Here is a 56,716-nt window from a genome sequence, read left to right as displayed (position 1 = left end):
CCGAACAGTACCCCGATGGCAGTGTAAAGTATGCGGACGGCTCAATATTTGATGCCGACGGTAATCAAATAAATGAGGAGTGAAGTTCGGACAGTTGCAAGGTGCTCTGATAGTTTTGTATCGGATGTTTAGTCGCAAATTAGATCGTTGTTAATAACAGTGCGATTATAAAAAAACGCCGTACCCTTCCAGGGTTACGGCGTTTTTTATAGCCTCGATTTTATGCAGTCTGCGGCATCTCGCCCTTGGCCAGGCGCTTATTGATATCGGCGATCACTTCCGGCAAATCGGTGATGGTGTCGATCATGTAGTGCGGCCGCGAGCCTTCGAATATCCCGTGGATGCGCTTGCGTTCGCTGGCCAGTTGGTCGCTGCCCAAGGCACGATAACCTTCGTAGTCCAGGCCCAGCGCGTTGCCCGAGCAGATCAACGCCACGGTCCACATGCCGGCGCGACGACCTTCAAGAATGCCCGGCACGGTGTCGTCGATCTTCACGCAGGCTGCGACATCATCGATCCCGAGGGCGATCACGTTGGCCAGCGCCTGGGCCGGCCATGGACGGCCGTTGGGCACTTCGTCGGTGGCGACCACGTGGTCGGCAACGTAACCGTTGGTGGCGGCCAGCTCGACAACCTTGTCCATGACCTGTTTTGGATAGCCGGAGCAGGAACCGATTTTGATTCCTTGCTGGCGCAGATTGGCGATGGTGTCCAGCGCGCCCGGAATCAGCGCCGAATGCTCGGCGATTTTCTCGATTTGCAGGGGCATGAAGCGTTTGTAGATAGCGGTGACGTCATCATCGGTCGGCGTGCGGCCGAACACCTGGCGATAACGTTCGGCCACTTGCGGCTGATCGCACAGGGTGCGGATGTGGTCCCACTTGCCCATGCCCATCGGGCCGCGGGCTTCTTCGATGGAAACCTGGACGTCGAACTCGGCGAAAGCTTCGACAAAAATCTGCGTCGGGGCGAAGGAGCCGAAGTCGACCACGGTGCCGGCCCAGTCGAGGATGGCGGCTTGGAGTTTGGTTGGGTTTGCGTAGTTCATGTCTCAAATCCTGTATTGGGGAATGAAGAGCCGTGTAGCAGCTGTCGAGCCCCAGCGAGGCTGCGTTCGGCTGCGCAGCAGTCGTTAACTCTGGCGACTCGGTTCATCTAAAAACACCGAGGTGGATGGCTTTTACGACTGCTTCGCAGCCGAACGCAGCCTCGCTGGGGCTCGACAGCTGCTACAAGTCGTCGTGAATCAGATTTCGAGGACTTCCATCTCGCGCAGTACGTCGGCGATCGCCGCCACGGCCGCGTGCATTTCGGCCTGGTTGACGTGGCCGATACAGCCGACGCGGAAAGTTTCGACCTGGGTCAATTTGCCGGGGTAGAGGATGAAACCCTTGGCCTTGACGCGTTCGTAGAATTCCTTGAACTGGTAACGCGGGTCTTTCGGTGCATGAAAGGTGACGATGATCGGCGCCTGAATCGCGGCGGGCAGAAAGCTGCGCAGCCCCAGTTTGGCCATGTCATCGAGCAGCACCTGGCAGTTGTTGGCATAGCGCTGATGCCGGGCGGGCAAACCACCTTCTTCGTTGTATTGCAGCAGGGCTTCGTGCAGCGCGGCGACCACGTGGGTCGGCGGGGTGAAGCGCCATTGGCCGGTCTTGGCCATGTAGGTGTGCTGATCAAAAAGGTCCATCGCCAGCGAGTGCGAGTTGCCGGCGGCATTGGCCAGCGCTTCTTTGCGAGCGAAGACTAAGCCCATTCCCGGCACGCCTTCCAGGCATTTGCCCGAAGCGGCGATCAGCGCGTCGAACGGCACCTGTTGCGCGTCGATCGGCAACGCGCCAAAAGAACTCATGGCGTCAATGATCAGGCGTTTGCCGTGTTGCGCGATGACGTGGGCGATTTCCGGCAGTGGGTTGAGGATCCCGGTGCTGGTTTCGCAGTGAATCAGCGCGACGTGGGTGATGTTGGCATCGGCGCGCAGCAGGCGGTCGACGTCGGCGGCGGTGGTCGGCTCGTCTTCGGCGGTTTCAAAAGTGCTGAAACAGCGGCCGAGCACTTCGCAGATTTTCGCCAGGCGTTTGCCGTAGGCGCCGTTGATCAGCACCAGGACTTTGCCGTCGCGAGGCACCAGCGTGCCGATCGCTGCTTCGACCGCGAACGTGCCGCTGCCTTGCAGGGGCACGCAGTGGTGGCTGTCGCCGCCGTTGATGATCGCCAGCAATTGTTCGCACAGGCTGGCGGTCAGTTGATTGAAGCGGTCATCCCATGAACCCCAGTCGACCATCATCGCCTGACGGGTGCGGGCCGATGTGGTCAGTGGGCCGGGGGTGAGCAGGATGGGTTCGGCAGTACTCATTCTCGTGTCCTCGCAATCGATGGGATGAAGCTACGGGGCTTAAATTGCAATTTGCCGTGCTATCAATCAAATTGTTTGTTGTTATGCCAGCCATCAGTGAGGGTTATTCATGAACCTGTTCCAGCTCCGCGCATTCGATGCGGTGGCCCGCGAGGGCAGCTTCACCCGGGCCGCCGCACGACTGTTCATCAGCCAGCCGGCGGTCACCGGGCACATCAAGGCGCTGGAGGAGCATTACCAGATCACCCTGTTGCGGCGCACCGCGCGACGGGTGGAGCTGACGGAGGAGGGCACCAAACTGGCCGCGATCACCCGGGCAATGTTCGGTCTTGCTGAAGAAGCGCAGGTGATGCTCGAGGCCAACCGGCAGTTGCTGACCGGGCGTTTGGAGGTTGCGGCGGACGGGCCGCACATGGTCATGCCGATGCTTGCCAGTCTGCGCGCGCGGTATCCCGGCATTACCGTGAACCTGCGGCTGGGCAATGCTCAGGAAACCCTGGCGGCGTTGTTGTCGGAGCATGCCGACGTGGCGGTGCTGACCGAGGTCGAGCCGCGCAAGGGCCTGCATTTGCAAGCCTTAAGCGAATCACGGATTTGTGCGCTGGTGCCCGACGGTCATCCCTGGGTGCAGATGTCCAAGGGGGTGCCGCTCAAGGCGCTGGATCAGGTGATCATGGTGTTGCGCGAGCCCAGTTCGATCACCCGGCGCACCTTCGACGAGGCGTGCGCGATGGCGTTGGTCAGTCCACGGGTGTTACTGGAGCTGGACAGTCGCGAGGCGGTGACTGAAGCCGTCGCCGCAGAGTTGGGGGTCGGCGTGGTGTCGTCGGTGGAGGTCAGCCACGACCCGAGGGTGGTGGCGGTGCCGATTCTTGGTGACGGGTTGGTCAATCGGCACATGATTGGCTGCATGGAGCGGCGGCGGGATTTGCGCTTGATACAGGCGTTTTTCGAGTTGGCGCCGAATCTGAATTGACCGCGCAGTCTCTGTAGGAGCTGTCGAGTGAAACGAGGCTGCGATCTTTCCCGGTTCACTTGAGTCTCAAGCGAAAGGTCAAAAGATCGCAGCCTCGTTTCACTCGACAGCTCCTACGGGGGGAGACTCTCGCGAACCATCTCCAGAAACGTCGCCACCACCCGCCGCGAACTCTGCTCGCGCAAGCACACCAGGGTTTCAGTTAATCGCCGTTTGCAGTCGGTAATCGGCAACGCGCAAACCCTCGAATCTGCACCGAACTCAGCGGCCGACACCACACCTACACCAATCCCCACGACCACCGCCTCACGCGCCGCTTCCCGGCCTTCAACCTGAATCGCCGGGCGGATACGAAAGCCTGCCTGAGCCATTTCTTCTTCCAGCGTCTGCCGCGTCACCGAACCGATTTCCCGCAGCACCAACGGCGTGTCATCCAGATCCGCGAGGCAAATCGACTCACGGTCGGCCCACGGATGATTGCGTGAAACGAACGCCACCATCGGGTCGTTGCGCAGCGGCAACGAGATCAGACGTTCGTCACTCACCTCCCGGCCCAGCAGCGCCAGGTCGGCCTGGTAGTTGAACAACCGGAACAGCGATTCGTCGGTGTTGCCAGTTTCGATCTTCACGCTGATGCCGGGGTAGCGTTCGCAGAACCGCGCGATCTGCGGCAGCACATGTACCGGCGCATCGACGGCGAGAATCAGAGTGCCGGTCTGCAGTGCCTGAGACTCTTGAAGTAATTCCTGCGCCTCGGCCTCGATGACGAACAATCGCTGAGTAATGCTCAACAAGCGCTCGCCCAAATCCGTCAGACGGACCGAGCGTTTATTGCGGTGGAACAGCAGCACACCGAAGCGCTCTTCGAGTTTGCGCACTTGGTCGGAAATCGCCGGTTGCGTGAGGAATAGCCGCTCGGCGGCTTTGGTGAAGCTTCCGTGCACGGCCACGGCGTGGAAGGCTTTGAGCTGGGCGTGGGAAACCGACATCGAAACCTCCAGTAACAAGCTGAGCTTATATTGGAAATACGATAAATCGATTTCACTTATTAATCAGTAATTGTTTTTATCCACCTCAGCCCCGGTGACTGGTCAGTCAAACAGCGTCGGCGGCCATGAGCCTGTGCGTGCAACAGCAGGACTCATCTGACCGATATCGCCAAAGGGAAGCCGCGATATCGAAGTGCTCAACAATAAAAAAACAGGCGTTATTTCTCAATTTCTGCCGGCACACTCACACCCTGAGGTCAGAACCACCATGAACAAGCACATCGGCACCATCAAGCGTTGGCGCGTGCAGATCTTCGCGATCACCTGGCTCGCTTACGCCGCGTTCTACTTCACCCGCAAAGCTTTTTCCGTGGCAAAACTGGGGATCGCCGAAGACCCCACCTTCATGCTCGACAAAATGGCCATGGCCAACCTCGACGCCATCTACCTCACGGCTTACGCCATCGGGCAATTCACCTGGGGCATTCTGGCTGACCGCTTTGGCCCAAGGGTCGTAGTGTTTGGCGGGTTGTTGATTTCAGCGGCGGCCGCCTTGGTGATGGGCAGTTTTGCGACGTTGCCAATCTTCGCTACGTGCATGTTGATTCAAGGGTTTGCCCAGTCCACCGGCTGGTCCGGGCTGTGCAAGAACCTCGGTAGCTTCTTTCCCGCCGAACAGCGCGGGCGGGTGCTGGGGTTGTGGAGTTCCTGCTACGCCTTTGGTGGGTTGGTGGCTTCGCCGTTCGCTGGCTGGTGGGCGTATACGCTGGTCGGCACCTGGCATGCGGCGTTCTTTTCCAGTGCGGCGGTGGTTGGGCTGGTCGCCGTGCTGTTTTTTATTTTTCAGCGCAACAAACCCGAAGACGTTGGCTTGCCGGCGGTGGAACCGGAGCCGCAATTGACGGCGCAAGAGGCCGACGCGCAAAGCAAGATCAGCATTCTGGAACCGTTAAAAGAAATTCTGCGCAACCGCACCGTGCTGGTTCTGGGCCTCGCGTACTTTCTGCTGAAACCGGCGCGCTACGCGATTCTGCTCTGGGGGCCGGTGATCGTCTTCGAGCAGATGCCCTCGGTGGGCAAGGTCGGCGCGGCAATCATTCCGACCGCGTTTGAACTGGCCGGGTTGCTCGGGCCGATTCTGCTGGGGCTCGCTTCGGACAAACTGTTCGGCGCCCGACGCATGCCGGCGTGTGTGCTCAGCCTGTTGGCGCTGACGGTGACCCTGGCGTTGTTCATGGGCGCCCTGCATACCGGCAGCGTGATGCTGGTGGTGGCGCTGCTATTCGTCATGGGCCTGACCCTGTACGGACCGGACTCGATGATCAGCGGCGCGGCCGCGATCGATTTCGGCACCGCCAAGGCGGGCGCCACAGCGGCCGGTTTCGTCAACGGTTGCGGCTCGGTCGGGGCGATTCTTGGCGGATTGCTGCCGGGCTACTTCGACTCGGTCACCGTGTTCATCGTCTTCGCCGGCTGCGCGATGCTCTCAGCCCTGGTGCTGATCCCGCACTGGAACAGCCGCCCGGCTGGCCTGCGTGCCGAAAGCGCTTTCGTGCCTAACCAACGGATGACTGTAAAACCTCTGCGTAGCTGAACCCCTTTCCCTCGCGGCTTGCTGCGCCTGCGGCAGGCTAGCGGGTGGACATCTGACTGGAGATTTCCAATGAGACCCTTTTGGCTGGACCAGGCCCTGAAGGCCGATGTATCCGACACCTGTCCGGCACTGGAAGGCGACGCCCGGGCCGACGTCTGCATCGTCGGCGGCGGCTACACCGGGCTGTGGACCGCGATCATGCTCAAGGAACAGAACCCTGAACTGGATGTGCTGCTGATCGAGGCCGATATCTGCGGCGCCGGCGCCAGTGGTCGCAACGGTGGTTGTGCGCTGTCGTGGTCGGCCAAGTACTTCACCCTTGAACGGCTGTTCGGCGTCGAAGAAGCGGTGCGATTGGTCAAGGAGTCCGAGCGCAGCATCCATGCCATCGGCGCCTTTTGCGAGCAGTACGCGGTGGACGCCGATTACCGCCTCGACGGTACGCTCTACACCGCCACCAACCGTGCCCAATGCGGCTCGACCGACGCTGTGATCGCGGCGCTGGAGCGCAATGGCATCAACTCTTTCACCCAACGGCCGGTGGCCGATGTGCAACGCATGGCCGGTTCCAGCAAACATCTGGAAGGCTGGTTTTCCCCGGCGGCGGCAAGCGTGCAACCGGGCAAACTGGTGCGCGGCTTACGCCGGGTCGCCTTGCAACTCGGGGTGAGGATTCACGAGCACACCGCCATGACCGGGCTGCAGGAGGGCAGGCCTGCGGGCATTCAAACCCCGAACGGTACCGTCCGCGCGGATCGTGTGGTGCTGGCGATGAATGCCTGGATGGCCCGGGCATTTCCCCAGTTCGAGCGCACTGTGGCGATTGTTTCCAGCGACATGCTGATCACCGAACCGCGGCCCGATCTGCTCAACGAAATCGGTTTGACCAGCGGCGTCACCGTGCTCGATTCGCGGATTTTTGTGCACTACTACCACAACACCCCGGACGGCCGAATCATGCTCGGCAAGGGTGGCAACACCTTTGCTTACGGCGGGCGAATGTTGCCGGTGTTCGATCAGCCATCGCCCTATGCCGGATTGTTGCAGCACAGCCTGAGCGAGTTCTTCCCGGCGTTTGCCCAGGTCAAGGTCGAGGCGACCTGGAACGGTCCGTCTGATCGCTCGGTCACCGGTTTGCCGTTTTTCGGTCAGATGAGTGCCAGCGGCAACGTGTTTTATGGTTTCGGATACTCCGGCAGCGGGGTTGGCCCGTGTCATATGGGCGGGCAGATTCTCGCCTCGATGGTTCAGGGACTGGACAACGCCTGGACCCGTTCGCCCCTGGTCAACGGACCGTTGGGCTTGTTTCCGCCGGAACCGATTCGTTACCTCGGCTCCCTGATGGTGCGCAACGCCATTCGCCGCAAGGAGCGCGCCGAGGATCATGGGCATCGGCCACGGCATCTGGATGTGCGTCTGGCGAAGTTCGCGGCGGCGGCAGGCAAGGCCGACAAGGGCTGAGTGTCAGGGCGTGAGGTCCGAGCGATTGACCAGCCAATCGAGCAGCAAGTGGCTATCGCGGCGTGGCTCGGGGACAGGCCGAGTGCGCGGGTGATGGCCCATGCCGACGCACAGCACCGGCCGGTCCGGATCACTGTCGAGAAAACTGATCAGGACGTCGCTGCCGGCCTTTGGCAGGCTGGACGGGTCAATCCGGCCGTCCGGCGCTGCAAAGGCCACCGGTAACCAGATACCGGCAGATTCAAGCGGATCCGCTTGCGCTGTTGGCCACAGCCCAACCTGTATTCGACCTCGATCATCCAGCGTCGCCGGCTGCCCGGCAGGGCCCAGCACCCGGGCGGGCTGATAGCCCGGGATGCTCGGCCTGGTCTGTCTGAGCGCCGGCCTGAAGACCGTTGACCAGGGAATGGCGGTGAACCGATTGCGGTAATGGCGGACAGTAACGGGTTTGTCGGTGGCAAGAATCGAAGGTTGTTGCCCCTGATGTCGGGTTTCGGTGAGCAGCCATTGATCGTTGAAATTCGGCAGTGGATGTTCTGACACTTGCACTATCCGTGCGCTGCGCAGTGCACTCTGGTTGCTTTGACCGTGGATCTGCAGGTGCTGGCAACGCAGACGTTCCAGTTGTCGTCGGCTCAACTGATCGTGATGGATGTGCTCGGGCGCGGGGCGGACCATCACCGGCAATGGTTTGCTGAAAGCGTGGTTGGCCGCTCCCTCGTCGGTTTTTTGCGAGCCACGGTTCCTGGCCTCCAGTCGTGAGGGAAAGGGCGGCGAGTCATGGCGCTGGAACAACTCACTGATCACCGGCACGTCACTGTCTTCGGGCGCATTGCCCTGGAAAGCCGTAAGGACCGGTTCCTGGGGGAAACTCAGGCTGTCATCCGCCAGGACCAGCACATGCCCCTCGCGCGAATGTTCGAAGTGATAGTGAATGCCTTCTTCTTCGCACAGCCGTTGCAGCAATGCCAGATCGCTCTCCTCGTACTGAATGCAAAAAGGCCGGACGGGATAGCGTCCGTTGGATAACTCGAAACGATAGCTCCCCTCGGGCACATCATGTTCCTCCAGCAGTTGGCGCAGGATCATGGGTACGCTGAGGTGATGAAAGACGCGGCGTGAACGCTGCCGGTCGAGCCATTGAAGGTAGGGCACCAGCACCAGTTTGTAGCCGATCCGGTGTGGGCCGCGATGCTCGCGACTGGCACTGTGAAGGATGCCATGAATACCCTGGCCCTCCATCAGGCTGAGGAACACCGGCTGTTGCAGCAATCGGTCGAGGTTCATGGCCGGTGCGAGGCCGATCACTTCGATGTCGAATCGATAGGACTGGTTTAGGGCTTCTCGGCCACTGAACTGCAACACCTGCAAACTCAAATCGCCGTCGAGAAGTGTCAGGGTGAAGGGACTTTCCTTGTCGTTGTGCATCGAACGCGCTTCTGCCATGGAATTCGGGCGCAGAGGGTACGAAACCATAGCCCTTTATGGTCACCGCAAATCGAAGTTTCAGAATCGCCCTACAACTGCCGGTGAAGATGTCGATTCGTCATGCGGGTGAACAGGGTGGATTTTTTGGTCGATTGCCAACTTTAGGGCGTATAAACTTGCGCCATGCGTCGGCCAATAGATGTCTCGGCGCCACAGATCAAGAGAGTGAGTAATGGGCGCACAGTGGAAGGTTAAACACAAAGAAGCGGCATCTAACGCCAAGGGCAAGATCTTCGGCAAACTGGTAAAAGAAATCACCATCGCTGCCCGTAACGGTGCCGATGTCGCTACCAACGCACACCTGCGTCTGGTGGTTGAACAGGCTAAAAAAGCTTCGATGCCCAAGGAAACCCTGGATCGCGCGATCAAGAAAGGCGCGGGCCTGTTGGGCGAAACCGTGCAATACCATCGCGTGACCTATGAAGGCTTCGCACCGCATCAGGTGCCGCTGATCGTTGAATGCGTGACCGACAACATAAACCGCACCGTTGCTGAAATCCGCGTCGCGTTCCGCAAGGGCCAATTGGGCGCTTCCGGTTCGGTCGCGTGGGACTTCAACCATGTCGGCATGATCGAGGCGTCCCCGGACAGCCCGGATGCCGATCCGGAAATGGCCGCCATCGAAGCCGGCGCCCAGGATTTCGAGCCGGGTGACGAAGAGGGCACGACCCTGTTCCTGACCGAGCCTGCGGACCTGGACGCCGTGCAGAAAGCCCTGCCGGAGCAAGGTTTCACCGTGTTGTCGGCCAAGTTGGGTTATCAGCCGAAAAACCCGGTCAGCGGTCTGAGCGATGAGCAGATGGCTGAAGTCGAAGCCTTCCTCGAAGGCCTCGATAACCACGATGACGTGCAGGACATGTTTGTCGGGTTGGCGGGGTAATTTGATTTTTCAGTGATACCGCCATCGCGAGCAGGCTCGCTCCCACAGTAGGTTGTGTTGAATAAAAGTTACATGTTCGACACAAAACCTGTGGGAGCGAGCCTGCTCGCGATTGACCGCGCCGCGGTCACCAGCGATTCAACGCCTGCACAATCTCGCTAAACCCCGGTCGCGCCAGCACCTGCGACTGACAGCAGCGCTGTTGCAATGCCTCCAGCTGCACACGACCCTCATCGCTCAACCCCGAGTCGATCCGCTCCAACAATTCCCCCAGCAAAACACCAAACGCCCGTACCTCGATCCGTTGCAGCGCACGGCTTTCAAGGCTGTCCGAGGTGGCATGGAAAGACGCCGCACCAAAATCCCCCAGCAGGCAATCACCGTGCTCGTTCCACAAAATGTTGTGGCCGTAGAGGTCGCCGTGGGTGATGCCATGCAGGTGCAAATGCTCGGCTGCCGAGGCGATGCCACACGCGATGCGCAATGCCACGCCAGCGCTGATTCGGGTGTCGTTGGCGTAAACGTCGCGGGTACATGACGCCAGGCTCGGCAGGTCGGCCAGATTGCGATAGCTCGGATCGATCAATTGCATCACCAGCCCGGCCTGGGCTTGTGGATGCCCGACGACTCGTCCTTCAACCCGGATCAGGTTGGGGTGACTACCGGCGGTGATGCAGGCGTTCATCTCGTGCAACGGCGAGCCATCGCTGGTCATTTCGCCTTTGTAGAGTTTGACGGCGACCTGAGTGGCCGGCTGGCCCGGTCGATCCCAGATAGCCCGATGAATCACGCCTGAGGCGCCTTCGCCCAGTTGCTGCTCCAGACGCAGTTCAGACCAGGGAATGCGAGGCGTGGCTTCGAGGGCGGCCGCATCGGCTTCGGTCTCCAGCGGATTACCGGCGTACGCCAGCCAGGTCAGGCTCGGCAGGGACATCAGCCACTCGGGTAACTCGCTCAACTGGTTGGCGGCGATGCGGATCAGTTCGAGTCGATGGCAATGACGCAAGCTCTCCGGCAAACGTTGCAAGCGGTTGCCAGCAAGCATGAGTTTTTGCAGGTGCGGGCGTTCACCCAGCTCGACCGGCAGTTCAGTGATGCAGTTATCGGTCAGGATCAGCCAGCGCAGCAATGGTGGCAGGGCGGCGTCTGGCACGCGCTCGATGCGGTTGGCCTTGAAGCCGACCATCGTCAGTGCGGCGCATTGGCCCAGGCAGTCGGGCAGTTCGGTGAACAGATTGTCCGAGCAGAACAACACGCGCAAACGGGTCAGGCGGTGCAAGTCGTCCGGCAGGCTGCTCAACGCATTGCCGCTGAGGTTGAGGATTTCCAGCGAGTCCGCCAGGTCGAAGATTTCTCGCGGAAACTCCGTCAGGCCACAGGCGAGGTCCAGGCGGGTGATGCCCGACAGTTGGCCGGCGCGCAGTTGGGCAAGGGTATCCATGAACAGATTCACTCTTGATCGGGAGGAGGCTCGGGGGCCAGAGAAAGGGCGACATGATAGCGGGAAACGTGTGGTGTCTGGCAGACCGCCTTCGCCAGCAGGCTCGCTCCCACAGTTGACCGAGTTGTCTGGATGGACGCGATCTAATGTGGGAGCGAGCCTGCTCGCGAAGGCGGTCTGAACTGCACCACAAAACCTACGGATCACTGACTTCGACCAACTGCCCCAACCGGCTGCGCGTGCGCGCCAGATCGATGGCATCACCGCCCAGGCTGTCACGCAAAGACTGCTGGCCGAGCAGAATCAGGTGCTTGTCCTGGTCGTACAGGACGTCGACCAGGTTGATGAAGCGCTGCTGGGCGGCGATGGAACAATCGGCGAGGTTGGGCAGTTCATCGATAAACCAATGATCGAAACGTCGGCACAGCTCCAGGTAATCCATCACCGCTGTGGGGTGGTCGCACAGATCGCCGAAGGTGAAACCGATGGTTCGCCCTTCGCAGTGTCGGGCCTGAAGGTTGCGTGTCCCGACGGGCAGTTGAATGGCCGGCGCGTCGCGTTCGGGCAGGTTCAACGACTGACGCTGCGCCAGCGTGGCCGGCCAGATGTACTGGCCTTGGGTAAACAGCTGCTGGGCGTGGGTTCTCGCCTGACTGCGGTAGTCGTAAGGGCCGCCGACCTCCATGACCTGCATGCGAGCATTGATCAGGTCGATCACCGGTTTGAAGCGCGCGTGGTACAGCGGGTTGGACAGCAGTCCTTCCGGTGGGTAGTTGGAAGTGACCAGCAGCAGGATGCGTCGGCGGAACAATGCCTTGAACAGCCGGGTAATGAGCATCGCATCGCCGATGTCATGGACGTGAAACTCGTCGAAACACAGCACCCGGCAATCGCGCAGCTGTTCGTCGAGGGTGGTTTTCAGCGCATCGGGCTGATCGCGATGACTGAACATTCCTTGGTGTAGCTGCGCAAAAAACTCATGAAAATGCAGGCGCTGTTTTTCCGCGATGGGAAGGGCCTGGAAAAACCCGTCGAGCAGCCAGCTCTTGCCGCGACCCACGGCGCCGTGCAGGTAAAGGCCGGGGGGCGTTTTTGCCGAGGTGCCCGACAGCGCTGCGGCGTGTTGCGCCATGCAGTCGATGACGCGCAGTTGGCTATGGCTGAGGGTGTAACCCTGGGTGTGGGCCTTGCGGTGGAAGTAGTCGTGGATGACTCGACTGGTCGCGGTATTACCGGCGGATGCCGCCGATGACTTGCCGAACAAGCGGCGTAGCGCAGGCCAGCGTGGTGTGAGTCGCGAACGGTTTGGCGGTCGAATGGCCACTGTGATTTCACCCCGTAATTTGCACGCCGGCTCCCCCGAGCTGCGGCGGCGTAGTGTAACCAAACGGGGAATTTTCATTCCAGTTGTGTCGACCTGTGACGATCAATCTAATCTCTACGCAGACCAGGCCATGCCGCCAGCAATCCCAATCTGTAGCAGCTGCCGAGCCTGCGAGGCTGCGTTCGGCTGCGCAGCCGAACGCAGCCTCGCAGGCTCGGCAGCTGCTACATAGAGAGTGCTATGCCGGAAGTTACCGCTCGATACTGCGATTCCACCGCGCATTCCATGCCGGGCGCTGTTCGTTGACCTGATCCCAATCGATCGCAATGGCAGTGGTCAGGTACTGCTTCATCGCCTCCACCTGACCGCGAGTCTTGTCGGTGGTCGGGGTATTGGGGTTGGACGGGATCTGGTCGCCGTCTTCAAGCGCGGTGGCCTGCGCTTCAGGTGTCAGCAAGAAAGCAGCGAGTTTCTGCGCCAGTTCCGGCTGAGTATTGTTGGCGATGGCACATTCGGCCACGTTGAGCACCACGGCGCCTTCCTTCGGTTGCGCATACTCCACCGGCATGCCTTTGAGTTTCAGGGCGGTGACCTGGGTCGGCGTCAACGGGAACAGCGCGGCTTCGTCGGTCTGAAGCATTTCGGAAATCTTCGCCGAGCTCGGAATGTACTCCAGCACGTTGCGCCCGACGGTGTTCGGCCAAGCCTTGAAGCCTGGCTCGACGTCGGTTTCGCTGCCGCCCTGAATCCGGTTGAACATCAGGAACCCGTGCAGGCCGAAGGTCGAGGAGGCCATCGACTGGAACACCAGTTTGTCCTTGTAGCGCGGGTCGGCCATGTCCATCCACGAGGTCGGCGCGGTCCAGCCTTTCTCCTTGAACAACCGCGTGTTGTACGCCAGCCCGGTCACGCCGAGGCTGACCGCCACCGCTTGATCCTTGATGCGGCCCTTGGCCGGAATCTGCGCCAGCGATGCGCTGTCTTCGAGTTTGTCGCACAGGCCCATGGCGATGGCGCGGTACATGATGCCGTCGTCGAGGAACATCACGTGCATCTGCGGGTTGCCTTTGCTGGCCTGGACCTTGGCCAGAATATCGGCAGAGGTGCCGGGCACAATCACCACTTTGACGTTATTGGCCTTCTCGAAAACCGGCAGCACCTTATCGGCGTAGAGCCGCTCCATGGTCCCGCCGTTCATGCCCAGGTAAAGCGTCGGTTCGGCCTGGGCCTGGGTGACCGTGAGCAGGGCGGTCAGACAGGAGAAACCGAGCAGTGCAGTGCGTTTGACGTTATTCATTGGCGCGACCTTCCTCTATCAAGCAACGGAGATGGAGTGAAACCGGGTGATGGAAAACGCATCCAGCGACGTTTTTGAAGCGCCGCTGCAGATGATTTCGGTGAGCGCCTGGCCCACCGCGGGGCCGATCTGAAAGCCCGCACCGGCAAAGCCGAATGCGTGCAACAGACCGGGTTGAGTGCCACTGTGGCCGATCACCGGTTGGCGATCGGGCAGGTAACCTTCGGTGCCGCTCCAGGTGCGAATCGCCTGGGCGCCTTCAAGAAACGGATAAAGCTCGACCGCCTGACGCAGGATCTCGATGACCGCGTGCTGGCCCGGCCGGGCGCGGGCACCGTCGAGGGCAAAACCCTGACCGCCACCCAACACGCAATTGCCGCGCGCGACCTGACGGGCATAGATACCGCCGCCCTCGACCCCGGTGCTGGCATTCATCACCAACGGCAAGGGCTCGGTGACCAGCATCGCCGGGTGCCCGGCGTGCATCGGCACTGCCTCACCGAAGTGTTCTGCCAGGGTGCCGGCCCAGGCTCCGGCGCAATTCAGCAGCCAGGGCGCCTGCAGCTCCAGACCGGTTTGAGTGCTGACGCGAAAGCGCTGGCCGTCGTGTTCCACCGCCGTCACCGGGCATTGTTCATGGACCTGTGCGCCGTGCCGACGCGCCGCCCGGGCAAACGCCGGGGACACCAGGCGCGGGTTGGCATGACCGTCATCGGGGCAAAACGAGGCACCGACCGCCACCTCGCCGACCCACGGAAAACGGGCGCGTAACTCAGCGCGATCGAGTACCTGCAAATCCAGGCCAAAACCCCGACTGCTGGCGGCATAGTCTTGCAAGGCGTGCAGATCGTTGAGGCTGCGGGCCAGTTTCAGGTGGCCGCTGCGCTGATACTCACCGTCGATGCCAATCAGCTGCGGCAGCTGCCCCCAGATGTCGTGGGCCCGCTGCGACAGCGGCAGTTGCGAGAGTGGTCGCCCCTGGCGCCGCACGCCGCCGTAGTTCACGCCGCTGGAATGCGAGCCACAGAAGTCCCGCTCCAGTAGCGCCACGCGCCGCCCGGCCTTGCTCAGAAACAGCGCAGCGGAGGCACCGACAATTCCGCCGCCTATGATGACGGCATCGACTTCGATCATGACTCGACCTCCAGACCAAACGGCAGGGGTTTGATGGGGGCCTGAGCCCGAAGCCTGCCGATGTCGGACACGCAGCGCTGACTTTCGCAGGCAATGATTTCTGCGGCGGCGGCGCCACACATCCGTCCCTGACAGCGACCCATGCCAACCCGGCAGTGCGCCTTGACCCGGTTGATCTCCCAATGACCCTCGCGCACCACTTGGCGGATGTCGCCGGCCCGCACTTCTTCGCAGCGGCAGATCATCACCTCATTCGGGGCATCGACGGCCCAGTTCTCGGGAAAGATGAAGGCCCGTTCCAGACCTTGGCGGAAGGTATCGATCCGTCCCAGCGCCTGCTCCAATTGCGCCCCACGTTGCGGCGGGATCAGGTAACCGATGTCTTCGAGCAACGCCAGGGCCGCGCGTTCGCCGGCCATTTCGGCCGCGTCGGCGCCCATGATGCCGGCACCGTCGCCGGCCAGGTAAACCTCGGCGACACTGCTGCGACCGGCGCTGTCACGCTGCGGTAGCCAGGCGCGGTTGAGCGGGTTCCAGGCGAATTCACAGCCGAGCAGGTCGGCGAGTTGGGTTTCACTGCGCAGGCCGTGGGCGAAGGCGACGGCGTCGCACTCCAGAGGCTGAGAGCCCTTCGTGTTGCGCCAGGTCAGCGATTGCACACGCTGTTCGCCGTTGATGCCTGTGAGGCTGGCACCCTGATGCACCGGGATGCCGTGGGCGGTCAGCCAACAGCGGTAATAGATGCCTTTGGCCAGGGTGGCTGGTTGCGAGAGCAGGCCGGGCAGGGCGCGGGCCTGAGCGCTGAAGGGCGAACTGTCGAGCACCGCGACCACCTTGGCGCCGGCCTTGGCGTATTGATACGCCACCAGGTACAGCAACGGCCCGCTGCCGGCGAACACCACGCGTTCACCGATGGCGCAGCCTTGAAACTTGAGGGCGATCTGCGCGGCGCCGAGGCTGTAAACCCCCGGTAGGGTCCAGCCCGGCACCGGCAGAATCCGGTCGGTGGCGCCCGTCGCGACGATCACTCGCGAGAACGTCAGCCGTGCAGCGCGGCCTTCATGCAAGGTGTCGAGCGCACCGTCTTCAGCATTCCATACCAAAGTTTCAGGACGGTAATCGAGTTGCTCGTGCAGCCCGTCGATCGTCTGATGCAACGCGCTGGCCTTGCCGGCTTCGAAGCCATACAGCTTGATCGGCGAGCGCTTGAAGTTTGCCGGTTGGCGACGATAAATCTGCCCTCCACCGCGTGCTGCTTCGTCCAGCAGGACCGGGCGAACGCCATGGGCGACCAGGGTTTGTGCGGCACGAATACCGGCCGGACCGGCACCGATGATGATCACGGAATTCATATCGACCCCATGAAATTCAAGATCAAAAGATCGCAGGCTTCGCCAGCTCCTACAGGAGACCGCGTTCGGCGTAGGAGCTGCCGAAGGCTGCGATCTTTTGGGTGCACCGGATAAATGACGGTCATACGCAACGCCCCGGTTCACGGCTGATCTGCTGCCCGGCTTCGAGCAACGTCGAGCAGGCGCGCACGCGTCGGCCATCGCCCAGTCGAACCCAGCAGTCCTGACAGGCACCCATCATGCAAAAACCGGCGCGGGGTTCGGCGCTGAAGTCGCTGCCGCGCAAGTGTTCACTGCAGGTCAGCACCGCCGTCAGTAAGGTGTCGCCGAGCAGGCCGGTAGCCGGTGTGCCGTCGAGGGTAAAGTCCAGGGCCGGGCGGTCGCCTTCGGCCAGTCGTTTCAGCAGAGCCATGGCGCCCTCATTGTTTGCCCACCAGAACCCGATCGAGGCCGTAGACCCGGTCGAGCAGAATCATCGTCAGCGCGGTCAACCCAATCACCAGTGCCGACACCGCCGCCATCATCGGATCGATGGATTCGGTGGCGTACACGTACATCCGCACCGGCAGGGTTTGCGTGGCCGGCGAGGTGACGAAAATCGACAGCGTGACCTCATCGAAACTGTTGATGAACGCCAGCAGCCAGCCACCGGCGACCCCCGGCAGAATCATCGGCAAGGTGATTTCCCGAAACAGCGTGAAGCGCCCGGCACCGAGCGATTGCGCGGCGTGTTCGGCACTGCGATCCAGGCCGATGGCCGACGCCAGCACCAGCCGCAGCACGTACGGTGTGATCACCAGCACGTGGGCGAAGATCAGCCAGGCGAAGCTGCCATTCACGCCCATCAGCGCAAACAAGCGCAGCAATGCGACACCCAGCACCAGGTGCGGAATGATGATCGGCGACAGGAACAGACCGTTGAAAAAGTCCCGTCCGGGGAACTCGAAGCGGGTGATCGCCAGCGCTGCCGGCACCGCGATCAGCGTCGCCAGACTGGCCGCGCAGAACGCGAGAATCAGGCTGTTGTAGAACGCATCGACAAAGTCAGCACGCTCGAACACCGCGCGGAACCAGCGCAGGGAAAACTCCGTGGTCGGCAGGCTCAGGGTGTTTTCCGGGGTGAAGGCCACAAGGCAAACCACCACCAGCGGCGCCAGCATGAATAGCACCACCAAGGTATGGAACAGCAGGGCGAAAGGACCGTTCTTGGACATGACGAGTTATCCCAATGACTTCTTGTAGCGGCCTTCGATCATCCGGTTCCACGACAGCATGATCAGCAGGTTGAGCAACAGCAGGGCCACGGCGATGGCCGCGCCCATCGGCCAGTTGAGCTCCGACAGGTACTGGTCGTAGATCAGCGTGGCGACCATTTTTATCCGGCGTCCGCCGAGCAGGCCGGGGATGGCAAACGAACTGGCGGCGAGGCCGAACACGATCAAGGTGCCGGAGAGCACGCCGGGCATGATCTGTGGCAGCACCACTTGGCGCATCACGGTGAAGTGGCTGGCACCGAGGGACATCGCGGCCTGCTCGGCGGCCGGGTCGAGTTTTTGCAACGAGGTCCAGACCGGAATGATCATGAACGGCAGCATCACGTGGACCAGCGCAATCACCACCGCGAACGGCGTATAGAGCAGCTTCATCGGCGAGCCGCCAAAGGCTTGGAGGGTCTGGTTGACCAGGCCGTCGGCACCCAGCAACAGGCTCCAGCCGAAGGCGCGCACCACCACCGAAATCAGCAACGGGGTGAGGATCAGAATCAGGAAAATCGAGCGCCATGGCGCGCCCATGCGGCTGAGGATGTAGGCCTCGGGCACGCCGATCACCACGCAGAGCAGGGTGGTCAGGGCGCTGATCCACATCGTGCGCAGAAAGATTTCGTAGAAGTACGGATCGCCCAGCAGGCTGCTGTAGTGATCGAGGGTGTAGGCGTCGCCGTTGATCCCCGAGCTGTAGTCGAAGACGTTGAACGACAGCACCAAGGTCAGCAGCAGCGGGATAACCAGCAGGCCGAGGTACAAGGCCAGGGCCGGTGCCGACAGCCAGTAACCCTGGCGTCCGTGGCGAATGGCGACAAGCGTACTCATGCCGGCACCTCGTCAACACTCAGCACCCGCAGCAACGTTGCGTCCCAATCGAGGCCGACCGCCGTGCCTTCGGTCAGCGGTGCCGAACCGTCGTTGCGGCGTACTACGCTGAGTTCGCCCAGGGTCGTCGACACGCCGTACAGCCATTGGCTGCCGAGAAAGAAGCGACTGGCGATCTTGCCTTGCAGACGGCCATGGCCGGCGTCGCGCAAATCGATTTTTTCCGGACGCAGGCTCAAGGTCAGTTCGCCGTCGCCGCGGTTGCACACCTGAACGACGCCAGCACTGTCCCGCTCGCCCGGCAACAGGTTGGCCTTGCCGACGAAGCCGGAAATGAATTCGGTGCGGGGGTGTTCGTACAGGGTGTAAGGCGCGTCGATCTGGGTGATGCGCCCGGCCTGCATCACCACCACCCGGTCGCTGATGGACAGCGCTTCGGACTGGTCATGGGTGACCATCAGCGTGGTGATCCCGACTTCGCGCTGGATGCGGCGGATCTCGAATTGCATCTCTTCGCGCAGGTTGGCGTCGAGGTTGGACAGCGGTTCGTCCAGCAGCAGCACCGGCGGCTCGATCACCAAGGCCCGAGCCAATGCAACACGCTGACGCTGGCCACCGGAGAGCTCCCGGGGGTAACGCTCGGCATGCTGGTTGAGGCGCACCAGTTTCAGCACCCGATCCACCCGCTGTTGCAACTCGCCGCTGGCCACTTTGCGCATGCGCAGGCCGAAGGCGACGTTGTCTTTGACGGTCATGTGCGGGAACAGCGCGTAACTCTGGAACACCACGCCCAAACCACGGCTGGCGGGTTTGGCGTGAGTGATGTCGCGACCGTCCAGCACAATGTGCCCACTGCTGACTTCGACAAAGCCGGCGATCATTTGCAGGGTGGTGGTTTTGCCGCATCCGGAGGGGCCGAGCAGCGAGACAAACTCGCCTTTCTCGACCGAGAGGTTGGTGGCAACGACGGCGTCGATCTCGCCGTAACGTTTGCCGAGTCCTTCAAGTTGCACAAAAGCCATAACTGCGCTCCACCTGAGATTGTTATGCGTCGCCCGAAGGCGCGCTTTTTTGTATGGGCAGATACGAAAAGGTCTTGCTGGGTGCGTTGGCGCTCGACTTCTGTCGGCTGCCGCTGTTGTTCGAATCGCCCCTGTCTGGACGCAGAGTAGGACGAAGAATAGGATGGGCTCAATGGCCGATTTCACTGAAGCGATGACTATTTTCAGTTTCATTCGGTGAGTAAATTATTTCTCGAGAAAACCGATGACAGATTCCATTGAGCGGAATGAAAACAAAAGTGATGTCGGTGTTGGCGCGGTCTCCAGACTGTTTGCCGTGCTGCGCAGCCTGGGTGACACCGTCGAGGGCGGGGAGCGGGTGACGCAACTGGCCCAGCGCATCGGGTTGTCGCAACCGACCACCCACCGATTGCTGCGCAGCCTGATGGATGAGGGCATGGTCGAGCAGGATGCGCGCAGCAAACGCTATCGCCTGAGCCTGGAGTTTTTCGCCCTGGCGGCCCGCGCCGGGAACACCGGAAACCTGCGCGAACTGGTGCGTCCGGCGCTGCTGCGGCTGTCGGCGTCGTTGGGGGATTCATTGTTCTTGCTGGCGCGCAGTGGTTTTGATGCGATCTGCCTGGATCGCAGTGAAGGGCCGTTTCCGATCCGCACGTTTACCGGTGACATCGGCGGGCGGGTGGCGCTGGGCGTGGGGCAGGGCAGCCTGGCGATTCTGGCGTTTTTGCCGGAAGAAGAGCGCGACACGGTGATTCACTACAACTTGCCGAGGCTCAAGGATTTCCACCTGTACGACGAGGTGTTCCTGCGCTCGGAAGTCGAGAGCGTGCGCAAGCTGGGTTATGCCGGACGCAACACGGGCGTGTTGCAGGGCATGGCCGGGGTGGCGGTGCCGATTCTGGATCGTGAAGGGCGGGCAGTGGCGGCGTTGAGTGTGGCGACCGTGAGTGATCGGCTGGGGCCGGATCGCTTGCCGACGGTGGTGGACATGCTCAAGCGCGAAGCGGCGCTGATCGGGCCGCGGATCAATCCGTTCGACCCGTTGCTGCGTAGGCCTTCGCAAGTCTTCGGGCAGGGCTGAACACAATCCACAAATGTTTGCCGAGCCCCCTGTGGGAGCGAGCCTGCTCGCGAAAGCGGTGGGCCAGTCGACATCAATGTTGGACGTACCGGCCACTTCGTCGGAACGCCGCCCGGAGCCGGCTCGCTCCCACAGGGGGGGCGGTTTGGTCAGAACTGCTCGGTTTGCTTGAGTATCTGCGCCGCTGGCGTATCCGTCGGGCTGACCATCGCGTAGTTATACCCGCCCCCCGACCAGTACTCGGCCTGCAACTCACCATCGCTGCGACTGCCCCTGGGCAACAGGTAGTTTTTCGGACCCGGTGGACGTACGTAGAAGCTGACCTTATGGCCGCTTTGATCCTCGTAGACCACCATCGCCGCCGGCCCTTGTTCGGTGCTCAGCAAGCGCCCGCTGACCGGTTTGAAACCGGCGCCCGAGAGGTCAGGCAAGCGATTGGCCTGAGTGAAATAACGGTCGAGCCAACCCTGCATGTCGCCGTCATCGCTGACTTTGTAGTCGGCCGGCAGGATGCCTTGCTGGGCAATCAAGCGATAGGCCTGCAGGGCATCGGTCATCGGCGGCGTGGCACTGATGAGCGTCATCTCCCGGGCTTGCCAACCGCTGAATCCGCCGACACTGACCGCTATCAGCAACACGGCGGCGCTGGCCAGGTGACGGCGAGATTGTCGTTTGAGGCGTTGGCGAATCAGCGCCGGGTCGAGGTCCGAGTTGGCCGGTTGCTGCAGGGCGCCGCTCAATGCCGCGCGCAATTGCTGGGCGTCCTGCTGCCAGGCACGCACTTTGGCAGCCACTTCTGCATTGCTGGCCAGGAAAGTGTCCACCAGACGACGGTCGGCATCGCTGAGTTGCTGGTCGACATAGGCGTGCAGGTCACGCTCGCTTGGGGGCAGGCTGATCATTTGAGTCTCCGCAGAGAAGGGCGGGTGATTTCGCCGTCGCTCAACTGGCGCAAGGCTTGGCGGGCACGGGACAGGCGGGACATCACGGTGCCGGTGGGGACGTCGAGAATCTCGGCGACCTCTTTATAACTCAAGCCTTCGACCGAGACCCAGAGCAGCAGGGCGCGTTGTTCGGTGGTGAGTTGATCGAAGGCTTTCAGGGTTGATTGGGCGATCACGGTGCGTTCCACCGACGGCTGTGAGTCGTCACGCCCGGTAAAGAATTCGAGCATCCGCGCGTAACGCCGGGAGCGCCGGTGAGCATCCAGAAACTGTCGATACAGAATCGAAAACAACCAGGCGCGCAAGTCGCCCTCGGGGCGTTTGTCGCCCCAACTCGACAGCGCGCGCTCAAGGCAAGACTGCACCAGGTCGTCGGCGCTGCTGGGATTGCGCGTCAACGACACGGCAAACCGGCGCAATCTGGGAATGATTTCTCTCAGCTGTTCGTCGATATCGTTCATGGAAAAGGACGTGTTCTCTGTCAGTGAAGGGCGGCAGTGACAAGGAAGACGCCGGCTACTGCAGATTATTCCCTCTGCCGGAAAAGAAAATCCCACGGTCAATTTCTGTAGGTCATTTCCCTGTTGGTTGTAATCCATGTAATGGAATCAAGCATCGTGGCTCAACCCTCATAGCAAGCGCAAACGGCATTCGGCCCAGCCTATCAACAGGCTCGGCAGAACCGTCCGGACTTGAGCTTTCACATTGAGCCCGATGAGATTTTTGATATGCAAGAGCACGCAATTACCCTGAAACCGGCATTGACCTATTCCTCGATGCCTGCGTCCCCTGTTGATCAGGACCGTTGGCAGCAATTCGGTCATGGGCCGACGGTTACGCCGACGTTTTCCTTGATTCATCACGCAATTGAAGTGCAAGCCGCGACCAACCCTCAAGTCGTTGCGGCCCATTGGATGGGTGAAACCATCACCTACAACGAGTTGAACAGGCAGGCCAATCGACTGGCTACGCTGTTAATCAGCCAAGGCGTCAAACCAGGCGATCACGTTGCTTTATTTGTAGAACGCTCGATCCCCATGCTGGTGGGCATGTTGGCAGCGTTGAAAACGGGCGCAGCCTACATCCCTCAGCACGTGGGGATTACACCGCCCCCACAACTGCGCCACATCATGGAGGTTGCCGCTACACGGGTGGTGCTGACGCTGTCGCGCCTCGAATCACGGCTTCCCCTGATACCGGCGCAGCACTGCATTTGCCTCGATGAGTTCATGAGGTTGCCGTCAACACTATCAGACGATTTGAACGTGGCCGGTTCGCTGTCATCGACCCCGGATCAACTTTGCTTCGTTTTATTCACTTCCGGTACCACCGGGTTGCCCAACGGGGTTCGGGTTACCCACCGCAATGTCTGCAATATTTTGCTGACGGAGCCTGGCAACCTCGGTATGAGGCCTGGGATGAAGGTCGGGCAGATTCTGAACATCGCCTTCGATATGGCCGCTTGGGAGATTCTGGGCTGCCTGGCCCATGGCGCGACGTTGATGATCCGTGACAAGGACATTGATCAGACCGCCGAGCAATGCGATGTGCTAATTGCCACGCCGTCGATTCTCGGCACCCTCGATCCAGCGCGCTGCCAGCAGGTTAAGGTCGTGGCCGTTGCAGGGGAGCCGTGTCCGCAACCCCTGGCCGATCGCTGGTCGTCGTTCTGCACTTTTTTCAATGCCTGCGGCCCGACCGAGACCACCATTGTCAACACCATGCAGTGCTACAGGGGCGGAGAGGCCCTGACCATCGGCAAACCCACGCCCAACAACACCGTGTACGTACTCAATGAAGCCGGTCGACCTTGTGCGGTGGGCGAACAAGGGGAGATGTGGGCCGGCGGGGATTGTGTGACGGCAGGTTATCTGGGCAATGCCGCGCTGACCGCCGAACGGTATCGCCTCGATCCATTTCTCGGTAAGGGTCGGATGATGTTTCGCACTCGCGACTTGGGGCGCTGGACGGCGGAAGGCGATCTCGAACACTTGGGGCGCGTCGACGATCAGGTCAAGGTGCGGGGTTTTCGCGTTGAGCTCGATAGTGTTTCAGCGGTACTGGAGTCGTGCGACTCCTGCGAGCGGGCGGTTACGCTAAAACTCGACAATCGCCATCTGGTGGCCTTTGTCAGTCCCGCGACCACGAACATCGATGATGCGAGACGTCGCTGCGAGGAGCGGCTTGCCTACTATTGCGTACCTTCGTTGATGATCGCCCTGGACCTTATTCCACTGACTTCACGGGGGAAAGTCGACAAGCGGCTGCTGCTGGAACTGGCGTTGGCGCACCAGGCCAGCCTTGGCGCCAACACCGGACCGAAGGTGATCGCATGAGCGCCACTAGCGGTTTACCCGCCAAGCATGCGCTGTGGCGACGCCTTGGAACGCTGCCAGTTTTTTCCCATTACAACCGTCTTGTGGCGTTGGTGCTGGTACTCAATGGTGCAGCGCTGGCGCATGGGCTGAATGCCGGGCAATGGTGGACAACCTCCGGTGTTGCCCTGGAAACGTTAGCGGGGCTGGTGTTGGCGAATCTGTCGATGGCCATTTTGATTCGCCAGCAATACATCATCAATCTGCTGTTCTGGTTAGCGACCCTGGCTCCCACCTGTTGGCCGCTGGCGATTCGTCGCTCACTGGCCAAGGTTTATCACTTCGGCGGTCTGCACAGTGGCGCAGCCGTGGCGGCCATTGGTTGGTTCGTGGCGTTACTCGGCTCATTGAGTTGGCATTGGATGGAGGATAAGGGCGGGGTTTCACTCGCGCTTCTGTGGGTGAACGGCGGGCTGCTGGGGGTGTTGTTGCTGGTGGCGACCATGGCTCATCCGCGGATTCGCTCACGCTTTCACAATGGATTCGAACGAACACACCGCTTCGGTGGCTGGATAGCGCTCGCGTTATTCTGGGTATCGACCCTATTGTTTGCCCAGGATCAGAACCCGCAAACGCCGTTGCAGGAAGTACTGGTAGCGTCCGTGCCATTCTGGATGTTGATGGGCTTGACGTTCAGCATTGCCCTGCCATGGCTGCGTTTGCGCAAAGTGCCGGTGCAATTGGTCAGGACTTCATCCCATGCGGTGATTGCCCGGTTCGGGCATGTCACGCCGTTTGCAGGCTCGTCCAATGCCATCAGTCTCAATCCGCTGTTGGAATGGCACTCGTTTGCCAACATTCCCACGCCGGGAGAGGCCGGTTTTCGCCTGATTATTTCCCGTGCCGGAGACTGGACCGGTGAGTTTATCGAGCACATGCCGACTCACGTCTGGGTCAAAGGCATCACCACCGCCGGCGTTGCGCACATTGAAACCCTGTTCAAATCGGTGGTGTATATCGCCACCGGCAGCGGTATCGGCCCGGTGCTGCCCCATCTGCTGGCCAGACAGGTACCGATACATCTGATCTGGTCGACCCGCAGTCCACGAAAAACCTACGGTAACGAACTGGTGGAGGAAATCCTGCGGGCCGAGCCCGATGCCTTGATCTGGGACACCGATCTGCTCGGCAAACCCGACCTGGTGCAATTGGCCTATGACGCAGTTCAAACGTTCGGTGCAGAGGCCGTGATCTGCATTTCCAACCAGGCACTGACTCAGCGGGTGGTCGAGGAAATGGAAGGGCGGGGCATTGCGGCCTATGGCGCGATCTGGGACTCCTGAGGTGTGAGTGAGCGCTCGTCATTCAAGCATTCAAATTATTCAATGAGGTCAACATGTACACACTGATCGAACGTCATGGTCGAGTCGTATTGATTCGTCTCAATCGCCCGCAAGCCCGCAATGCCCTGAGTTGCGAGGTCATGCGCGAACTGCTGGACACCCTGCAACGGTTGGACCGGGATCCGGGGGTGGGGTGTTTCGTCATTACCGGAACGGCGGATTTTTTCGCTGCTGGCGCCGATATCAAGGAAATGAGCGAAAAGTCATATCTGGACATGGTCCACGAGGACTTCTTTGCCGAGTGGGAAGACTTTGCAGCTTTACGGACGCCCAAGCTGGCCGCTGTCGCCGGTTATGCCTTTGGCGGCGGCTGTGAGTTAGCCATGATGTGCGACTTGATCTTTGCTGCCGATACCGCCCGATTTGGCCAACCGGAAATCAAGTTGGGTGTGATGCCCGGGATGGGCGGCACCCAGCGTCTCACGCGTCTGATCGGTAAATCGAAAGCCATGGACATGATATTGACGGGGCGCTCGATGTCAGCCCTGGAAGCTGAGCGGGCCGGGCTGGTGTCAAGAGTTATTGCAGCACCCGATCTGCTGGAACAATCCCTGGCTGCGGCGCAAACCATCGCCGGTTTCGCCAAAACCGCCACCGTGGCTGCGCGCGAAGCAGTTGATCGCGCGTTGGAGCTTGGGTTGCGCGAAGGCCTGCTGTATGAGCGAAGGATGTTTCATGGGTTGTTTTCCACTCCCGGGCAAAAAGAAGGCATGCAGGCTTTTTTGGATAAACGTGAGGCGTGTTTTAACCCAGTGTGACGGGATTCGGGCATTCGTCGCTCGCGGTGCTTTGAAAGAAACTACAGTTCAGAGGGAATAATCCTACGCGACGTTCGTCTCATAGCTCCTTCCCCCTGTGGCCGATGGCCCTGGAGTCTTTCATGGTAGATCGCTCATCACCGCCCACCCGGCCACCCTTGAGTGCCGCGAGCCTGACGTTACGTCTGGCCGGTATCGCTGTGGTGGTTGCCGCAGTGGCCGGGGCTTTTGCCTACGTCAACGGCACCTTTGACCCACAGCGCCTGACGCCGAAAAAGCTGATCAATGTGCTGGAAGCCAACAACGGCGTGCACCCGGGTTTCCGGCGTAACCACTCAAAAGGTGTGTGCGTGATCGGGCATTTCGAGAGCAGCGGTGAGGCGCGCAGCTATTCCAGCGCTCAGGTGTTCAATGTCGCGCGGACCCCGGTGGTCGGGCGTTTCGCATTGCCGGCCGGTAATCCTTATGCGCCAGACAACAGCGTGCCGATCCGCAGCCTGGCATTGCGATTCACCCAGGCCAACGGTCAGCAGTGGCGCACCGGGATGAACAGCATGCCGGTGTTCCCGGTGGGTACGCCCGAAGCGTTCTACCAATTGCAGCAGGCCCAGTCGCCGGACCCGGCCACCGGCAAGCCGAACCCGGCTGCGGTGCCAGCGTTCTTCGGTTCGCATCCGGAAGCAGCGCCGTTCCTGGCCTGGATCAAAACTGCCAAGCCGTCGGCCAGTTATGTGACGGAAACCTACAACAGCGTCAATGCGTTTTACCTGGTGAACGCTGCGGGACAACGGCAGGCGGTGCGCTGGAGCATGGTGCCCGTCGCTCAGGATGCAGCGGGTGCTACGGCGCCTGAAGGGGGTGAATTCCTGGAGAAAGACCTGGTTCAGCGCCTTTCTGCAGGACCGCTGCGTTGGCAGTTGAACATCACGCTGGCCAACCCTGGCGATCCGGTCAACGACGCCAGCAAGGCCTGGCCCGAGGGTCGCAAAGTGTTGAACGCCGGCACCCTCGTACTCGAAAGCACCCAGCCGCAACTCAATGGCGAATGCCGGGACATCAACTACGACCCGCTGGTACTGCCCGCCGGCATAGAAGGTTCCGACGACCCATTGCTCGCCGCTCGTTCAGCGGGGTACGCCACTTCCTACTTGCGTCGTACCAGCGAAGTCAGCCAGTTGCCCTCTGCTAATAAACAGGAGTCTCGTCAATGAGCGCTCAACCGAACCACTTCGCGCCTTTAGCGCGACTGCTGCACTGGCTGATGGCGCTGATGATCATTGCCATGCTGTTTATCGGCGCGGGCATGGCCGCTTCGGTATCCGAGCGTCATGAGTGGCTGATTCATCTGCACAAACCTTTGGGCGTGGCGATTCTCCTGCTGGTGATCGTGCGCCTGGCCGTGCGTTTTTCCACTCAACAGCCACCGCTGCCGGCGGATCTGCCGGGTTGGCAAGCACTGGCGGCCAAGGCTTCGCATGTTTTGCTGTACGCCTTGATGCTGATCCTGCCGCTGCTGGGTTGGGCGATGATTTCGGCGGCGGGGGATCCGGTGATGCTCAGCAGTTCGTTGCAGTTGCCGTCGATCGTACCGGCGAATGCGCAGGTGTTTGCGTTCCTGCGCAAGGCTCACGGGTATCTGGCGTACTTGCTGTTCCTGACGGTACTGCTGCATTTGGCGGCGGCGCTGTTTCACGGCTGGGTGCGCCGCGATGACGTGCTGGACAGCATGTTGCGGGGCAAGGATCGCGGCTGATCCCTTACGTTCACTTGTAGCAGCTGTCGAGCCTGCGAGGCTGCGTTCGGCTGCGGAGCAGTCGTCAAACAAGCAACCGCGGTGTTTCAGGTATACCTAGGTGGCAGAATTGACGACTGCTCCGCAGCCGAACGCAGCCTCGCAGGCTCGGCAGCTGCTACAAAGTCAGTGCAACGCGGCTTCCAATGGTTGGACCTTCGTGGCCAGCGTTCGCCACCAATAGATCAACGCCACAGCATTGATGCCTGCGCCCAGCAGGCATACGCCGAGCCACCCGGCCCACGCGTACATCGCCGTCGAACCGATTGACCCCAAGGCGCTGCCAATTGAATAGAACAGCATGTAGCCGGCGGTGAGTCGGCTTTGGGCTTCGGGGCGCACGCTGTAGATCATGCTCTGGCTGGTGACGTGCACGGCCTGCAACCCCAGATCCAGGGTAATCACGCCAAGCAGCAATGCCCACAATGAGGACTGGGTGAAGGCGATCGGCAGCCAGGAAACCAGCATCAACAAGAGTGACAAACCGCTGGTCCATTGGCCCAGGCCACGATCAGCCAGATGCCCGGCGCGAGCGGCGGCCAGTGCGCCGGCAGCACCTGCCAGTCCGAATAATCCGATTTGTGTGTGGGACAACGATAGCGGCGGGGCGCTCAGCGGCAGCACCATGGGCGTCCACAACAGCATGGCGCTGGCGAAGGTCAGTAGCGCGAGCACCGCCCGCTGGCGCAGCACCGGTTCTTCCTTGAACAGCGTGAATACCGAGCCCAGTAAGGCGCCGTAGGAACTGGTGGGTTGCGCATCTTCATGTTTGGGCAACACACGAAACAGCAGCAATGCCATCACCAGCGTCAAACCCGCTGACAACAGATAAATCGAACGCCAACCGGCGAGGTCAGCCATGCCGCCGGCCACTGTCCGGGCGAGCAGAATACCGACGACGATGCCGCTGGTGACCACACCGACCACACCGACCACACGCCCTCGCTGTTCCGGGATGGCCAATGTTGCGGCGTAGGCCACCAACACTTGGGTCACGACAGCTAACAACCCGGTCAATGTCATGCCGATCAGCAGCCAGATGTTGTCAGGCGCCAGTGCGATCGTGAGCAAGGCCAGCGCCGACAGCACAGTTTGCGTAACGATCAGGCGCCGGCGATTGAGCAGGTCACCCAGCGGCACCAGCAACACCAGGCCTGCGCCGTAACCGATTTGCGTCAGCGTGACGACGATGCCGATGGTTGCGGGGTCCATGGCGAAGGCCTCGGCCATGGCATCGAGCAGCGGTTGTGCGTAGTAAACATTGCCGACGGCCAAGCCGCAGGCGATTGCAAACAGCAGCACCACGGCGCCGCTCAATGGATGTTCAGGTTTCATGACGGGCTTCCTTATGTGGTTTCAAAGTGAAACCGGTTGTACCGTAAGGAAGCTGGTTTTATATTGCAACTACATTTGATGGATGTGAGCGCACTCATGGCTAAACGTACAAGCATGGAAAACGCCGAATGCCCGGTTGCCCGTTCCCTGGATGCCATTGGTGATTGGTGGTCGTTGCTGATCGTGCGCGATGCATTTGACGGCATACGCCGATTCGGGGAGTTTCAGCGCAATTTGGGCATGGCCAAGAATATTTTGTCTGCGCGGCTGCGCACCTTGGTGGCCCACGGTATTTTCGACCTGGTGCCGGCGTCGGACGGCAGTGCGTATCAGGAATATGTGCTGACCGAAAAGGGCAAAGGCCTGTTCCCGTTGATCATCGGATTGCGCCAATGGGGCGAGGCGTTTTTCTATGAGGCAGGGGAGGCGCACTCGCGGGTGGTTGACCGAGAGAACGGCCGACCGGTGCAGACGCTGGAATTACGTGCCGAGGATGGGCGCTTGCTGGGACCTGAGGATTGCGTGCGGATCGCTGCCGAGTGAGGCATGGCTGCATGCCGGGCATGCAGCCATCGAGCGTGATCAGCGCAAGGTATCGACCATGTCAGCCACGGTCGTCAGCACATCCTTACCCAATTGCTTCGAGCGTTTGCCGGACCAGCCGGTCAGCGCATTCGGCGCATCGTTGTTGTCCTTGAAGGGCATTTCGAGGGTCAGCGACAGGCAGTCGAATTTCTCGCCAACGCTGTTGCACGCCAAGGTCATGTTGGCCTTGCCGGGCTCGTCGCGGGTGTAGCCGTGCTTGGTCTGGAAGTCCTTGGTCAGGTGCTTCAGATGACTGCGGAAGTGCTCTTCGAGTTTTTCGATCCGTGGCGTGTAACCCGGGTTGCCTTCGCAGCCGGCGGTGAACACGTAGGGGATTTCTTCATCGCCATGGATGTCGAGGAACAGGTCCACGCCGTACTTTTCCATCTGCTGCTGAACGAACAACACTTCCGGGCTGATTTCCTGGCTGGCGCTCTGCCAGGCGCGGTTCAGGTCCTGGCCCATGGCGTTGGTGCGCAGGTGACCGTGGAAAGCGCCGTCCGGGTTCATGTTCGGCACCAAATACAGATCGGCGCTGGTCAGCAGTTTGTTCAATACCGGATCGTCGTGTTTTTCGAGACGTTCGATCACGCCTTCCATGAACCATTCGGCCATGTGTTCACCGGGATGTTGCTGGGCGATGATCCAGACCTTGCGTTGACCTTCGGCGCCCGTGCCTTTACGCAGCAGCTGGATGTCTCGACCTTCGACGCTTTTGCCGGTGGCCAGCAGTTCGGTGCCAGCCTTGGTCAGCGCTTGCTCGATCAGCCAGTCGTGACGGCCACGGCTGTAGGGTTCGAAGTAAGCAAACCAGGCGTGGGTGGCGGTGGCTTCAAGGCTGAAGCGCAGGCAGTCACCTTCGAAAATGGTCGGCACCCGGAACCAGTTGACGTGGTCGTAGGACGCCACCGCCTGATAACCATCCCAGGCTTTGTTGTAGGAGGACTTGCTGGCATTGTTCAGACGAAACCAGTGTTCCTGACCGACGTGCAGACCGCTGGCCTTGAAGTGGAACCACTGAAAGTGCTGGCTGCGGGTGTCTGGCTTGATGGCCAGCAGGGCTTGTAAAGGATTGCTGATGTCCAGCACTTCAATGTTGCCACTGTCGAAGTTGGCACTGATGTCGAAAGAGGATTTAGCCACGGTCATAGTCGATTCCTGAATATGATTTTATGGCTGTTACTTTACACGCTGGGAAGGGATTAGGCGGACGGAAAAAAATCGCTATACGAATGTTGAAGGTCCATTTTTTCAGGTGGTCGAAGGCATAGGTGGGATCAAAATTAGACTATATGACTTGGCTTGAGCCCTGCTCTCAACGTTCCGGATGTGATGTTACGCAGAGAGCGTTCCGATTGAGCTGCTCGATTGAGCGGTGCAACTCCTTGAGGGGCCTTGAGGGGCCTTGAGATTTGAATTGGTTGTAGCGAGATACGGTTGAAATTTGTCAATTGAGGTTGCTGGATAGAACGCCAAGCAAGCGTGCATGGGTGGGACCAGCTTGACTGATTCTGACTGTCAGCGTGGGGCACAGATTGAAAGAACGCGTCTCTAAAATTGGATGTGAGTGGGCTTTCAGGCTCATCTAAACACAAAATTTACTTACGACGTCTGGTGCGGCGGCTCCATCTCGACTGTCGGGCACAACGTAGTCTTGTCAGGTAGGATATTATCCCATGCTAGCTGCCTTCGTTTTTCCTGCGATTGAAGATCATCCAATAGAACTTTTGGAGTCGTAACATCATTAGGATCGGGCACATATATAGGGGCGAAAGCGAACTTAACGTCAAAGGGCGCAAGGCCGGGGAGGGCCCGACGACCGTTGAGTAGTTTAAGCATAATACTTACGCGTTGGTGCCAACTTAAACCAATGCGTATGCTTCCTTGGTTAATATGGACCATGAGATTTAATGCGGCCGATGCGTCGACGATCTCTTGTGCGCTCATTTCAAAGACCAAGTGTGGTGGAGTGCCTTTCGACAAGATGCGTTGTGTAAAAAGCGTCAGCAAGGGAGCGGCCAATTTCCTCTCTTCCCACCAGATACTTCGCATGAGCAGGATATCATAGATACTTCGTGTCAAATCCTCGCCACGCTTTTGGTTCTGATTATATAGCGCTTCGTACAAAAGCCAAACTAGAGCAGCTAACGCATCCAGATTGGCAATTTTTTTCAATTTGGTAATTATGGCACTTGTGACCTTAGCTCGTTCAAAAGGAACTTCCATATCGTCGGCGTGTTTAAATAGTACTACGAGAACCTCTGGATTCAGGCGCTGAAGGAAAATTTCGCTGAGAGTGCTACGGTTTGGCTTAAGTTTCAACACGTCCCATAAAGGATGACGCAACTCTTGCAAAGAGCCCGGTAATAGTGAATTAACCCTCTCTAGTAGTCGGGGTTGGGGAGTACGTAATCCGATTTCGTACTTTTTCCATTTGCATGGATAACTCGGCTTGTCATTGGCAGCGCGCCGTCTGAACGACTCCGGCTCAAAATGCTGTTCGAGCGCATAGGCAGTATTTAGTTTGCTACGTTTGCGTACTCCTTCGTACCAAAATCTTACCCTCACAAATTCTACCAAGTCACGCTTCGGAGCTATTTTTTTTGCTATGTCAACATTCTGCATTTCAGCGCGAAATTGAGTATGCAGTTCTAAGAGTTCATCAGAATCAAGCATTTACGTTACCTCCTTTTACGAAAGTACAGTAATAATTTACGATGAGATTGTAGCAGCTTTGCGTGGATATTTTGTCTAACATGATCTGCGGCGGAGACATGTAGGTGTGTTACCCACTATATCTGTCGGTTCTCGATGAAGCAGTTGGAATGGTCAAATAGAATGCAACTAAGTGGTGACCAACCATGCAGTCAGATGATCAAGGAAAATACTCTTTCGCGACGGTTTACCCGTCACCCCAGTTTCTCAGCAATGCTGGGTATGAGAAGGTCTCAAACATCCCCGCGATTTTCGACTCGCGCCCGGGTTATCACCGACTTGGTAGCCGGTTCCTAATAGATCGTGGTCTAGGGCTGTGGGATCCAATTGGTCGTGGTACTGAGCAACTCCCTATCCCGCCATCCGCAAAGAGCATGCAAAACTATGCGGAGCGGCTCTGCAATTTTCTAGAGTGGTGTGACGTCAGAGGGTGCGAGCCGATGACGCTTGAATACAGTCAGGACCTGATTGGTAAATACCAGGCGAACATGGTCAGTGGCGCATGGTCTCGGGACAACAGGCCATTGGCTGAGGCAACCATCAACGTTCGCGTCGAGATCGCAGCCGAGTATTTGACGTGGGCAGCCGACAAGGGGTTGCGAACCCTATTTGTGGTTCCAAAAGTCATACGCACCTACGTACCTAGTAACCCCAGAAATTCACATGGTTCAGAGCCGAAAGCGGTCGATGCGAGAAAAGGAAAATTACGTGTAAGCAAGCGATTAAGCAATTTTCCATTGGATAAAGACATTGCCATATGGCACGCACGGCTTATCAATAAATCAGTTAGGGGACCTACAGAGGCACTGATCGCAGAGCTGATTATGGAAACGGCCATCAGGCGCGAGGAGGCGGCTTGCTGGCGGCTTGACACTCTACCTTTGGATCCCGATAAGTGGAATATCTTAAATCCTTATTCCGCTTACGAGAAACAGGCCGTATTGCTGGAGATAAAATTCGGCACAAAAGGAAAGGAATACGGGCGGAATCATGGCGACAAAATTGGGCCTTCAGGTACGATTCGGATTCCGCTTTCATTGGCGGAGAAGCTGCATGACTACCGTGAAAAACAACGTCCACAAGCACTAGATGTAGCTGTCAGAGAGGGGCACACCGTTTCTGAGCAGCGGCGAATCCAAGATGAAACGGTCCACCTTTTCCTAGATCCGCTGACTGGCAAACGATACACCGGCCACGACATCTACGAATCTTGGCGCAGTGTCGAGCGTCCGAAATGCTGGTCGCCACATATGGCTCGCCACTATTGGGCATGCACCCTACTCTGGCGGCGGTTGGAAGATCAGCGAAAGCTACTGGAAACAGCGCTCAAGTCTAATATAGATGCATTGGTCATCCAGTCGTTTCAAAGCACTGCTCTTTCGATAATAGAGCTCGAAATACAGCCGCAACTGAGACATGTCTCGCGTGAGACTACAAAGATCTATTTACAGTGGGTCTTCGATCAGCTTGGAGTCAACCTCAATCTGCAAGAGCGATGGGTCGAGGTATTGCGGGATACTGACGATGATATGAAATCATGAGCATCCGCCGTCATAACAAAGATCATCTACAAAAAAATGTGGGTGAGTGCGCTAAATCATTGGAGTTTGCATCTCCGCCGGAGCCTCAGAGCCCACTACAGTTCTGGGTTAAGCATCCAAGTCAAGATACTTTTGTTGATTTAACTATTTTTGCAGACGGCAATCAGGAAGAGATTTTTTACAGCGGTAAATGGAATGGTGGTTATTCTGGCAGACCATGGCTCATCTGCCAACTACTGCCTGCACTTAAGGCGAATTTATTAGGAATTTCGTCGGATACTGTTAGATACCGCATTTCCGCGCTTCGTATGTGGTGGCGTTTGTTTGATCGCGTAGAAAAGGCTGCCGAGCAAGCAGGAGAGACGGATGTTCGCCTTGAAGATGTCCGTCAGCTAACACGAGTGTATAGAGATTATGCGTGTCAGAACGGAATGTATCGTACTACGTTTAATTTTTTCACGGCTATTGCTGATGCTTCTTTGAAGGAGCTTGGAGCACCAAAATTGTATTGGGACTCACCAGTTGATCCCAAGGCAAATCGTCACTTACCGCCTGAGATTGAGACCGCTGTATTGCGTATAGCATTAAAACAGGCTTGGCAGGCAGTGAGACGCCGATGGTCGTTAATGGATCGGTTACAAGATGCAAACACTGTTCCTATTACAGAGGAGGAAAACAATTTTTTTAAGCATTGGCGTTACTTCAACAAAATGCAGCGCAAATACAACGTGGCACTACCGACGACTGAGCAGCTTATTGGCAAACATGGCTGGAATCGATTTAAAAAATCTAAAGGGTTAAGTATATCCACCTTACGTGAAACCGTATTCCCAAGTATGTGGGATGCCCATACCGCTTTCCACATGTGCCTAGCGAACACCGGCTGGAATCCGGCGGTACTAGCAATGCTTGATGTCAAGTTCGAAGAGTCGTTCCTGCGTAATCACCCTCAAGACGAGAGTCGCTATATTTTGGTCGGGACAAAGGCTCGGGCGTTTGGAAGAGAACAGTACGTGGGAGGTCTCTGGAAAACTACATGGGGTCCAGGTCCGATTATTCGCGACTGGCTTAAACGGGTGGTTCCGCTTCGAAAACAATTAAAGGACATGCTTCTATTTGAGCAAGATCGGTACGGAGCAATGCTCGAAAGCGGAGCACCATACGACGAACTGGTCAAACAACACAAAGTAATTCAGCGCCTTGATCGTGGGACGCGCAGTGTTTGGCTCTTCGTGGGTAAAACGGGTTATATCGGTTGGGTGGAGTCAACGATTGAGCGCCATTATCTAAACGGTGAAGATGTATCCTATCTCGATTATCTCACTTGTAAGATCAACGAAGAAAGAGAGGCACGAGGTGAGTTTCTAATCAGTTCAGTAAAAGCATCTGACTTTCGCGACATATTCGCCATGTATATATGGCGTCAGAGCGGCAGTAATATCCTGGTACTGATGCGATTACTTCACCATGCTCAGCTAAAAACAACACAGCGTTACGTTGATAATAATATTCTCAATACCGAACGGGATCACAAAATTAGAACATTTGTCGAAGATTTGTTTAGCGAGCTAGGACAGGGGCGACTGGATATTACGATTCTTGCACACCGACAGCAATTCGGTTCGGTGACACCCGAGATGGAAAAACGTCTCCATGACTACCGAGCTTTGGAACGCAGCCGTTTGAGCTTTGGGTGCAAGAGCCCACACAACCCCCCAAGTGCTATACAGCCCGATTCCGATGGTAGCAAGCGATGCGGGCAACAACGGTGTCTTTTATGTAGCGAGGGCGTAATGTTACCTGAGTCCGTTGATGGAGTAGCAATGCGGGTCGAGGAGTTGAAGGCTATCCAGAAGGCTATATCTGTGGAAGCTTGGCTCACATCAGACTTTCCGCAAGAACTTACAAATGGACTAAATGCACTTAAGATCTTCCCGGTAAATAACGTTCGCGTCGCCATAGAAAAATGGGCTCAAGCTATCTCTTCTGGCACGCACCGCGCTCCCGGTATGGGTTCTTTTATTAAGTTGGTTGAGGTCATATGAATTCTATTGACGTCCACGCGTTGTCTAGCGAAACCACAGCAGAGTCTGACAATCGCAGGTGCGAAGAAGCGAGAAAGTTATTTGCCGAAGAGCAGTTGCAATATTTGGACCGCAATAGCGCAAATCGGTGCCAGGCACTACTTGGGCATGGCGACGAATTTGGAGTATGGCAAACGCCAGAAAACCTTATTGGCAGACATTTAATTCGTAGTAATGCGATATTGTCGTTCAGAGCGCGACTTGTGCGCTATTTGCCACCGCAACTTACGCGTACGGCGGATATGGAAAATCTAATTGATGAGGGGGTGTTGGAGATGACTCGCTATGCCCTTCTTTTGCGCATTGGTCCGTCAAGTTTTCGTAAGTGTAAAAGTGATTGTTCTCTCGATCCTACATCAATAGTGAGAGAGCTCCATACAAGTTTGCCTCCGATTCTTGCTAAAGGGGTGCAGCGAAAATTAGAAAGAAAACACTCTCATGAACTAGGGCTTGTCAGCTGCCTGAGCCTAGAAGATTTAAATGATATAAGTTTAGATAGAAATTGCCGGGCGGTCCTAAAGAGGATGGCTATGTTTGCAAGTCGAGGCCTCTGGAATGATGCTCCAGTCGTTGCCGACGTAGGGAAGACTACTAACCCGAAAGGCAGTGCAGTACCGCGACCCAAGGAGAATAGAACCAATCCATTTTTACCGATTTCTGATGATTATATGGCGAAGATGGGGGCGCGAATTTTATGGGTGGTACGGGATCTCGGACCGAATTTGATTTCGCTAGCGGAAGCCCTTCCAAAGTTAAATAGCTCACATCTCAATAGTCGTACCTTTCCAACTCGTCTTAAGCATTATTTAGAGCAGAATATTTTTAGAGACCGGGAGGGGGAACTAATTATTCAACCGCCATTTCGTTTTGAAATTGGAAGCAGTCTGGGGGCGCATCTTGCTTCAAGAGGTAATATTGATGACGAGCATGAATGGCCGCCGCGGACATGGCAGCACGTCCAAGCCTTGATGGTTACCTTACAGGCTTCGCACCTTTGGATTGCACTGCTCGCTATGGCTGGACGTGTCCAGGAAGTCCTAACCTTGCAACGTGATTGCGTGGTGCCGAGTCGTAGCGGTGATACAAATGTGACCGGCAAGACGTACAAATTAAGCAAAAAACTGGCGGGAGAAGGCCGTGAATGGCCGGTCCCTAGAATTCTTGTAGAAGTGCTGGATCAGCAAGTTCAACTAGTTAGAGCCTGCGAGCGGGTTGCGTGGCAAAGATACGGTGATGATGAGTTCGAAGTGCTGCAGACTGAGGGCGATCACCTTTGGGCTGCGCTTGGCACCGGTCCTAATGCAAACCCAGAAAAGCAACTATTAGATGTCAACCATGCATTAAGGAAACTAGCAAAGCGCCTCGGTATGAGCCCCAAGCCCGGTGGTGTAAATCTACACTCGCACCGATTTCGCAAAACAGTTGCTCGTCTGGCGGCCTTGGCCATTGTCGATAGTCCGCGCGTGCTGATGCAACTTTTTGGTCATAGTGACATTGCTATGACGCTGCACTACATCCTGACAGACAAGGCTTTGCAACTGGAGATAGAGCAGATTACGCAGGAGTTGCGCATCATGCGTTGCCAAGAGGTTATCGAAGATATTCACATTTCATTGCACAAAGTGGGGGCGCCCGTTTTTGGTGGCCATGGTGGTGGAGCTGCCCCGCATATGGTCGAGTCAATAAAAATTCAGGAAGAAATTCTTCACCGCCAAGGGCGTCTATGGGACGTCGATTCCGCGTACGATCTGGCTGTGCTCCTAACCAATAAGGGGCAATATTTCCGTGTGGTCAAGCCCGGTGTGCTCTGTACCAAGCCCTCGAGAGAGGCGAGTCCGTGCAAGTGCGGTTCAAGCTGTGAAAACCGCATCGAGGATAAAACCGCAAGGCGAGACGTAGCGGCGATAGTTCCAGTCTTGATCAAACAAGGTCAGCTGGCATTGGAAGAGAACCGGCTGCTTTTGGTCGCGAATGTAGTCGAGCAGTTAGAGGAGGAGCTGGAGCGGTTTGACGACATATGCGCTATTTGGAGTACCAACCCCGAGTTGATCACTCTTCGGGAGGCAGCGAAGTCATAATGGTCAACAAGTTCCAGGATGCCGCGCTAGCTCGCGGCAAAGAGCGGACGGCGGCGGTCGAGCACAGGGTACTTGCTGCCATGGACACCATAGCTGCCGAGATGAATGAGAACGGCGGAATTTACCCTCATAACGGCGGAGCAGTGAGTAAAAACGAAGTCGCACGACGGGCTGGAATCGGAAAGACTACGTTCTTCACTACCAAGCAAGCAGAACTGAACACCTGTGTGGATATGTGGCTCGACTCCCTCAAGAAGAAGGAAACTGTCGGGCGCATGCGGGTACGTCTCTCCTATTCGGAGCGCATCAAGGCATGGGAGACCAAATACCACGATCTTGAGAACGCTCACGTCAAAACGGAACTCGACCTCCAAAGTGCACAAGCTGAACTGGAGGAGAAACTCGACCGGGTCGTGAAACTCAGAGAGCAATACGCCGCGCTCCTTGAACAGTTGCGGATGGCAGATGCATCCAAAGTCATACCCATCACAAAAAGGACGTAGCGACTTGAGAGCGGCCATTGTCGCGCATCATGTGGGGAGACTGGCCTCAACTTCTGTCTGATCTTCAATTCGCGGCGAAAGAGTTATGCATCTGCTAACGGTTTGATGAAGGAGCTGTCGGCAGCATCAATTTAACAGGGAGTTGGTGTCCGGTTTTGTAGGGGCAAGTCCAGTAAGACGATGCATCTACCGCGACCCGCGGTGTACATAAGAGATCAATCATAAAAGGAAGGCGAAACGTCAAAACGTGCAAGTGGTTTTTGAAAGCTCAATTCGTGGTCGAGGCTCAGCATATAAACGCACGCAGATCAAAGAAAGGAGCACACAGATTTCTTGATGCAGCATCGTAATTCGGAGCAGAGCACGAGCCAATAGGGCGACTTGCGGGCGGTTCGAGCCCCCCCCTTAGCCAAGCAAGCAACGAATCTTAAACGGCGCGGCATGATAACGGATGTGGAATTTGATGCCGAAGCGTCGGACGCGCTAGATAATGGCATAGCCAAGCTGTTTAAGGGGTAGGGAGTAGAGCTGCACCTAAGCCAACAGTGACGTGTTGCCGTCGATGCTGCTACTGGCCATTTTCTTAAGTAATTTTTACGGATACCGAGACAGTGAAATTATTTGAAGGGGGGTCAAGAGTCTCTTTCCAGTGATCCTTGAAGAACCTTACTTTAAGTTACCGCTTACCAGCAGTGCGCGCCATGCAGCAGGAGAATTGAAAAGTAACTAGGAGGAGAATTCATGACGAAGGATTCCGATAAAGATGTCAACGGTGTCGCGAGCGAGGCGTTCAGTCGTGCCGAAAGCTCTGCTCGATCGGGTAAACCAGTACAGGACCATGAGCTAGCCTGGTGTTCACCTTCAGAGGCGGCGCTTACACGAGCAGATGAGAAGCGTCGGACTATCGAAGAAAGAGAACGGGAAATGGTTGCCCTCGCCAGAGCTCATATTCTAACGTGCGGCGACTTCCTTCTGGTTCAGGACTTGGCTAACCATCTGGGTATCCACGTTGAGCTCCTGAGTCCCGCACTCAAGGAGTGGGAAGCGGACCACCGAATTTTCTCGATCGATCACGATGGCTGCAGGTCTTTTCCAGTTTACGCGTTCCCATCGCAAGGCGGCGCCAGTCCGATTCCCGGCCTTAGAGATGTGTTATCTGTTCTCTGTCCCATGAAAGATGGTTGGGGAGTTTCATTCTGGTTTATCTCTCCTAACGGATGGCTTGGAGGCAAGCGCCCACAGGACCTCCTTTCCACCGATCCAAGCCGCGTGATTTCAGCTGCACACGAAGAAGTAGGCGGTGTCATGCATGGCTAGTACGCGAGACCCTCGCCAAATCCGACGATAGACGTGCATGGAAAGCCAGCAGCAGTGAACTGGCGGCTAGGACCGAGCGTCCGCCATGGCGATCAATCTGACGGCCAACAGCTGGTGAGGACGCTCCCGCTACCAGTAATCCCCAGGACAGACCGCCCACCACAACTGGTGATGGACCACCCCGTCTCTTTGGCTATGGCGGTCATAAGCTTGCCTCCAGGTCTTGATTGATGACGTGATCCAGCGCTTGTTGCAGTGCCCGCAAATGTCCGCGCATGGCGGTGGCGGCCTTGATCGGGTCACGGTTTTCGATGGCACTGACAATGTCGTCGTGATCGTGGCTGTGGGTGTCGAGACGATCGGCATTGCGCGCTCGCTGGCGCAAGTCGCGCCACATCGGGTCCAGGCGAATAGCGTCGAGCATTTCAACGAGGTCCAGCATCAAGCGGTTGCCCGCTGCCTCCGCGATACCCCCGGTGCAAGGCGCTGTCCCACAACTCAAGGCCTTCAGGGTCTATTTGCTCGGCGCCTTGCTGGCGCGTGGTGCGCTCGGCCAACCGACGCAGAATCGCCATTTGCTCGCCATTGGCCCGTACCGCTGCCAGAGACGCCAGGGCAGGTTCCAGGTGCAGCCGGGCTTTCCATGACCTCGCTGAAATTGGTCCGCCCGGAAAGGCGGGCAAAACTCAACGACGCACTGGGCGGCGTCGGGCCGACGAACGTACCCTTGCCTTGCCGCCGCCAGATTTGGCCTTCGGCTTCAAGCACCGACAAGGCGCGGCGAATTGCCCGTCGGCTGAGCCCGAAATCAGCTGCCAGATCCCGCTCGGTCGGCAACGCCCGCTGAGGAAACTCCGCACGCTGCGCCACCATCTGCCGCAAGGTATCCAGCGCCAGCTTCGAAGAGTTATCGATGGTTGTGTCAGGGTCGAACCTTTGCATTGTGGTCACTCGCGCCAGACCAAAAAAAGCCGATTGACCCGCCTTCAGGCAGGTATACAGAACAAGAGGGTTAGAGCAAGAGCGATGCCAAAATAAATTGGTTCGCCTTGGGTCAATGCGAATCAGGCCTGTAAAAACCTGCGTGGCCGATGGTTGAGCCAATGAGCAAAGGTTCGCGGCTTGGGGGTAGGGCGATGAAAGGCAATTGGTTCGATCGCCAGCGAACCAATTTTGTCTATGATTCGCGGTTGTGCCTTTTTATGGACTGCATGCCTCGCAAAGGGGCACTGCCTATAAGGCCGGCTCTGGGTGACGTTCGGTCAGGTCACTCGAGGCCACTGCGCACCGATCAACGCGCCGTCACCCTCGCTGTCACCTATCTGGGAGTTTCGATGGAAACGGCGTTGTTTGCCCAGCCAACCTTTCATCAAACCTTAACCAAACGTTTATTCCAGCGTCATGTGCAAGTCATAGGTCTGACACAGCCCCTGCCTAAAGTTGGTTGAACTCCAATGCGGCCAGGGACGGCTGTTCAACCTGACAGAGAAGCCCATGAACGCAGCTATCCATGTCGATCATCTGAACAAGACCTTCGCGCGTAAAACCGCACTGGTCGACCTCGAACTCACCATCGCGACCGGTGAGATGGTCGCGCTGATTGGCGCTTCCGGCTCCGGCAAATCCACTTTGTTACGGCAACTCGCGGGGCTGGCCTGTTGCGATCGCAACAACGGCGGCAGCGTCAGGGTGCTGGGGCGGGAAGTGCAGGCTTCCGGGCGGCTGAACGGTAAGGTTCGTCGCTTGCGCGCCGACATCGGCTACATCTTCCAGCAGTTCAATCTGGTCAACCGCCTGAGCGTGCTCGATAACGTGCTGCTCGGTTGCCTGGGACGCATGCCACGCTGGCGTGGCAATTTGGGTCTGTTCAATGCCGAGGAAAAGCAGTTTGCCCTCGAGTCTCTGGACCGTGTCGGCCTGGTCGATCTGGCGGAGCAGCGCGCATCCACCTTGTCCGGCGGCCAACAACAGCGCGTAGCGATTGCCCGGGCGCTGACCCAACGCGCCGAGGTCATTCTGGCCGATGAACCGATCGCCTCCCTGGACCCGGAATCGGCGCGCAAGGTCATGGAAATCCTCGCCGACATTAATCGCCGCGACGGCAAGACCGTTGTGGTGACCCTGCATCAGGTCGATTACGCCACACGCTATTGCCCCCGTGCTGTCGCGCTCAAGGGTGGTCGGATTCATTTCGACGGCCTCGCCGCCGACCTGAGCAGTCAGTTCCTCAACAATTTGTACGGTGCCGACCTCGACACCAGCCTGATGTTTTCCGACCAGACCCGCCACCCCGAACCCGCGCCCCGGTTGATGCTGGCTCGCGTGTGAATACCTCCACTTCCTTAACTACGCACCCTCAGGAATCCTTTCAATGTTGAACCGTATCGGTCGCGTTTTTGCTGGCGCCGCTTTGCTCGCCAGCTGTGTGCTGGGCACCGCCCAGGCTGAAGAAAAAGCCATCAACTTCGGCATCATGTCCACCGAGTCTTCGCAGAATCTGAAGAGCATCTGGCAGCCATTTCTTGACGATATGCAGAAGAAAACCGGCCTGAAGATCAACGCCACTTTCGCCTCCGACTATGCCGGCCTGATCCAGGGCATGCGCTTCAACAAGGTCGACGTCGCCTGGCTGGGCAACAAGGCCGCGATGGAAGCGGTGGACCGGTCCAACGGCGAGATCTTCGCCCAAACCGCCGCCGCCAACGGTGCCGCCGGGTACTGGAGCGTGCTGATCGTGCGCAAGGACAGCCCGATCAACTCCGTCGACGACATGCTGAAAAACGCCAAGAGCCTGACCTTCGGTAACGGCGACCCGAACTCCACCTCAGGCTATCTGGTACCGGGCTACTACGTGTTCGCGAAGAACCATGTCGACGCCGCCACCGCGTTCAAACGCACGCTCAACTCCAGCCATGAGGTCAACGCCTTGAGCGTGGCCAAAGGGCAACTGGATGTCGCGACCTTCAACACCGAAAGCTGGGATCGCCTGGAAGTCACCCAACCGGACAAGGCTGCACTGCTCAAGGTGATCTGGAAGTCGCCGTTGATCCCCGCCGACCCGTTGGTGTGGAGCAAGGCCCTGAGCGACAGCGAGAAGACCAAGATCCGCGATTTCATCTTCAGCTATGGGGATACCGACTCCGAGAAAGCGGTACTTGCGGGCATGCAGCTGGGCAAGTTCCTGAAGTCCAGCGACGACCAGTTGCTGCCGATCCGTCAGCTCGAACTGTTCAAGCAGCGCACAACCGTCAGTGCCGACACCAAGCTTGAGGCCGCGGACAAGGCCAAGCGCCTGGCTGAGATCGATGCCGAGCTGGCCAAGCTGCAAGAGCGCCTGACCTTGCTCGAAAAGACCAGCGACAAAAAGAGCGCGGCCAACGCCGGTTGATTCACCGCGGGGCAACTGTGGGAGCGAGCCTGCTCGCGAAGATGGCGGCACATGCACCATCGATGTCGACTGACACACCGCTATCGCGAGCAGGCTCGCTCCCACAGTTTTTTGCACAAGGCATTACTCATGTGCCGCGCCTCGTCAAACCGCTTTTTTAGAGAAACCTTATGACCACTCTGCACGCTGAAGCTGTCGGCAAGCGCCCCTGGCCGCAGTACGCCGGTTGGGGCCTGTTTCTGGTCCTGCTGGCTTGGGCCTGGCACGGCGCCGAGATGAACCCGATGGCGCTGTATCGCGACTCCGGAAACATGGCGACTTTCGCCGCTGATTTCTTCCCGCCGGACTTCCATGAATGGCGCTCGTACCTCAAGGAAATGATTGTCACCGTACAAATCGCCCTCTGGGGCACGGTATTGGCGATTGTCTGCTCGATACCCCTGGGGATTCTCTGCTCGGAAAACATCACACCCTGGTGGATTCACCAGCCGCTGCGTCGGGTGATGGACGCTTTCCGTTCGATCAACGAAATGGTCTTCGCCATGTTGTTCGTGGTGGCCGTCGGGTTGGGGCCGTTTGCCGGGGTTCTGGCGCTGTGGATCAGCACCACCGGCGTGCTTGCCAAGCTGTTCGCCGAAGCGGTCGAGGCGATCGACCCGGGCCCGGTTGAAGGTGTTCGCGCCACCGGTGCCAGTGCCTTGCAAGAAGTGATCTACGGGATCATTCCGCAAGTGATGCCGCTGTGGGTGTCGTACGCGCTGTACCGCTTCGAGGCCAACGTGCGTTCGGCGACGGTGGTGGGAATGGTCGGTGCCGGTGGGATCGGGGTGATTCTCTGGGAGAACATCCGCGCATTCCAGTTCGTGCAGACCTGCGCGGTGCTGCTGGTGATCATCGTGGTGGTCAGCCTGATCGATATCTTGTCGCAACGCCTGCGCAAGCAGTTCATCTGAATTTCGGAGGGGTGCCCTTGGGCGCTTTTTTTAAGCATGCAGTTGTCTAGACAAGATGAGCCGGTGTACCGCGAATTGGCCGACATCCTGCGTCGTGAGCTGGCCGATTATCAGGCCGGGGATTTTCTGCCGGCGGAGGTGCAGTTGGCAGAGCGCTTCGGGGTCAACCGCCATACGTTGCGCCGCGCCATCGAAGAGCTCGTGTTCGAAGGCAGTCTGTTGCGCCGCCAGGGCAAAGGCACGCAGGTGCTGGAACGGCCGCTGATTTATCCAATGGCCGCCGACAGTGCCTACAGCCAGTCGTTGTCGGCCCAAGGCCTGGGCGTCGAGGCGGTGCTGCTCAAGCGTCGTTACTGCTTCGCCAGCCGTGAAGAGGCGCAACACCTCGGTCTTGCCGAGATGGCGCCGATGATCGAACTGCAGACCTTGCGCAAACTCGATCACCAACCGGTCAGCCTGATCCGCCATCGCTACTGTGCCAGCCATGCGCCGATGCTGGCGGACTACACCGGCGGCTCATTGCGCCAGTACCTGAGTGAACGGGACATGCCGCTGACCCGGACCCTGAGCCTGATCGGCGCCCGTTTGCCCAGCCGCGAAGAAGCCGCGTTGCTGATGATGCCCCGGCATTTGCCGGCGCTGAGTGTGTTCACCCTTTCCCGCGACCGCGACGGCCGCCCGGTGGAGCTGGCCCAGTCCACCAGCCGTTCGGATCGCTTCCAGTACCAGGTCGTCACCTGATGGAGAACTTACCGATGAACCCTGCTCCTTACTCTGCGCGGCAGCACTGGATCGGCGTGCTGGCCTGCGCCCGTCACAGCGAATTGCAGCCCCATGAAGCCGCGCTGCGCGACGTCGAGTACCAACTGATCCGTGCCCCTGAAATCGGCATGACCCTGGTCCGTGGCCGCATGGGTGGCAACGGTGCGCCGTTCAACGTCGGCGAAATGAGCGTAACCCGTTGCGTGGTGCGCCTGGCCGATGGCCGTACCGGCTACAGCTACCTAGCGGGTCGCGACAAGGCCCACGCGGAATTGGCGGCCCTGGCCGACGCGCATTTGCAGGGCGCGCAACAGCGCCATTGGCTCGATGACGTGATCACGCCGCTGGCCAACGCTCAGGCACAACGCCGGGCGCAGAAAGAGGCGGAAACCGCCGCCACCAAAGTTGAATTTTTCACCCTCGTGCGAGGAGAAAACTGATGAGCGCACCGTTGTTGCAACCGGCGTTTACCGACCCGGTGCTGGATGCCCAGCGCAGTTTTCGCGCTGCGCTCAAAGCGCTGGCCGATCCCGGATTGATTCAGAACTTGCACGCCACCCCAAGCCTCGAAGGGCTGGCGTCAGCCACCTATGCGTTGTGCCTGGCGCTGCTGGATGTCGACACGCCGCTGTGGCTGGCGCCGTCTTTCGACACACCGGCGATCCGCGCCAACCTGGCGTTCCACTGCGGCTGCCCACTGACACCGCATCGGGAAGCCGCGCGTTTTGCCTTGCTGGGTGCCGAGGACCTGCTCGACCTCAGCGGCTTCGACCATGGTAATGACCGTTACCCCGATCAATCCTGCACCTTGCTGGTTCAGCTGCCGAGCCTCGACGGCGGGGCAGGGCTGGCCTGGTGCGGACCGGGGATCGAGACCGAGCATCAGGTCAGTCTGCCTCTGACCGACGGTTTCTGGCGCGAGCGCGAACAGCGCAACGAATTCCCTCGCGGGCTGGATCTGTTTTTCACCACCGGTCACGACTTTATCGGCCTGCCACGCAGCACGCGGGTCGCCCGCACAGCACAGGAGCTTGTCTGATGTACGTAGCCGTCAAGGGTGGCGAACAGGCCATCGACAATGCCCACCGTCTGCTGGCGAAAAAACGCCGGGGCGATACCTCGGTCACTGAGCTGAGCGTCGAGCAAATCCGTCAGCAACTGCCGCTGGCGGTGGCACGGGTAATGAGCGAAGGCTCGCTGTACGACGAAGAACTGGCCTCGCTGGCGATCAAGCAAGCGGCGGGCGATCTGGTCGAAGCGATCTTCCTGCTGCGGGCCTATCGCACCACGTTGCCGCGTTTCAGCCCGAGCCTGCCGATCGACACGTCAAGCATGCAACTCAGCCGGCGTTTGTCCGCCACGTTCAAGGACGTGCCGGGCGGGCAGCTGCTGGGACCAACCTTCGATTACACCCATCGTCTGCTCGACTTTGCATTGCTCGCCGAAGGCGAATACCCGGGACCGCAAACCACCCCGAACGCCAGCCTCGAACCTTGCCCACGGGTCCTGGGTTTGCTGGCCAAGGAAGGTTTGATCAAGAACGAGTCCGACAACGGCGAAACAGTGGCGGATATCACCCGCGACCCATTGGAGCTGCCCGCCAGCCGTGCCCAACGCTTGCAGGCGCTGGCGCGTGGCGATGAAGGTTTTCTGCTGGCACTGGGTTATTCCACCCAGCGCGGTTATGGCCGCAACCACCCGTTCGCCGGGGAGATTCGCATCGGTGAAGTGGAGGTTTGGATCGATCCCGAAGAGTTGGGCTTCCCCATCGCTTTGGGCAGCATCGAAGTGACCGAGTGCGAGATGGTTAACCAGTTCGTCGGCTCTGCCACCGAGCTGGCGCAGTTTACGCGCGGCTACGGTCTGGCCTTCGGCCACGCCGAGCGCAAGGCCATGGGCATGGCACTGGTCGACCGCGCACTGAGGGCCGAGGAGTTCAACGAAGAGATCGTGTCCCCGGCGCAACAGGAGGAATTCGTGCTGATGCACTGCGACAACGTCGAGGCTGCCGGTTTTGTCTCGCACTTGAAATTACCTCACTACGTGGATTTCCAGGCCGAACTGGAACTGATCCGCAAACTGCGCAAGCCGGCCGAGGGCCACAGCCATGAATGACCTGACTCAGGCGCCAGTGCGCGATGCGGCGTACAACTTTGCCTACCTTGATGAGCAGACCAAACGCATGATCCGCCGCGCCTTGCTCAAGGCAGTGGCCATCCCCGGTTATCAAGTGCCGTTCGGTGGGCGCGAGATGCCGCTGCCTTACGGCTGGGGCACCGGTGGCATGCAACTGACCGCAGCGATTCTCGGTGCTGAAGACGTGCTCAAGGTCATCGACCAGGGCGCGGACGACACCACCAACGCCGTGTCGATCCGTCGCTTTTTCGCCCGGACCGCTGGCGTCGCAACCACCGAAAATACCCCGGACGCGACGGTGATCCAGACCCGTCACCGCATCCCGGAAACGCCGCTGCACGCCGATCAGATCATGGTGTATCAGGTGCCGATCCCCGAGCCGCTGCGCTTTATCGAACCTTCGGAAACCGAGACCCGGACCATGCACGCCCTCAATGATTACGGGGTGATGCACGTCAAGCTCTACGAGGACATCGCCACCTTCGGCCACATCGCCACCGCCTACGCCTACCCGGTGATGGTGGACGAGCGCTACGTGATGGACCCGTCGCCGATTCCCAAATTCGACAACCCGAAACTCGATATGAGTCCGGCGCTGATGCTGTTCGGCGCGGGTCGTGAAAAGCGTTTGTATGCCGTGCCGCCGTACACAAAAGTCACCAGTCTCGACTTTGAGGATCACCCCTTCGAAGTGCAGAAGTGGGACGAGTCCTGCGCCATTTGCGGCAGCCACGAGTCCTTCCTCGACGAGCTGATCATCGACGACGCCGGAACCCAGAGTTTTGTGTGTTCCGACACTTATTACTGCGCCCAGCGCGTCAGCCAGCAGGAGCAGGGCCAATGAACCAGGCACTGAAAAATAAACTGTCCGCCGCCACCGCTGAGCCCTTGCTGCGAGTGCGCGACCTGTCGTTGTTGTACGGCTTGGAGAAGGGCTGCCAGGGCGTCAGTTTTGACCTGTATCCCGGTGAGGTGCTGGGGATTGTCGGCGAGTCCGGTTCGGGCAAATCGACCTTGCTCTCGTTGCTCAGCGGCCGCCTGCCGCCCCAGCGCGGCAGCATCGGTTACCGCGACAAACAGGGCCAATGGCTCGACCTGTACAGCGCCAGCGAAGCCGAGCGCCGGACCTTGCTACGCACCGAGTGGGGTTTCGTCGAACAGAATCCTCGCGACGGTTTGCGCATGGGCGTTTCGGCCGGCGCCAACATCGGCGAGCGCCTGATGGCCCAGGGCGTACGCAATTACCAGCAGCTGCGCGGGGCAGGGATCGACTGGCTGAGCCAGGTGGAAATCGATCCGCTGCGCATCGACGACTTGCCCCGGACCTTCTCCGGCGGCATGCAACAACGGCTGCAAATCGCCCGCAATCTGGTGTCGAGCCCGCGGTTGGTGTTCATGGACGAACCGACGGGGGGACTCGATGTGTCGGTGCAAGCTCGGTTGCTCGACCTGTTGCGTGGGTTGGTGCGCGAGCTGGACCTGGCGGTGGTGATCGTTACGCACGACCTGGCGGTGGCGCGTCTGCTGGCCGATCGACTGATGGTGATGCGCCGCTCGCGGGTGGTGGAAACCGGCCTGACCGACCAGATTCTCGACGATCCACAACACCCTTACTCACAACTGCTGGTGTCTTCGGTGTTGCAGCCGTGAAGTCCCGTTTATCTGTGGAGTCCGAGCGATGAATACCTTGATCGAGGTCCGTGACCTCTCGAAAACCTTCACCCTGCATCAACAGCACGGCGTGGTCCTGAACGTGCTGCGCGGGGTGGATTTCAGCGTGGCGGCCGGTGAATGCCTGGTGCTGCATGGTCAGTCCGGTGCCGGTAAAAGCACCTTGCTGCGCACGCTGTATGGCAATTACCTGCCAGCCGGCGGCAGCATCCGCGTACAGCATGACGGCCACTGGCTGGAGCTGGTGGGCGCCGAGCCCTGTGACATTCTGCAGGTGCGCCAGCGAACCCTGGGTTATGTCAGTCAGTTCCTGCGGGTGATCCCGCGGGTAGCGTGTCTGGATGTGGTGATGGAGGCGGCGCTGGCCCGTGGCTGGAAGAGAAGTCTGGCGCAATCACGTGCCGAGCTCCTGCTCAGCCGTCTGAACATTCCGCAACGCCTTTGGCAGCTGGCACCCGGCACTTTCTCCGGTGGCGAGCAGCAGCGAGTCAACATCGCCCGCGGCTTTATGGTGCCCTGGCCGGTGATGCTGCTCGACGAACCGACGGCCTCCCTGGACGACACCAATCGCCAGGTGGTGCTGGAGCTGATGAACGAAGCGAAAGCGGCAGGCGCCGCACTGATCGGCATCTTCCACGACCGCACCGCTCGCGAGGCGGTTGCCGATCGCCATCTCGACATGACCCCAGCCGCTGTGAACCACGAGGAATACGCCGATGTCCGCTGAACAGATCCTCAGCAATGCCCGAGTGGTCACCGCTGACCGTGTGTTCCTCGGCACCGTGGTGCTGCGCGACGGGTTGATCGCCGATGTCGCCGAAGGGCCAAGTCGCTTGCCTCAGGCCCAAGACCTCAACGGTGATTTCCTGCTGCCGGGCCTCGTGGAGTTGCACACCGACAACCTGGAAAAACACATGACCCCGCGCCCCGGCGTGGACTGGCCGTCGACCTCGGCGGTGCTCAGTCACGATGCGCAGATCATCGCGGCCGGCATCACCACGGTGTTTGACGCCGTGTCCATCGGTGATGTTAATCCCAAAGGCAATCGCATGAAGAAATTGCCGGGGATGCTTGAGGCGATCTCTAGCGCTTCCGATGCCGGACTGACCCGTGCCGAACACCGACTGCACCTGCGTTGTGAACTTTGCCACCCGGACACGTTGAGTGTGTTCCGCGACCTGGTCGAACATCCCCTGGTGCAACTGGTGTCGGTGATGGACCACTCGCCGGGTCAACGTCAATTCGTCCTGGAGTCCAAGTACCGCGAGTACTACATGGGCAAATACAATCTGACGACTACGCAAATGGATGAATTCGTCGTGTTGCAGATGGCCAACTCCCGTGAATACAGTGCCCGCCATCGCGCGGCGATCGTGGAGCACTGCCTGGCCCTCGGCCTGTCGGTGGCCAGCCATGACGACGCGACCCTGGCTCACGTCGAAGAGTCAGCGGGCTATGGCATGTCCATTGCCGAGTTCCCCACCACCCTTGAGGCGGCGCGCGGCTGTCAGCAGTTAGGCATGAAAGTGCTGATGGGCGCACCGAACGTTGTGCGCGGCGGTTCCCATTCGGGGAATGTGGCCGCTGCTGATCTGGCCGCTGAAGGGCTGCTGGACATCCTGTCCAGTGATTACTACCCGGCCAGCCTGCTGCAAGCGGCGTTTTCACTGGCGGCCCAGGCCAATCAGTGCGACTTGGCCGAGGCTGTGCGCATGGTCACCCTGGCGCCGGCCAGAGCGGCGGGGTTGAGTGATCGCGGCGAGATTGCTGTCGGTTTACGGGCGGATCTGGTGCAAGCCAGGACCCAGGAGGGGTTGCCGGTGGTTCAACAAGTCTGGCGACAAGCGAAGAGGGTGTTTTGATGGCGGGCAGGTTGATTTATCTCATCGGAGCTTCAGGTTCGGGCAAGGACAGCTTGCTGGATGGCGCACGAGCGCGGTTGGCCGAACGCGATTGTCATATCGTGCGGCGGGTCATCACCCGCTCGGCGGAAGCGGTGGGGGAAGTGGCACAAGGCGTCAGTGCGCAACAGTTCGCGGAGAGGGAGGCTCAGGGCGCATTTGCCCTGAGCTGGCATGCCAATTGTTTGTCCTATGGGATCCCACGGGAGATCGACGATTGGCTGGCGGCGGGGCAGGATGTGCTGGTCAATGGGTCTCGCGGTTATCTGCCGCAGACCCGCTTGCGCTATCCAAACGTGCTCGTGCTGTTGCTGACGGTCGATCAGGCTGTATTGCGCCAGCGCTTGTTGGCACGGGGGCGTGAAACGGTCGCCGAGATTAATGATCGGCTGGCGCGCAATGCCTGTTTCAGCAACCGCGTGCTCGCCGAACACGATCCGGCGTTGTGTGTGATCGACAACTCCGGGCCGCTGGAGCGCACGGTCGAATGTTTGCTGGCCTGCGTCGACGGGCAACCCGTATGCGCCTGACCTTGCTGGGCACCGGTGACGCCCGACAGGTGCCGGTCTACGGCTGCGAATGCGCGGCCTGCGACCTGGCTCGCAACGATGAACGCCTGAGACGTCGTCCGTGCAGCGCGTTGATCGAATGCGGCGATCAGCGCTGGTTGATCGACAGCGGCCTGTCCGACCTGACCGAACGCTTCCCGCCGCGCAGCTTCAACGGTATTTTCCAGACCCACTACCACGCCGATCACGCCCAGGGTTTGCTGCATTTGCGTTGGGGTCAGGGGCTGGTGATTCCGGTGCATGGTCCGGTGGACCCGGAAGGCCTGGCCGACCTCTACAAGCATCCAGGGATACTCGATTTCAGCCAGCCTTTCGACGCCTTTGAAACCCGGCAGTTCGGCACGCTCAGCATGACGGCGTTACCGCTGCAACATTCAAGACCGACGCTTGGTTACTTGTTGGAGGGAGAGGGACGGCGTATCGCTTATCTGACCGACACCGTGGGTTTGCCGCCGGCCACCACGCAATGGCTGCAACGCGCTCCCCTTGATGTGCTGGTACTCGACTGTTCGATGCCGCCGCAACCTCAGGCTCCGCGTAATCACAACGATCTGAATCTTGCGTTGCGTTGCGTTGAGGACCTGCAACCGGAGTTGGCAGTGTTGACGCATATCGGGCATACGTTGGATGACTGGTTACTTGAGCATCGCAGCGAGTTGCCGGGGAATGTCAGGGTTGGTTGTGATGGGTGCATGCTTTAGACCTTTACGAGTTCACTGCTCACGAATTGAGAAGTTGGCCATGTGTTCGAGACCTTTGATTAGCGCCGAATGATCCCAGTTGCTGCCACCCAGCGCGGCACAGGTGCTGAACACCTGTTGTGCGTTGGCTGTGTTGGGCAGATTCAGGGCCAGCTCCCGAGCTCCCGAGAGAGCCAGATTGAGATCCTTCTGATGCAGGCTGACGCGGAAGCCTGGATCGAAGGTGCCTTTGATCATGCGCTCACCGTGCACCTCAAGAATTTTCGAGGAAGCAAAGCCACCCATCAATGCTTCACGTACTTTGGCCGGATCAGCGCCGTTTTTGGCGGCGAATAGCAGAGCTTCGGCTACGGCCTGGATATTCAGCGCAACGATGATCTGATTGGCGACCTTAGCGGTCTGACCATCGCCATTGCCTCCAACATGAGTGATGTTCTTGCCCATGGCCTGGAACAGCGGTAAAGCGCGCTCAAAGGCGTGTTTTTCACCGCCGACCATGATACTCAGCGTTGCGGCTTTCGCACCGACCTCGCCGCCGGAAACCGGGGCATCCAGATAAGTGGCCCCAGTTGCTTTGATCTTCTCGGCGAAGACTTTGGTGGCGGAAGGAGAGATCGAGCTCATGTCGATAACTACCTTGCCCGCACCTACGCCTTCTACAACGCCTTTCTCGCGTAGCAGTACATCTTCAACCTGGGGGGTATCCGGCACCATGATGATGACGAATTCGGCTTCTTGGGCGACTTCTTTTGGGGTGGCCAGGCCAATCCCGTTTTCACCCAGCAGGTCGGCGGGCATTTTATTGTGGTGTTCAGAGAAGAAGAGTTTGTGACCGGCTTTCTGCAGGTTCTGAGCCATAGGCTTGCCCATGATGCCGGTGCCAATAAATCCGATGTTGGCCATATGTAAAATCTCCGTTAGATCACGTTATGGGTTTTCAGCCAGCCGAGGCCGGCAAGGGTGGTGGTAGCTGGCTTGTATTCACAACCTACCCAGCCCTGATAGCCAATTCGGTCCAGGAGTTGGAACAGGAAGTGATAGTTGATTTCGCCGGTGCCAGGTTCATTGCGGCCCGGATTGTCAGCGAGCTGGATGTGGTTAATTTCATCCAGATAAGTGGACATGGTACGGGCCAGGTCGCCTTCCATAATCTGCATGTGGTAGATGTCGTACTGCAGGAAAAGATTGGCACTGCCCACCTTTTTCCTGATGTCGAGTCCCTGCTGTGTGTTGTTCAAATAGAAGTCTGGAATATCCAGCGTGTTAATGGCTTCCATCACAAGTTTGATGCCCACGGTTTCCAGCTTGTCAGCGGCATATTTGAGATTGGTCACGAAGGTGCTTTCGATTGTTCTGGAGTCCACACCATGAGGGCGGATACCAGCCAGGCAGTTGAGTTGCTTATTGCCCAACACTTGCGCGTAAGCGATGGCCAAATCGACGCCAGCTCGGAACTCTTCGACGCGGTCGGGATGGCAGGCGATGCCGCGCTCTCCCTTGGCCCATTTCCCCGCGGGCAAATTGAAAAGCACTTGGGTAAGGCCGTTGCTCTCGAGTCTCTCCTTGATTTCGGCGGAGCTGAAATCGTAAGGGAACAAGTACTCAATACCGGTGAAGCCGGCTTCTGCGGCGGCGGCGAAACGATCCAGAAAATCCACTTCCGTGAACAACATGGATAGGTTGGCTGCAAATCGGGGCATGGAATGCTCCTGTGTCATGGTCTGGATAAAGTCAGGGGAGGGGGGAAGAGTTAATTCAATGGCAAAATGGAAGTCGGTGCATCGGTATCGCTCAGCGCCAAATCCTCGAACTCGTTAATTGCGTTGATCTCGATACCCATGGAGATGTTGGTCACGCGTTCAAGAATGATTTCCACAACCACGGGCACGCGATGCTGGTGCATGAGTTCCCTGGCGTGAGCAAATGCGGCCTGCAAGTCATTTGGATCGCGCACGCGAATGGCCTTGCATCCCAGTCCCTCAACGACTGCCACATGATCGACGCCGTAGCCGTTCAGCTCTGGAGCGTTGATATTGTCGAACGAAAGCTGCACACAGAAATCGATGTCAAAGTTGCGCTGTGCCTGGCGGATCAATCCCAAGTAGGAGTTGTTCACCAGGACATGGATGTATGGCAGGTTGAACTGAGCGCCGACTGCCAATTCCTCGATCATGAACTGGAAATCATAGTCGCCAGACAGTGCTACAACTTGGCGGGTTGGATCGGCTTTGACCACACCCAATGCCGCAGGAATAGTCCAGCCCAGTGGGCCAGCCTGGCCACAGTTGATCCAGTGCCGCGGCTTGTAGACATGCAGGAACTGCGCGCCCGCAATCTGCGACAAGCCAATGGTGCTGACGTAGCAGGTGTCTTTGCCGAAGAACTCATTCATTTCTTCGTAAACGCGCTGAGGCTTGATCGGCACGTTATCAAAATGAGTTTTGCGTTGAAGAGTGCGCTTGCGGTCACGGCAAGAATTTACCCACGCGTTGCGATCTTTCAGTTTGCCAGCGGCTTTCCATTCACGAGCCACAGTCAAGAACATGTCCAGGGCGGCACCGGCATCTGAAACGATACCCAAGTCTGGGGTGAACACTCGGCCGATCTGAGTGGGTTCGATGTCGACGTGAATGAAGCGTCGACCTTCGGTGTACACATCGACTGAACCAGTGTGACGGTTGGCCCAGCGATTACCAATACCGAACACCAAGTCAGACGCGAGTAAGGTGGCGTTGCCGTAGCGATGCGAGGTCTGTAAGCCGACCATGCCAACCATCAACTTGTGGTCGTCCGGAATTGTTCCCCAGCCCATCAGAGTAGGAACCACAGGTACACCGGTAAGCTCCGCGAACTCCACAAGCTTGGCACTGGCATCGGCATTGATTACGCCACCACCAGAAACGATTAGCGGGCGCTCAGCATCGTTGAGCATTGCCAGTGCCTTTTCGGCCTGAACCCGAGTAGCGGAAGGGCGGGTCAATGGCAGTGGTTCATAAACATCAATATCAAACTCGATCTCTGCCATCTGTACGTCGAATGGTAAATCGATCAGTACAGGACCTGGGCGACCGGAGCGCATCTCATAGAAGGCTTTCTGGAAGGCATAAGGTACCTGGCCAGGTTCCATCACGGTGGTTGCCCACTTGGTGACAGGTTTGACGATACTGGTGATATCGACTGCCTGGAAGTCTTCCTTGTGCATCCGGGCACGGGGCGCTTGACCAGTGATGCAGAGGATGGGAATGGAGTCGGCGGACGCTGAGTACAAACCGGTGACCATGTCGGTACCCGCGGGGCCAGAGGTGCCGATGCAGACGCCGATATTTCCTGCGTTGGTGCGCGTGTAACCTTCAGCCATGTGGGAGGCTCCTTCCACATGACGTGCCAAAATGTGGTCAACACCGCCGATTTTTTTCAGTGCAGCGTACAGCGGGTTGATGGCTGCACCGGGAATGCCAAAAGCAGTGTCAACACCTTCGCGACGCATCACCAATACGGCAGCCTCGATTGCTCTCATTTTGGCCATTGTTGCCTCCTTCAGGCTGGTCGGTATTTTTATTGACGGATCTCAGCATGCAGGAGGTTATTATTGAGTTGAACAGTCATAAATCGGTTTCTGCCGATACATGAGGTATCGATGGGTCGTTATACCGAGCTCCACAGTTTTGTTCAGGTCGCCCATAAGGGCAGCTTTGCCGCTGCTGCTCTGAATGAGGGAGTGACGCCAGCCATCCTTGGTCGACGACTTGATGCGCTAGAAAAACGCTTGGGCGTTAAGTTGATGCATCGCTCCACGCGAGGCTTGAAGTTGACTGAGGCGGGAGAGCAGTTACTGGAAGGGGCCAAGCATCTGATGCGCGAATTCGACGAGGTCGAGTCAAGCATCAGCAACAGAAGCACCACCGTCAGCGGCCACTTGGTGGTGTCCGCTCCGGCTGCTTTTGGACGACAGCATATTGCCCCTCATGTCTATGCCTTCCAGCAGCGTTTTCCAGATCTCAAGTTATCCTTCAACTTTACGGACAGCGTGATTGATCTGGTCAGCGAGGGGTACGATATGAGTATTCGTATCGGAGAAGTCACTGACCCCAACTACGTGGCGATCAAGCTGTTCCCCAATTGGAGGGTGGTTTGCGGGACGCCAGACTATTTCGCCAAGCATGGTGCACCGCAAACGCTGGAGGAGTTGGCACAGCACAATTGCTTGGCCTTCAACCTTCAGGGTGGCCAGCAACGGGGCTGGACGTTCTTGCGCGATGGCCGACAGATAGCGATGAAAGTCAGTGGTAACGTTGCTTGCAACGACGGTGAATTGCTTTTCGCCTGGATACGTCAGGGGCTTGGTATTGGTTGGCGTTCAACGTGGGAAATTCAAGGAGAGCTCAAGCGGGGTGAACTGGTAACGGTTCTAGATGAATTTGCTTTGCCCAATTACAACATTCAGGCGGTGTACCCCCAGCAACGCTATTTACCAGCCAAAGTACGTTTTTTTATCGAGTATCTTAAAACTTTATATAATTCAGCCGATTACTGGGAAAAGCCACATCCGCTTTGAGTGTTCTGCGTCTGATCCGACCCACATCCACCGTTGCTAGGTGATGTGGACATAGAGCTAGAGCGACAAGGCCATTGCTTCGTCAGGAACCAACACCACTCTCAACGCGCTTTGCGCATCATCGAGCTGCACCAACGTCGCATGTTGCGCACCCAACGCATCGCGGTTTTCGATAGCCGTTAGAATCGCCTTATGCCGTGGCAACGCCAGCTCATGTAGATTCGG

General features: G+C 58.5%; 52 protein-coding genes and 2 pseudogenes (1 of these 54 cut by a window edge). 31 read left to right on the top strand and 23 right to left on the bottom strand.

The genetic code is table 11. The features are described 5' to 3' along the window. Positions 1–83: the end of a hypothetical protein gene (locus JFU47_RS08090; RefSeq protein WP_201182406.1), read on the top strand. 556 nt of this gene lie to the left of the window's left edge; the window shows 83 of its 639 coding nt (coding positions 557–639); its start codon lies off the left edge, out of view; the stop codon is at positions 81–83. A gap of 137 nt (positions 84–220) precedes the next feature. Here JFU47_RS08090 and phnX read toward each other — a convergent pair whose 3' ends face one another. Next, on the bottom strand, positions 221–1,048 hold the full coding sequence (gene phnX / locus JFU47_RS08085) for a phosphonoacetaldehyde hydrolase (protein WP_201182404.1): 828 nt from the start codon (positions 1,046–1,048) through the stop codon (positions 221–223). A gap of 198 nt (positions 1,049–1,246) precedes the next feature. Beyond that, positions 1,247–2,356 carry a 2-aminoethylphosphonate--pyruvate transaminase gene (locus tag JFU47_RS08080; RefSeq protein ID WP_201182402.1) on the bottom strand — a complete coding sequence of 370 codons (1,110 nt, stop codon included), beginning with the start codon at positions 2,354–2,356 and terminating at the stop codon, positions 1,247–1,249. A 109-nt stretch (positions 2,357–2,465) separates the two neighbouring features. Between JFU47_RS08080 and JFU47_RS08075 the strand changes: the two genes are divergently transcribed. Next, entirely contained in the window at positions 2,466–3,332 is an 867-nt protein-coding gene (locus JFU47_RS08075; protein WP_201182400.1) for a LysR substrate-binding domain-containing protein, read from the top strand. A gap of 113 nt (positions 3,333–3,445) precedes the next feature. On the opposite strand, the gene JFU47_RS08070 is transcribed toward JFU47_RS08075, so the two are convergent. After that, a complete protein-coding gene (locus JFU47_RS08070; RefSeq protein WP_201182398.1) occupies positions 3,446–4,321 on the bottom strand; it encodes a LysR family transcriptional regulator in 876 nt (291 codons plus the stop codon). A 268-nt stretch (positions 4,322–4,589) separates the two neighbouring features. Between JFU47_RS08070 and JFU47_RS08065 the strand changes: the two genes are divergently transcribed. Both JFU47_RS08065 and JFU47_RS08060 read left to right on the top strand, forming a co-directional pair. Then, entirely contained in the window at positions 4,590–5,915 is a 1,326-nt protein-coding gene (locus tag JFU47_RS08065; protein ID WP_201182396.1) for an MFS transporter, read from the top strand. Positions 5,916–5,984: 69 nt separating this feature from the next. Next, entirely contained in the window at positions 5,985–7,376 is a 1,392-nt protein-coding gene (locus JFU47_RS08060) for an FAD-dependent oxidoreductase (protein ID WP_201182394.1), read from the top strand. A 3-nt stretch (positions 7,377–7,379) separates the two neighbouring features. Here JFU47_RS08060 and JFU47_RS08055 read toward each other — a convergent pair whose 3' ends face one another. After that, positions 7,380–8,804, bottom strand: a complete 1,425-nt coding sequence (locus JFU47_RS08055) for a type VI secretion system Vgr family protein (RefSeq protein ID WP_201182392.1) — start codon at positions 8,802–8,804, stop codon at positions 7,380–7,382. A 232-nt stretch (positions 8,805–9,036) separates the two neighbouring features. Between JFU47_RS08055 and JFU47_RS08050 the strand changes: the two genes are divergently transcribed. Beyond that, positions 9,037–9,744 (top strand): YebC/PmpR family DNA-binding transcriptional regulator, encoded by a 708-nt coding sequence (locus JFU47_RS08050; RefSeq protein ID WP_123366177.1) that lies wholly within the window; start codon positions 9,037–9,039, stop codon positions 9,742–9,744. A gap of 127 nt (positions 9,745–9,871) precedes the next feature. Here the strand turns inward: JFU47_RS08050 and JFU47_RS08045 are convergent, their stop codons facing one another. The 9 genes from JFU47_RS08045 to JFU47_RS08005 form a co-directional block, all read right to left on the bottom strand. After that, positions 9,872–11,185, bottom strand: coding sequence for a leucine-rich repeat-containing protein kinase family protein (locus JFU47_RS08045; protein ID WP_201182390.1), 1,314 nt, complete (start codon positions 11,183–11,185; stop codon positions 9,872–9,874). A 196-nt stretch (positions 11,186–11,381) separates the two neighbouring features. Next, positions 11,382–12,509, bottom strand: a complete 1,128-nt coding sequence (gene zapE, locus JFU47_RS08040; protein ID WP_201182388.1) for a cell division protein ZapE — start codon at positions 12,507–12,509, stop codon at positions 11,382–11,384. Between the two features lie 250 nt (positions 12,510–12,759). Further along, complete coding sequence (locus tag JFU47_RS08035; protein WP_201182386.1) at positions 12,760–13,806, bottom strand: ABC transporter substrate-binding protein; 1,047 nt, start codon at positions 13,804–13,806, stop codon at positions 12,760–12,762. A gap of 18 nt (positions 13,807–13,824) precedes the next feature. Next, positions 13,825–14,940 carry an NAD(P)/FAD-dependent oxidoreductase gene (locus JFU47_RS08030; protein ID WP_201182384.1) on the bottom strand — a complete coding sequence of 372 codons (1,116 nt, stop codon included), beginning with the start codon at positions 14,938–14,940 and terminating at the stop codon, positions 13,825–13,827. Continuing rightward, entirely contained in the window at positions 14,937–16,292 is a 1,356-nt protein-coding gene (locus JFU47_RS08025) for an FAD/NAD(P)-dependent oxidoreductase (protein WP_201182382.1), read from the bottom strand. Before JFU47_RS08025 ends, JFU47_RS08030 begins: the two co-directional genes overlap by 4 nt. A 121-nt stretch (positions 16,293–16,413) precedes the next feature. After that, positions 16,414–16,704: a (2Fe-2S)-binding protein gene (locus JFU47_RS08020; RefSeq protein ID WP_140680156.1), complete on the bottom strand. Its 291-nt coding sequence runs from the start codon at positions 16,702–16,704 to the stop codon at positions 16,414–16,416. 7 nt (positions 16,705–16,711) lie between these two features. Continuing rightward, complete coding sequence (locus tag JFU47_RS08015; RefSeq protein ID WP_033057243.1) at positions 16,712–17,506, bottom strand: ABC transporter permease; 795 nt, start codon at positions 17,504–17,506, stop codon at positions 16,712–16,714. A gap of 6 nt (positions 17,507–17,512) precedes the next feature. Next, complete coding sequence (locus JFU47_RS08010) at positions 17,513–18,382, bottom strand: ABC transporter permease (RefSeq protein ID WP_074878410.1); 870 nt, start codon at positions 18,380–18,382, stop codon at positions 17,513–17,515. Further along, positions 18,379–19,404 carry an ABC transporter ATP-binding protein gene (locus tag JFU47_RS08005; RefSeq protein WP_201182379.1) on the bottom strand — a complete coding sequence of 342 codons (1,026 nt, stop codon included), beginning with the start codon at positions 19,402–19,404 and terminating at the stop codon, positions 18,379–18,381. The genes JFU47_RS08010 and JFU47_RS08005 overlap by 4 nt, the downstream gene beginning before the upstream one ends. A gap of 244 nt (positions 19,405–19,648) precedes the next feature. Between JFU47_RS08005 and JFU47_RS08000 the strand changes: the two genes are divergently transcribed. Continuing rightward, entirely contained in the window at positions 19,649–20,485 is an 837-nt protein-coding gene (locus JFU47_RS08000; RefSeq protein ID WP_201182377.1) for an IclR family transcriptional regulator, read from the top strand. A gap of 149 nt (positions 20,486–20,634) precedes the next feature. Here the strand turns inward: JFU47_RS08000 and JFU47_RS07995 are convergent, their stop codons facing one another. Together JFU47_RS07995 and JFU47_RS07990 are read right to left on the bottom strand one after the other, a co-directional pair. Beyond that, entirely contained in the window at positions 20,635–21,387 is a 753-nt protein-coding gene (locus JFU47_RS07995) for an anti-sigma factor family protein (protein WP_201182375.1), read from the bottom strand. Beyond that, a complete protein-coding gene (locus JFU47_RS07990) occupies positions 21,384–21,890 on the bottom strand; it encodes an RNA polymerase sigma factor (protein ID WP_076028005.1) in 507 nt (168 codons plus the stop codon). Before JFU47_RS07990 ends, JFU47_RS07995 begins: the two co-directional genes overlap by 4 nt. 315 nt (positions 21,891–22,205) lie before the next feature. On the opposite strand from JFU47_RS07990, the gene JFU47_RS07985 reads away from it, so the two are divergent. From JFU47_RS07985 to JFU47_RS07965, 5 genes are all read left to right on the top strand, one after another. Continuing rightward, a complete protein-coding gene (locus tag JFU47_RS07985; protein ID WP_242485127.1) occupies positions 22,206–23,765 on the top strand; it encodes an amino acid adenylation domain-containing protein in 1,560 nt (519 codons plus the stop codon). After that, positions 23,762–25,087 (top strand): hypothetical protein, encoded by a 1,326-nt coding sequence (locus JFU47_RS07980; protein WP_140680146.1) that lies wholly within the window; start codon positions 23,762–23,764, stop codon positions 25,085–25,087. Before JFU47_RS07985 ends, JFU47_RS07980 begins: the two co-directional genes overlap by 4 nt. Positions 25,088–25,140: 53 nt before the next feature. Further along, positions 25,141–25,905 (top strand): enoyl-CoA hydratase-related protein, encoded by a 765-nt coding sequence (locus JFU47_RS07975; protein ID WP_201182371.1) that lies wholly within the window; start codon positions 25,141–25,143, stop codon positions 25,903–25,905. 122 nt (positions 25,906–26,027) lie between these two features. Then, positions 26,028–27,116 (top strand): catalase family peroxidase, encoded by a 1,089-nt coding sequence (locus tag JFU47_RS07970; protein WP_140894696.1) that lies wholly within the window; start codon positions 26,028–26,030, stop codon positions 27,114–27,116. Next, positions 27,113–27,658, top strand: a complete 546-nt coding sequence (locus JFU47_RS07965; protein ID WP_056740290.1) for a cytochrome b — start codon at positions 27,113–27,115, stop codon at positions 27,656–27,658. Before JFU47_RS07970 ends, JFU47_RS07965 begins: the two co-directional genes overlap by 4 nt. A gap of 165 nt (positions 27,659–27,823) precedes the next feature. Here JFU47_RS07965 and JFU47_RS07960 read toward each other — a convergent pair whose 3' ends face one another. After that, complete coding sequence (locus tag JFU47_RS07960) at positions 27,824–29,032, bottom strand: MFS transporter (RefSeq protein WP_201182369.1); 1,209 nt, start codon at positions 29,030–29,032, stop codon at positions 27,824–27,826. Positions 29,033–29,128: 96 nt separating this feature from the next. Between JFU47_RS07960 and JFU47_RS07955 the strand changes: the two genes are divergently transcribed. Continuing rightward, positions 29,129–29,575, top strand: a complete 447-nt coding sequence (locus JFU47_RS07955) for a winged helix-turn-helix transcriptional regulator (protein WP_123366482.1) — start codon at positions 29,129–29,131, stop codon at positions 29,573–29,575. Positions 29,576–29,614: 39 nt separating this feature from the next. Here the strand turns inward: JFU47_RS07955 and JFU47_RS07950 are convergent, their stop codons facing one another. Further along, positions 29,615–30,766 carry a M14 family metallopeptidase gene (locus JFU47_RS07950; RefSeq protein WP_201182367.1) on the bottom strand — a complete coding sequence of 384 codons (1,152 nt, stop codon included), beginning with the start codon at positions 30,764–30,766 and terminating at the stop codon, positions 29,615–29,617. 453 nt (positions 30,767–31,219) lie between these two features. After that, on the bottom strand, positions 31,220–32,293 hold the full coding sequence (locus JFU47_RS07945) for a hypothetical protein (protein ID WP_201182365.1): 1,074 nt from the start codon (positions 32,291–32,293) through the stop codon (positions 31,220–31,222). Between the two features lie 479 nt (positions 32,294–32,772). Between JFU47_RS07945 and JFU47_RS07940 the strand changes: the two genes are divergently transcribed. The 5 genes from JFU47_RS07940 (at position 32,773) to JFU47_RS07920 (ending at position 39,855) form a co-directional block, all read left to right on the top strand. Then, positions 32,773–33,873, top strand: a complete 1,101-nt coding sequence (locus JFU47_RS07940; protein ID WP_201182363.1) for a hypothetical protein — start codon at positions 32,773–32,775, stop codon at positions 33,871–33,873. Continuing rightward, positions 33,870–35,918: a hypothetical protein gene (locus JFU47_RS07935; RefSeq protein ID WP_201182361.1), complete on the top strand. Its 2,049-nt coding sequence runs from the start codon at positions 33,870–33,872 to the stop codon at positions 35,916–35,918. Before JFU47_RS07940 ends, JFU47_RS07935 begins: the two co-directional genes overlap by 4 nt. Further along, entirely contained in the window at positions 35,915–38,035 is a 2,121-nt protein-coding gene (locus tag JFU47_RS07930; RefSeq protein ID WP_201182358.1) for a site-specific integrase, read from the top strand. The genes JFU47_RS07935 and JFU47_RS07930 overlap by 4 nt, the downstream gene beginning before the upstream one ends. Continuing rightward, the gene (locus tag JFU47_RS07925) at positions 38,035–38,538 is read left to right on the top strand and encodes a hypothetical protein (RefSeq protein WP_201182356.1); all 504 of its coding nucleotides are present in this window, start codon (positions 38,035–38,037) and stop codon (positions 38,536–38,538) included. Before JFU47_RS07930 ends, JFU47_RS07925 begins: the two co-directional genes overlap by 1 nt. A gap of 741 nt (positions 38,539–39,279) precedes the next feature. Further along, entirely contained in the window at positions 39,280–39,855 is a 576-nt protein-coding gene (locus JFU47_RS07920; protein ID WP_201182354.1) for a hypothetical protein, read from the top strand. Between the two features lie 202 nt (positions 39,856–40,057). Here the strand turns inward: JFU47_RS07920 and JFU47_RS07915 are convergent. Beyond that, a pseudogene (locus JFU47_RS07915) lies at positions 40,058–40,797 on the bottom strand (FadR/GntR family transcriptional regulator). 552 nt (positions 40,798–41,349) lie between these two features. Between JFU47_RS07915 and phnC the strand changes: the two are divergent. The 13 genes from phnC (at position 41,350) to phnP (ending at position 51,936) form a co-directional block, all read left to right on the top strand. Beyond that, the gene (gene phnC / locus JFU47_RS07910) at positions 41,350–42,183 is read left to right on the top strand and encodes a phosphonate ABC transporter ATP-binding protein (protein ID WP_201182352.1); all 834 of its coding nucleotides are present in this window, start codon (positions 41,350–41,352) and stop codon (positions 42,181–42,183) included. Positions 42,184–42,226: 43 nt separating this feature from the next. Next, positions 42,227–43,243: a phosphonate ABC transporter substrate-binding protein gene (gene phnD / locus JFU47_RS07905; RefSeq protein WP_201182350.1), complete on the top strand. Its 1,017-nt coding sequence runs from the start codon at positions 42,227–42,229 to the stop codon at positions 43,241–43,243. A gap of 170 nt (positions 43,244–43,413) precedes the next feature. Then, on the top strand, positions 43,414–44,196 hold the full coding sequence (gene phnE, locus JFU47_RS07900) for a phosphonate ABC transporter, permease protein PhnE (protein ID WP_201182348.1): 783 nt from the start codon (positions 43,414–43,416) through the stop codon (positions 44,194–44,196). A 36-nt stretch (positions 44,197–44,232) separates the two neighbouring features. Continuing rightward, positions 44,233–44,937 (top strand): phosphonate metabolism transcriptional regulator PhnF, encoded by a 705-nt coding sequence (gene phnF, locus JFU47_RS07895; RefSeq protein WP_201182346.1) that lies wholly within the window; start codon positions 44,233–44,235, stop codon positions 44,935–44,937. Between the two features lie 14 nt (positions 44,938–44,951). Further along, on the top strand, positions 44,952–45,398 hold the full coding sequence (gene phnG, locus JFU47_RS07890; protein WP_201182344.1) for a phosphonate C-P lyase system protein PhnG: 447 nt from the start codon (positions 44,952–44,954) through the stop codon (positions 45,396–45,398). Beyond that, positions 45,398–45,997: a phosphonate C-P lyase system protein PhnH gene (gene phnH, locus JFU47_RS07885; RefSeq protein ID WP_201182342.1), complete on the top strand. Its 600-nt coding sequence runs from the start codon at positions 45,398–45,400 to the stop codon at positions 45,995–45,997. The genes phnG and phnH overlap by 1 nt, the downstream gene beginning before the upstream one ends. Then, positions 45,997–47,073 (top strand): carbon-phosphorus lyase complex subunit PhnI, encoded by a 1,077-nt coding sequence (locus JFU47_RS07880; RefSeq protein WP_201182340.1) that lies wholly within the window; start codon positions 45,997–45,999, stop codon positions 47,071–47,073. Before phnH ends, JFU47_RS07880 begins: the two co-directional genes overlap by 1 nt. Further along, a complete protein-coding gene (locus JFU47_RS07875) occupies positions 47,066–47,938 on the top strand; it encodes an alpha-D-ribose 1-methylphosphonate 5-phosphate C-P-lyase PhnJ (RefSeq protein ID WP_201182338.1) in 873 nt (290 codons plus the stop codon). Before JFU47_RS07880 ends, JFU47_RS07875 begins: the two co-directional genes overlap by 8 nt. Continuing rightward, positions 47,935–48,744, top strand: coding sequence for a phosphonate C-P lyase system protein PhnK (gene phnK / locus JFU47_RS07870; protein ID WP_201182336.1), 810 nt, complete (start codon positions 47,935–47,937; stop codon positions 48,742–48,744). Before JFU47_RS07875 ends, phnK begins: the two co-directional genes overlap by 4 nt. Before the next feature lie 28 nt (positions 48,745–48,772). Further along, the gene (phnL, locus tag JFU47_RS07865) at positions 48,773–49,492 is read left to right on the top strand and encodes a phosphonate C-P lyase system protein PhnL (RefSeq protein WP_201182334.1); all 720 of its coding nucleotides are present in this window, start codon (positions 48,773–48,775) and stop codon (positions 49,490–49,492) included. Further along, a complete protein-coding gene (locus JFU47_RS07860; RefSeq protein WP_201182332.1) occupies positions 49,482–50,627 on the top strand; it encodes an alpha-D-ribose 1-methylphosphonate 5-triphosphate diphosphatase in 1,146 nt (381 codons plus the stop codon). The genes phnL and JFU47_RS07860 overlap by 11 nt, the downstream gene beginning before the upstream one ends. Further along, positions 50,627–51,196, top strand: a complete 570-nt coding sequence (gene phnN / locus JFU47_RS07855) for a phosphonate metabolism protein/1,5-bisphosphokinase (PRPP-forming) PhnN (RefSeq protein WP_201182330.1) — start codon at positions 50,627–50,629, stop codon at positions 51,194–51,196. The genes JFU47_RS07860 and phnN overlap by 1 nt, the downstream gene beginning before the upstream one ends. After that, positions 51,187–51,936: a phosphonate metabolism protein PhnP gene (gene phnP / locus JFU47_RS07850; protein WP_201185169.1), complete on the top strand. Its 750-nt coding sequence runs from the start codon at positions 51,187–51,189 to the stop codon at positions 51,934–51,936. Before phnN ends, phnP begins: the two co-directional genes overlap by 10 nt. A gap of 12 nt (positions 51,937–51,948) precedes the next feature. On the opposite strand, the gene JFU47_RS07845 is transcribed toward phnP, so the two are convergent. Genes JFU47_RS07845 through gcl form a run of 3 tightly spaced genes read right to left on the bottom strand, consistent with a single transcriptional unit; the run spans position 51,949 to position 55,462 of the window. Further along, positions 51,949–52,839: a 2-hydroxy-3-oxopropionate reductase gene (locus JFU47_RS07845; protein ID WP_201182327.1), complete on the bottom strand. Its 891-nt coding sequence runs from the start codon at positions 52,837–52,839 to the stop codon at positions 51,949–51,951. Between the two features lie 14 nt (positions 52,840–52,853). After that, positions 52,854–53,636, bottom strand: a complete 783-nt coding sequence (hyi, locus tag JFU47_RS07840) for a hydroxypyruvate isomerase (protein ID WP_201182325.1) — start codon at positions 53,634–53,636, stop codon at positions 52,854–52,856. Positions 53,637–53,686: 50 nt separating this feature from the next. After that, a complete protein-coding gene (gene gcl / locus JFU47_RS07835) occupies positions 53,687–55,462 on the bottom strand; it encodes a glyoxylate carboligase (RefSeq protein WP_201182323.1) in 1,776 nt (591 codons plus the stop codon). A 111-nt stretch (positions 55,463–55,573) separates the two neighbouring features. Between gcl and JFU47_RS07830 the strand changes: the two genes are divergently transcribed. Then, positions 55,574–56,491: a LysR family transcriptional regulator gene (locus tag JFU47_RS07830; RefSeq protein ID WP_201182321.1), complete on the top strand. Its 918-nt coding sequence runs from the start codon at positions 55,574–55,576 to the stop codon at positions 56,489–56,491. 57 nt (positions 56,492–56,548) lie between these two features. Here the strand turns inward: JFU47_RS07830 and JFU47_RS33090 are convergent. Next, positions 56,549–56,716: pseudogene (locus tag JFU47_RS33090) on the bottom strand (GntR family transcriptional regulator); the annotation flags it as partial.

The organism is Pseudomonas sp. TH39(2020), assembly GCF_016650715.1.
Lineage (GTDB): Bacteria > Pseudomonadota > Gammaproteobacteria > Pseudomonadales > Pseudomonadaceae > Aquipseudomonas > Aquipseudomonas mandelii_C.
The sequence above is the reverse complement of the archived record's forward strand: the minus strand, read 5'-3'. Positions and strand labels throughout refer to the sequence as shown.

Excerpts from the sequence above, each read along its gene's own strand:
- phnC (WP_201182352.1), top strand. The coding sequence starts at position 41,350 with ATGAACGCAGCTATCCATGTCGATCATCTGAACAAGACCTTCGCGCGT.
- JFU47_RS07970 (WP_140894696.1), top strand. The coding sequence starts at position 26,028 with ATGGTAGATCGCTCATCACCGCCCACCCGGCCACCCTTGAGTGCCGCG.
- JFU47_RS08075 (WP_201182400.1), top strand. The coding sequence starts at position 2,466 with ATGAACCTGTTCCAGCTCCGCGCATTCGATGCGGTGGCCCGCGAGGGC.
- JFU47_RS07955 (WP_123366482.1), top strand. The coding sequence starts at position 29,129 with ATGGCTAAACGTACAAGCATGGAAAACGCCGAATGCCCGGTTGCCCGT.
- gcl (WP_201182323.1), bottom strand. The coding sequence starts at position 55,462 with ATGGCCAAAATGAGAGCAATCGAGGCTGCCGTATTGGTGATGCGTCGC.
- JFU47_RS07975 (WP_201182371.1), top strand. The coding sequence starts at position 25,141 with ATGTACACACTGATCGAACGTCATGGTCGAGTCGTATTGATTCGTCTC.
- JFU47_RS08035 (WP_201182386.1), bottom strand. The coding sequence starts at position 13,806 with ATGAATAACGTCAAACGCACTGCACTGCTCGGTTTCTCCTGTCTGACC.
- JFU47_RS08030 (WP_201182384.1), bottom strand. The coding sequence starts at position 14,940 with ATGATCGAAGTCGATGCCGTCATCATAGGCGGCGGAATTGTCGGTGCC.
- JFU47_RS07985 (WP_242485127.1), top strand. The coding sequence starts at position 22,206 with ATGCCTGCGTCCCCTGTTGATCAGGACCGTTGGCAGCAATTCGGTCAT.
- JFU47_RS07940 (WP_201182363.1), top strand. The coding sequence starts at position 32,773 with ATGACGCTTGAATACAGTCAGGACCTGATTGGTAAATACCAGGCGAAC.
- JFU47_RS07930 (WP_201182358.1), top strand. The coding sequence starts at position 35,915 with ATGAATTCTATTGACGTCCACGCGTTGTCTAGCGAAACCACAGCAGAG.
- JFU47_RS08080 (WP_201182402.1), bottom strand. The coding sequence starts at position 2,356 with ATGAGTACTGCCGAACCCATCCTGCTCACCCCCGGCCCACTGACCACA.
- JFU47_RS07845 (WP_201182327.1), bottom strand. The coding sequence starts at position 52,839 with ATGGCCAACATCGGATTTATTGGCACCGGCATCATGGGCAAGCCTATG.
- JFU47_RS07995 (WP_201182375.1), bottom strand. The coding sequence starts at position 21,387 with ATGATCAGCCTGCCCCCAAGCGAGCGTGACCTGCACGCCTATGTCGAC.
- JFU47_RS08005 (WP_201182379.1), bottom strand. The coding sequence starts at position 19,404 with ATGGCTTTTGTGCAACTTGAAGGACTCGGCAAACGTTACGGCGAGATC.
- JFU47_RS08015 (WP_033057243.1), bottom strand. The coding sequence starts at position 17,506 with ATGTCCAAGAACGGTCCTTTCGCCCTGCTGTTCCATACCTTGGTGGTG.
- JFU47_RS07860 (WP_201182332.1), top strand. The coding sequence starts at position 49,482 with ATGTCCGCTGAACAGATCCTCAGCAATGCCCGAGTGGTCACCGCTGAC.
- JFU47_RS08020 (WP_140680156.1), bottom strand. The coding sequence starts at position 16,704 with ATGGCTCTGCTGAAACGACTGGCCGAAGGCGACCGCCCGGCCCTGGAC.
- phnP (WP_201185169.1), top strand. The coding sequence starts at position 51,187 with ATGCGCCTGACCTTGCTGGGCACCGGTGACGCCCGACAGGTGCCGGTC.
- phnN (WP_201182330.1), top strand. The coding sequence starts at position 50,627 with ATGGCGGGCAGGTTGATTTATCTCATCGGAGCTTCAGGTTCGGGCAAG.
- JFU47_RS07830 (WP_201182321.1), top strand. The coding sequence starts at position 55,574 with ATGGGTCGTTATACCGAGCTCCACAGTTTTGTTCAGGTCGCCCATAAG.
- phnK (WP_201182336.1), top strand. The coding sequence starts at position 47,935 with ATGAACCAGGCACTGAAAAATAAACTGTCCGCCGCCACCGCTGAGCCC.
- JFU47_RS08010 (WP_074878410.1), bottom strand. The coding sequence starts at position 18,382 with ATGAGTACGCTTGTCGCCATTCGCCACGGACGCCAGGGTTACTGGCTG.
- JFU47_RS08045 (WP_201182390.1), bottom strand. The coding sequence starts at position 11,185 with ATGGATACCCTTGCCCAACTGCGCGCCGGCCAACTGTCGGGCATCACC.
- JFU47_RS07935 (WP_201182361.1), top strand. The coding sequence starts at position 33,870 with ATGAGCATCCGCCGTCATAACAAAGATCATCTACAAAAAAATGTGGGT.
- phnD (WP_201182350.1), top strand. The coding sequence starts at position 42,227 with ATGTTGAACCGTATCGGTCGCGTTTTTGCTGGCGCCGCTTTGCTCGCC.
- JFU47_RS07925 (WP_201182356.1), top strand. The coding sequence starts at position 38,035 with ATGGTCAACAAGTTCCAGGATGCCGCGCTAGCTCGCGGCAAAGAGCGG.
- hyi (WP_201182325.1), bottom strand. The coding sequence starts at position 53,636 with ATGCCCCGATTTGCAGCCAACCTATCCATGTTGTTCACGGAAGTGGAT.
- JFU47_RS08050 (WP_123366177.1), top strand. The coding sequence starts at position 9,037 with ATGGGCGCACAGTGGAAGGTTAAACACAAAGAAGCGGCATCTAACGCC.
- JFU47_RS08055 (WP_201182392.1), bottom strand. The coding sequence starts at position 8,804 with ATGCACAACGACAAGGAAAGTCCCTTCACCCTGACACTTCTCGACGGC.
- phnX (WP_201182404.1), bottom strand. The coding sequence starts at position 1,048 with ATGAACTACGCAAACCCAACCAAACTCCAAGCCGCCATCCTCGACTGG.
- JFU47_RS08065 (WP_201182396.1), top strand. The coding sequence starts at position 4,590 with ATGAACAAGCACATCGGCACCATCAAGCGTTGGCGCGTGCAGATCTTC.
- JFU47_RS08060 (WP_201182394.1), top strand. The coding sequence starts at position 5,985 with ATGAGACCCTTTTGGCTGGACCAGGCCCTGAAGGCCGATGTATCCGAC.
- phnG (WP_201182344.1), top strand. The coding sequence starts at position 44,952 with ATGAACCCTGCTCCTTACTCTGCGCGGCAGCACTGGATCGGCGTGCTG.
- JFU47_RS07945 (WP_201182365.1), bottom strand. The coding sequence starts at position 32,293 with ATGCTTGATTCTGATGAACTCTTAGAACTGCATACTCAATTTCGCGCT.
- phnL (WP_201182334.1), top strand. The coding sequence starts at position 48,773 with ATGAATACCTTGATCGAGGTCCGTGACCTCTCGAAAACCTTCACCCTG.
- JFU47_RS07960 (WP_201182369.1), bottom strand. The coding sequence starts at position 29,032 with ATGAAACCTGAACATCCATTGAGCGGCGCCGTGGTGCTGCTGTTTGCA.
- JFU47_RS07920 (WP_201182354.1), top strand. The coding sequence starts at position 39,280 with ATGACGAAGGATTCCGATAAAGATGTCAACGGTGTCGCGAGCGAGGCG.
- phnH (WP_201182342.1), top strand. The coding sequence starts at position 45,398 with ATGAGCGCACCGTTGTTGCAACCGGCGTTTACCGACCCGGTGCTGGAT.
- JFU47_RS07990 (WP_076028005.1), bottom strand. The coding sequence starts at position 21,890 with ATGAACGATATCGACGAACAGCTGAGAGAAATCATTCCCAGATTGCGC.
- JFU47_RS08070 (WP_201182398.1), bottom strand. The coding sequence starts at position 4,321 with ATGTCGGTTTCCCACGCCCAGCTCAAAGCCTTCCACGCCGTGGCCGTG.
- phnE (WP_201182348.1), top strand. The coding sequence starts at position 43,414 with ATGACCACTCTGCACGCTGAAGCTGTCGGCAAGCGCCCCTGGCCGCAG.
- JFU47_RS07875 (WP_201182338.1), top strand. The coding sequence starts at position 47,066 with ATGAATGACCTGACTCAGGCGCCAGTGCGCGATGCGGCGTACAACTTT.
- JFU47_RS07965 (WP_056740290.1), top strand. The coding sequence starts at position 27,113 with ATGAGCGCTCAACCGAACCACTTCGCGCCTTTAGCGCGACTGCTGCAC.
- JFU47_RS08025 (WP_201182382.1), bottom strand. The coding sequence starts at position 16,292 with ATGAATTCCGTGATCATCATCGGTGCCGGTCCGGCCGGTATTCGTGCC.
- JFU47_RS07880 (WP_201182340.1), top strand. The coding sequence starts at position 45,997 with ATGTACGTAGCCGTCAAGGGTGGCGAACAGGCCATCGACAATGCCCAC.
- JFU47_RS07950 (WP_201182367.1), bottom strand. The coding sequence starts at position 30,766 with ATGACCGTGGCTAAATCCTCTTTCGACATCAGTGCCAACTTCGACAGT.
- phnF (WP_201182346.1), top strand. The coding sequence starts at position 44,233 with ATGCAGTTGTCTAGACAAGATGAGCCGGTGTACCGCGAATTGGCCGAC.
- JFU47_RS08000 (WP_201182377.1), top strand. The coding sequence starts at position 19,649 with ATGACAGATTCCATTGAGCGGAATGAAAACAAAAGTGATGTCGGTGTT.
- JFU47_RS07980 (WP_140680146.1), top strand. The coding sequence starts at position 23,762 with ATGAGCGCCACTAGCGGTTTACCCGCCAAGCATGCGCTGTGGCGACGC.